Raw genomic sequence first — 57,671 nt, 5'->3', positions numbered from 1 at the left:
CCGTTATGGTGTAGGAAATGCGGCCCATGCATCCGTGTTTATTCGTGGTATTGGTTTACAAGACCACGTGATCACAACCGATCCGGGCGTGGGTGTTTACCTAGACGGTGTTTACCTTGGTCGCCAAATGGGCTCAAACTTATCATTACCAAATGTTGAGCGTGTAGAGGTGTTACGTGGTCCACAAGGTACTTTGTACGGTCGTAACACATTAGGTGGCGCAGTAAATATTATTACTAAGCAACCTGGTGACGAAGGCATTGTAACGACATCGGCAAAAGTAGGTAGCCGTGGTCGTTTAGCCGGTGACGTTTACTTTAATAACAGCCTTACCGACACTGTAAGCATGTCTGCAAGCGTGTCTTATAAGCAACGCGATGGTGTAGGTGAAGCGATTAACCTTGCTAACCCAGAAAAAGAAATCGGTGAAGAGCAAGAGTTAAGCGGTCGTATGGCGCTTAAATGGCAAGCAAGCAGCGACTTATCTTTTGTGTTCTCAATTGATGGTGTTGATAACGAATCAGGCCAATCACCATACACAATTGAATTAACAGCGCCACTGGATCCGAATGACCCATTCAATGGTGATTTCCCATTACTAACAGAAGATATGTTACCAAGCGATCCTGATGATTTAGCATCAACGGTAGCTGGTATTGAGTCGACAGCTTACTCAGGCTGGGGCACGTCTTTAACCGCTGATTGGGACATCAATAATACCTACACAGCTAAGTTCATCACCAGCTACCGTAGCTCAGAGTATGAAGGTGGTCTTGATGATGACGCTGTAGCTCTTAACTTATCTGAATTCCCTGAAGAAGGTGGTGCAGATCAGTATTCATTCGAAATCCAGTTAAACGGTAGCTTCGATAACATGGACTTTGTGTCTGGTTTGTACTTCTTTAATGAAGATGGCTTCACAAGTTCTGGTCCGTTTGTATTTAGCCCATTCAATACACCTGATGGCCTTTTAAATGATGGTACTACCACGTCGTTTGGTGACTACGGTTACTTTGATATCAACCAAGAGACTAATTCATACGCAGCTTATATCAATGCAAGCTATGACCTAAGCGACGATTTAACGGTGGGCGGTGGTCTTCGTTATTCGAAAGATAAAAAAGAAGCCGATGCCTTATTCCCAACGTTTGCGACACGTAAATACGTAAGTGCTGATTTTGATGCAGTAACATGGGATTTAAATGCGTCGTACCAGCTTAGCAATAACATGAACGTGTATGGCCAAATCCAAAAAGGTTATCAAACAGGTGGTTTCCCACCGCGTCCATTTGGTGGTCCTGATCAATTTGTTTCTTTCGATGAAACCAAAGCTATTAACTACGAACTAGGCCTTAAAGGTCAGGTACATGAAGATGTATCTATGATGCTTGCTGTGTTTGTTACTGACTACACAGACCTTGCATTACCATTCTCAGATCCAACTGCAGGTGGCGGTTTCGTTACTATCGTAGAAAATGCGGGTGAATCTAAAGCACAAGGTATCGAGCTTGAGACAACAATTGCATTTACTGATGACTTTACGCTACGTAGTGCTATTGGTTACCTAGATTCAGAAATCACAGAAGTAGATGACGGTGTATTAGGTATTGGTAAAGGTGATTCACCAGCACTAACACCACGTTGGACTGTGATGGTCGCACCTTCTTATTTCATTGATTTAAGTAACGGCGGCACAGTGGCAGTAAACGCAAACTACTCTTACCGTAGCGATATGCAAGGTCAATCAGTTTTCAACCAAAGTGAACACATTGATTCGCGTGAATTAGTTGGCTTTAACATCTCTTACTTAAACCCGAACGGTGACTTTGAAGTGACTCTTTACGGTGAGAACGTGTTAAACGAAGTTTATGATGTAGGTCGCTTACAACAATCTGGCTTTGTTGGCGTGATGCGCAGCAACGACCGCAGCGAATTTGGCTTAAAATTCAAAAAAGAATTTGAGCTTTAATTACTAACAAAAAAGGGCAAGTAAATACTTGCCCTTTCTTTTTAATTATTTTTCTCTTGTTCGCGCTTTTCGCGCGCTTCTCTTAATTCTTCAGCCAGTTCTTTTGCTTTTTGCTTGGTTTTTTCGGTAAGTTCACCTGCTGCTTCTTTGCTTTCAATCCATGCGTCTAAGGCAATTTCTTTACCGTCGTCATACATGTTTAAGCCCATTTTTTTACTCTCTTCGAGTAATTCTTGCAGCGAGTCATCATTAAACTCATTGGTGGCGTCTTTTACGTCGCCCCAAGCGTCATTAAGAGCTTGCTTTACTTCTTCTTTTGCTTCGCTAGCATCTTTCTTTGCTTGCTCGGCATCGTCACATCCTGTTAAGGCTATACAGCCTAATAAAACTAAGCTTGCTAATTTTTTCATAATTTTCTCTAATGGTTATCCAACTCCACAAGCAGTATAAACAAATAAAAATGAACATAGCTAGAACAACACGTTTAAGTTTTCGATTAATGGATGGCAATGATGCCGAGCTTTTATATGAGCTCGATAACGACCCAGAGGTAATGAAATATCTAACTCGTGGCAAAATATCCAGTATGCAGACCATCAAAGAGGTATTCATTCCACGCTTGAATGCATATCGTAATGAGCAAAAAGGGTGGGGGCTTTGGCAGGTAAATATCATCGAGAGCAATACATTTATCGGCTGGGTATTAGTACGGCCTATGGGCTTTTTTGAACAGCCTGATTACAGTGATTTAGAAATTGGTTGGCGCTTTAAACAAATGAGCTGGGGTAAAGGTTATGCGTCTGAGGCAGCATTAGCTGTTGCCCATGCGGTATGTCAGGATCCAACAGTTAAATCGCTCTCAGCGACAGCACTGAAGGATAACATCGGCTCTATTAAAGTGATGGAAAAGCTGGGGCTTAAATTTATTAAAAACTATAACCATACAGATGAGCACGGCCAATTACCTGCGGTGCTCTACTCTTGTCCAAAAGAGCAATTAACACCATTTGAACACAACTGATTGACCCAACCAGCTTTAACATGCGTAAATGGGTGAAAGTTTCATCAATAAAAAAGGAAGTTCTATGACTCATATAGTTAAGTATGCAGCGCGATTATGTTTCGTAGCTGTATTATTTTGTCATCAGTCACTACTTGCTAAGCAAGCAGCTGTGGCTATGCCTGATAGTTACAGCAGCGACACCGCTCGTGCCATTTTAGAGCAGGGTGGTAATGCAGTTGATGCAGCAATTGCTGCACAGTTTGTGCTAGCGGTTACTTTACCTGAAGCCGGTAATATTGGCGGTGGCGGTTTTATGCTGATCCAAAAAGATGGCAAGGGTGATTTTATTGATTACCGTGAGACTGCTCCAGCTGCTGCACACAGAGATATGTATCTTGATGAAAAAGGAAATGTCATCGATAACATGTCGGTATACGGTATTCACGCAAGTGGTGTACCGGGCAGTGTTGCAGGTATGTGGCTTGCGCATCAAAAGCACGGAAGTTTAGAGTGGAAAACTCTGCTAGAGCCTGCAGTTAAGTTAGCTGAGCAAGGTTTTGTGGTACATCCAAAATTAGCCGCCAGTATTGAGCGTTACATTGCGCGAATGGCTAAGAAGTCGGTTAACATTAACTTTTCAGATTACTTTGCTGATGCCAAAGCAAACAAGGTTTTCAAGCAGCCAGAACTTGCCGCCACATTAAAGCGTATTCGTGACCAAGGTAAAGCAGGCTTTTACGAAGGTGAGACTGCGAAAATCATTGCGACGTTTATGAAGCAACATGGTGGCATTATTACTGAGCAAGACTTAAAAGCTTATGAAGCTAAATCGCGTACACCAATTAAGGGTAACTGGCGTGGTTACGAAGTGCTCACATCGCCACCGCCAAGTTCAGGTGGTATTGCTATTTTACAGTGGCTAAAAATGTACGACCTTGCAAAGCCAAAAGGAACTCTTGAGCACAATTCAACAACCTATGTCCATATTTTGGCTGAAGTAGGTAAACGCGTATTCGCCGACAGAGCTGAATATTTAGGCGACCCAGATTTTTATGAAGTGCCAAAAACTGCATTGCTTGCAGATGATTATCTCGCCAAGCGAGCAAGTACAATTCGTCCAGATGCCATTTCAACTACCGAGAACATCAAACCTGGTTTACACGAAAGTGAACAAACAACGCACTTTTCTATTCTCGATAAGTGGGGCAATGCGGTAGCGAATACCACCACGATAAACTTGAGCTTTGGGAGTGGCGTTGTTGTTTCTGGCGCAGGATTTATTTTAAATGATGAAATGGATGACTTCAGTGCCAAGCCAGGTGTGATGAATGTATTTGGTGCAATTGGTGGTAAAGCTAACGAAATACAACCACATAAACGCATGCTAAGCTCAATGACACCGACCATTCTACTTCAAGATAACAAAGTTAAAATGGTAACTGGTTCGCCGGGTGGCACCACGATTATTAGCTCTGTGTATGAGTCTATTTTAAATGCCATTGAATTTGATATGACAGCCGAACAGGTTGTAGATAGTCCTCGTTTTCATCACCAGTTATGGCCTAAAAATGTGATTCGATACCACACAGGTCTTGAACCAAAAGTTGTTAAAGCCCTTGAGAAAATGGGTTATACACTTGATGAGCGCCATTTTGGTGATTTACATGTGATCATTAATAAAGACGGTAAATTAGATGCAGCCTCTGAAGCATCTGGCCGCGGTAAGGCGATGGTTTTTTAATTTCACCTTAAACCAGACACAAAAAAAGCACCCGCGGGTGCTTTTTTGATTTGATTAGTTGTTTAACCAATAGCTGGAATAAGCCCCGCCATTTGTAAACCTTGAGCACTAATAATAAGCACACCAAACAAGGCGGCCAGTGCTAAACCAATATTACCGCCTTTGACTTGATAACCCGCGTCAGGTTTGCTGCTTCGTTGCTTATAGACCATAGCAACCGGTAAAAACACCGCTAAAATAACCAGCGCAATGGCAGCGTAGCCAAGTGCCATAATAAACCCTTGCGGGTAAAATAGCGCAAAGCCTAGCGGTGGAATAAAGGTGATCAAGGCTGTTTTGATACGATCTTTACTGCCATCACCTTTTTTAAATGCATCGGCAAAAAAGTCGAATAAACCTAAACTCACCCCTAAGAAAGACGTAGCCAACGCTAAATCAGCAAAAATGTTTACTGCTGTGGCAACATGCGGGCTGTGAGCAATGCTAGCAACACTGCTTACGAATCCAGGTAACCCTTGGCTTTGTAGTAAATCGCTTTGACTCATCATGCCTTGGCTAAGTAACTGCCAAAAAATGTAAATCACTAAAGGCAGGGCTGCACCTGCCACCATCACTTTACGAAGTGTTTTGATATCTAAACCCACGTATTTCACAATCGACGGAATAGAGCCATGAAAACCAAATGAGGTAAAGACCACTGGAATTGCAGATAAAATCAGACCTTGTTCAATCGGCATTTCAAGTAAGTGTTGGCCGTGAACATAAGGTGTCAGCATATAAAATAAGCTCGCTAGTACGCACACTTTAATAGTGAAAAGTACGCGGTTAAGTTTATCAACTTTACTAGTGCCGAGCGTAACCACCGTACCTATTACCACAGCCAGAATGACTGAACCAACTTGCGGTGCTAAAGAAAGCGATAATCCAGAGTTAAGCTTTTCTTGTAATTGTGCACCGCCACCTGCGATATACGCCGCGCATAATGCGTAAAACAAAAACATCACTGAAAAGTTAGCCACCCATTGTCCACGTTTACCTAACCATGATTTAGCTAGGGTATTGAGGGTCGCATCTCTGTCGGCATATTGATGTAGCTCTAGCATCAATAATGCTGTGTAGGTCATTAAAATCCATGTAAGTAAGATAAGTGATAACGCTGTTGTGAAACCAAGCCCTGCTGAGGCGATAGGCAATGCCAGCATCCCTGCACCTATGGTGGTGCCAGCAACAATTAACATGCTACCTATTGTTTTATTTTTAAGCACTTTTTGCCCCTTAAACTTCGTGAGAGGCAAGCAAGATATAACTTGTTTAACAAAACTTAAATAGTTTTGTTATAAATCAAAGAAATTAAATGTAACTTATGATTTACATGTGCAAACAGGCCGTTGAAAACGCCTAGAAACTTTATGGAAAATTGTCTGAGTTTTAGTGTTGACAAAATCACCATTTGGGTGGATTCTTAAGCTTCTTCAACTTACTTTTTAAATACCATGATGCAGCTAAACCAACGACCAACAAACAATTGTATGCGCCTGACCTCATCAGTCGTATGGTCTGTTATGTGCTGCGGTTAATTAAGTAAGTTTTACTAACCGCGTCCTAAGCGGTTGGTTATTTCTCTTTTAAATTCTCTTCCGCTTTTTTCGCCTTTTTAAAGGAATAAGCTTGTGCCTGTTAAAGCCTCATATTTTTTAATGGTGGTGATTTGGTCAACAACACCACTGGGTATTGTTTGGAGTAGTGAAACGGTAGCGCCGACCCTAGCCGTGTTTTTACGCATGCTGGTGGGACTGGTGTTGGCTGCCTTTGTCGTTGCTGTGGCTAATATCCGAGTGCCTTGGCATCGCCGCGCTTTGTTCCTCTATGGCTATTCGAGCATTGGTATTTTTGGTGGCATGTTATTAAGCTACATGGCCGCTAAAACGGTGCCTTCAGGGTTAATCTCATTGATGTTTGGTTTAGCGCCAATTTTGTCGGGCTTACTTGCGCAAAAGATCTTGAACGAACCTAAGTTCAGTGCGGTTAAACTTGCGGCACTTGGTTGCGCCTTAATTGGCTTATTTTTAGTGAGTCAGCGCCATATTCAAGGTGGGGTAGAGCAGCTTAGTGGTCTGCTATATGTATTTATGGCAGTGTGCTTTTTTAGTTTAAGTGGCGTGATGATCAAACGGGTAAGAATTGCTATTCACCCAATGGCCACCACATTCGGTGCTTTAGTATTTGTAACGCCACTGTTTTTTATTACTTGGTTGCTGGTAGATGGCCAACTTAATAGCCAGATGTGGAGCGCAAAATCACTGTACTCAATTGTTTACTTAGGCGTGTTTGGTTCATTAATTGGTGCACTGGCTTATTTTCATGTATTGCAAAAATTGAACGCGAGTACAGTAGCATTAACAACCTTGATCACACCGAGCTTTGCAATTGCTATAGGCGGCTTATTAAACGATGAACCAATAGATCAAGAGCTGGTAATTGGTGCAACGGTTATTATGATAAGCCTAGCGTTCTTCCAGTTTGGCGATAAATGGATAAAACGTTTTAAAGGTATCAAGCCATTAGAAATGGGTTAAAGCGAGTAGCCGCAATAGCGGCTGCTACATTTTAGCAATTTGAATCACTAAACGGCGGTTTGTGTTCCGGCCAAGAATGTTGTCGTTACTGGCAACATGGCGTTTTTCACCATATCCTTCAGTATCAATTTTATTTTCATCAATACCTAAGCTAACTATATAGTCTTTAATCGCTTTTGCGCGCTTTTTAGATAATTCGAGGTTATTCCAGCGGCCGCCGTAACTATCGGTGTAAGACGAGATTGATATAGAGGCAATACTCGTATCGTACTTTAAGTATTCAGCTATTTTCTCCAAACGCTTTTGTGATGTCTTAGTTAATTTGCTGCTGTTTGGTTCGTAATTCATTACAGTGAACGAAATATCTTCGAAACTGTAGGGCAACATGGCATCGCGACATTGTAAAAATGCCCAGTAGGCTTGCTTGAAGTTAACACTTGATAAGCCAACGGCAATTTTGTCGGCACTGTTTTGCCAGTCTTGGTAATAAAATGTCGGTTGGTAACCTTTTTCAAGTTCTGTGAGCATCTCCCACGCAGTTTTATTACCCAGTTCGCCGTCAAACTTTCGTAACAGCTTCATATTAGCTAAATCACGGGCTGGGATGCCTGCACGCCAGTGTGGTGGCACTGCTTTTAAGCCAGCAATGCTGTAGTTATCTGGCCTAACAACCATATCAAGATTAAAGTTAACGTCTTTATTTTTACTGGCCGTGGTGCTAAAAATAGCCTCACCATAGTAAGGAACTTCATGATTTAATTGGCATTCTAAGCGAGATGTTTTAACCATATTCCAGTTAGAAGTGTCTGCTGTTGCAGTGTACTCACGCATAGCTGCGCTTGTATGTGTGGCAGCAAATAGCGACATAAGGCTTAAACTTAAAGGGAGTAATGAAAACTTCATCACGGTAAATCTCCAACAAATCATCAATGCCAATTAATTGGCAAGTTTGTGTGCTAAATAGTTAAAACTGCATAGCACAGCGCTAGCTGATTAGTTTAAAGCAAATAATGTGCCTAAAAACTTGTTAAGAATATACGATTTCAGTGTATTACCCCTAGCAGAGCAGCCGTGGTTTTTGACATAATAGCCAGCTTACACTGGCAAACCAAGAAGACTATGGAAAATACTGAACAAACTCTTTTCGCAAAACGCTTTCGTGGCTTTTTTCCTGTTGTGATTGATGTTGAAACTGCAGGCTTTAATAAAGACACCGATGCGCTATTAGAAATTGCCGCATCTGTATTAAAAATGGATGAACACGGTGTGTTAAGTATTGATCACACAGTTCATTTTCATGTTGAGCCATTTGAAGGCGCGAATATCGAGCAAGCGGCTATTGAGTTTAATGGTATTGATCCGTTTTCAGCTTTACGTGGTGCTGTACCAGAAGAAGAAGCGATTAAAGAGATCTGTAAAGTTGTGCGCAAGGCACAAAAAGCAGCAGGTTGTCAGCGTTCAGTGGTTGTAGCACATAACGCAGCGTTTGATCATGGCTTTCTAAATGCAGCGATTGAGCGTTGTAAAATTAAGCGTACACCATTTCATCCATTTGTTAGCTTTGATACCACTTCACTTGCAGGGCTTGCGTTAGGGCAAACCGTTTTAGCCAAAGCATGTAGAGCTGCTGGCATTGAGTTTGATAACAAACAAGCTCACTCAGCGCTTTATGATACCGAACGCACCGCCGAGCTATTTTGTTTGATCGTTAATCGCTGGCAGCAACTTGGTGGTTGGCCGCTACCAGAAACCGAAGTAACTGAAGAAGAACAAGACTCAGCCGCTAAAACGACTGAGTAATTTTTCCTTCAACATAGCGCAGCATATTAGGAGGGTAGATACGTGAAAACTGTTTACTCTCTTGCGCAATCTTAAGCTCCACCCCTGGGTGCATCAACTCATTTACTTTAAGCCTGCTTGTTGCTAGTAATCGTGAAATTTTTAGTTTGACCAAATGCTTTTTCTTTTTCGTACTGGCCGTTTTTAACTTAATTTGCTGCTCACTGGCGGTGATCTTATTAATGTAATGCGCACGCTGGGCTGGGTCTGGTATTTTACTGGCCTTTTTTCGTGCTTGCTGTAGAGCTGCGGCTTTTGTCGCTAATAACTTTTCAAAGTCATTAATTTGCTGCTGTTTTTGGCGTAAATCATGCCAGTACTGCGCTATAAAAACACGAGTTTTGGTGCCTGATGGCGCACCAAGCTCGCCTGTTTCAATTCGCATAGCATCTAAAATATTGCCACCAATAATTTTACCGCGAGGATTGTTCGCTTTGCCTACACGAATAAGTCGTCTAGCACTTAAATCACAGTGCAATGCTTGGCGCTCTATAAACAGATCTTGCTGTGTTTTAATGTGGCAATATTGAGCATAACCAACAGAAATAGTGCGCTCGGCGGTAATATTGCAAGTAAAGGAATCTGCATTATCACGTTTACGACCAATCGCACCTAGCATAATTGTCACTTCGCTCTTGCTTTCAATAGTCGCAGATTCGACAAAACCTAATACTGTAATATCGCCCGTTGCTTTAACGAACATACCATCTTTAATATCACCACTGATAATAACACTGCCATCAAACTCAACATGACCTGTACTTACATCAACATGATGAAAACACAATACATCATCAACACGCATACCACGGGGTAGGGCAACAGGCACCCCTTTAGCATCCGCGATCAGCATATTGCTATTAGCTGGGTCAATTCGTGTGCCTTCGAATGGTTCAAGAGGGAGATCTTTTCCGGGTTTAGCGGGTAAAACATCACCAAATACAGTAAAGCCATCTTCTCCACCGGTTGCAGGAACTCGCTGCATTAACGGCGTCCCAGGCTTAACTGTGATAATGGCACCTAAGTTGCGCATATCCACTTTACCGCCAGTGGTTTCTTGTGGGCTTAATACGCGGTCTTGTGCTGTTGAGCATAAACGCACGAATTTAGCATCAGTGCCTTCTTTGGGCATTCTGCCATGTGCAATAATAGCGGAGTAATGGGCGCCGGGGGGCTGTTTAAATTGTTGCCCTAAAAATGTATCAAGCGCTCGGATACTAATACCTTTTACAACACCGGCTTCAGCCAGCATTGCTTTAGCACAGTCCATGCTGATAATTTTTCCACCGCGGGCAGTTGTTATACTTGCTTCAACCACCATGTTTTTTTCATCAATGCTAATTTTTAACTGTGCATCTACAGCTTTAGCAACAATCAAAGACTGAGTTTGGTAATGGCTACTTGGCGTGAATAGCTTGCCGATATTGGCATCTACTAACTCAAAATTAGCATAAGGCGATTGTTCAATCGCTTCTATCAATTGTGCACTATTGATAGGAAAACCTGCATCTCGTGGGTGTTCTTGCAAAGAGACATCACCACTTTGCTTATCGAAGGTAAACATCGACATTTAGTAAGTCCTGTAAAATACGGCTTGTTATTATAGTTATGTGTTGCTACAGGATTTTTATAGTAGAGGTAACAACAACCCCCATTTCAGCACAACTTTTGTACTATGTTAAGATAATGTATGCATTAAATGTAAAAATATGTATAAAAACTGATATTTCCTGTTTGAAATTTCAGCATTCAAAGGGACTTAGCAAAAATAACCTCATTAATGCCTTGAGTAAAAACGACTTACTCAGTTATACTGCTTGCACACTCTGAATGAGATACCAAATTCAGGGGCTGATTAGGATTCGACGGAATTCAAGACGCCCGAGGTGCATGTCGAGGTGCGGTTGGCCTCGTAAAAAAGCCGCAATTTAAAGTAATCGCAAACGACGATAACTACGCTCTAGCGGCATAATAGCCCGCTAGCACTTCTCCGGTGTATGTCTGTGGACCCGGTTCTGAAGTGTCACCCTACACAGACTCGCTGCGGAAACCCTGGCCGGGGTTGAAGGGCTAAAACTAAGCGGCCTCGCCTTTGCAGATCGTGTTCGTCCGAGCTGTAAAGGTTAACTAAAAGACGATACTAAGCATGTAGTACCAAAGGTCGAGGCTTTTCGGACGGGGGTTCAAATCCCCCCAGCTCCACCAAATATGAAAAAGGCTGCTCTCAGAGCAGCCTTTTTTATTTCAAAAACCAATCGGTTACAACAGTTGAACTAAGAATGTGAAACTGTTTCCTCTTAAAAGTACCTTCTCAGAAAATTCCTAAATTACATTATTGAAGTGGTTAAATTTTGACTTTATAGAGGCCGTTGCCTAGATAAGTTAGACAAATGAACATACAAGGATGTACTTATGGCTAATTTAATTATTTGTTGTGACGGAACCTGGAATAACCCAAGTCAAGAAGATAACGGCATACCCGCACCCACAAATGTTGTAAAGCTTTACCATGCTCTAGCAAAAAAAGATGGTATGGGGGAGTTACAAAAAGCATATTACCACCCAGGGCTTGGTGGTGAAGAAACAGGTTTAAAAGATTCGATTGTTGATGGAGCTTTAGGAAAAAGCATTAAGCGCCATATTTGTAGTGCCTATTACTGGTTGGCAAATAACTATTGCGATGGTGATAAAGTCTATATATTTGGTTTTAGTCGCGGCGCCTTTACAGCAAGAAGTTTAGGCGGGCTACTTAATCTAGGCTTGCTTGATTTTAGCAAAATAGATAAAAGTGAGGAACAATGGGAGCATGTTCATAAGCATTTTGATAACTATAAATCAGGTGTTAAAACTATTGAACCCAGCCAGTTTTTAAATCACAAAGCTGCTCTACCGATTCATTTTATTGGTGTATGGGATACCGTAGGGGCGCTAGGTATTCCTAATGATATGGAGCTTTTTAACTTATTAGATAATCCTGCCTCATGGCGTTTCCACGATACCACGCTTGGCAAACATATAAATATTGCTAGGCATGCAATGGCTATGGATGAAAAAAGGAGTAGCTTTTGTGTTACTCGCTGGACTGAGTATGCAAGTGATCGTGACGTTAAAGAAAAATGGTTTCCGGGCGTGCACTCTGATGTGGGCGGTGGATACAGCAATACTGACTTATCAGATATAACACTTGAATGGATGTTAAAAGAAGCAGCCGAAGCTGGATTAGTTTTTAGAGACGGAATATTTGAGCAATTGAAGCCAAATCCCGCAGGTGTGTTACACAACTCTTATAAAGGCATTTTTGCTAAGTTTAGATCACGACCTCGAAATATCGACTGTGTTGTTGCTGAAAACCAAGCGCACTTCCATGAAAGTGTGTTTCAACGACAAGCAGTCTCGCCTATAGAGCATCCTGAATATTGGCCAACAATAAAATTAGCAAAAAATGAATCTTCACAAGTAAATATCTTTGCAAAGCAGCATTGGACTCCTACCTATATTTATATGGAAAAAGGGCAGCGATATATTTTTGAATCTGAAGGATGTTGGCAAGATAGCAAAGATGTGTGCGACTGGTTAGGGACAGAAGATGGCAAGTTAACAGCTGGCGATATTATTAGATTTGCATCGTCTATTTGGGGGATGACAGAGCGCAAATTTAAGCAAGCAACAGAAAATAGATCTACAGATTTTTGGGGAACCAAGCGAATAGAGCATATGCCTTGGTTTATAGCTGTGGGCTGTATTGCTAATGATTCAAACCAAGAAAAAGCAGTACCAAATGATGGCAGTCCTCATCCGCATCAGTATGTTGCGCTTCCTAGGCATCAAAATAAACCTAACGCTTTAAAAGTTGAATCTTCAGGGTATTTTTATGCTTTTCCAAATGATGTTTGGTCCCTGTACCGTAATAACCAAGGAAGTATTCAACTTAAAGTAACAAGAATATCTTAATTGAAAGATTCTATTGCAAAATATATTTCTGTAAATGTTATATCGGGGGTCATAATGGATGATATTGACATAGTTAAATTAGAAAAATTAGCCCAAAAAAATGATCCTGAGGCGTTATTCCGTTTATCTGAAGTCTACCGGGTAGGGAAGCATTTTAAAAACATAGGCCATTACAAAAAGGATGCAATAAAATCTAAAGAGTTATTATCAAATGCTGCGAAGTTAGGATGTAAAAAAGCTATAGAAATTTTAGAGAAAAAATATTCGAAAAGCTACAAAAAGCTAGTTCAAGAAGAAAATGATTTCCTAAAGCTAAAGAGAGATAGTAACAATGGAGATCCTCAAGCATTATTTGAATTTGGCCTATTGTTACTAAAAGGAAAGAGGTTTCTCACAACGGATCTAAAAATAGATAAAAAACAGTCAGAAGAGTTCATACAGCTCGCCTCTAAAAAAGGGCATATTGAAGCCCAAGAATATATGATTAAATTACAAATTGATCGAAGTAAAGAAATGCTGAGTGTATTGAAAAAAAATACCTTTCAAGAGAAAAAGTCAAATTCAATCTTGGAAGATATCATCAAATTAAGTAACCAGAATGATTATATAGATATAGATAAATTAGTTAGTGATTTTACTCCTGTTAATTACATGCTGCATGCTTCATCTTCAAAAAGAAAAGAGGAAGATATTTTTTTACGATTCAATGAAAATAATGTGAAGTTGATAGCATTTCTATTCTCAAGAAATACTATTGATAAAAATAAAACTTTAATTTCTAATAATCTTGACTATTTTGATAAGCGGTCAAATAACTATATAGATATCTATTGCGCAGGTTTCAAAGAAAGTGATGAAGTAAACAATGATGGAGTTTTAGTAGGAGAAAAATATTGGACTTATTCTGACACTAGATTTGATGAAGATAGACGTTTACTTGAGTCTGAAACTAGCTGGAAGTTTAGCGGAGAGATAGATCTTATTTTAGTTAGTGTAAAAAGAGGAACAAGTGCAGATAAAGTATTTGTAGATTACTCACAAGCAATAGTTTGTCACTTGTCAGAACTAATTGAAATAAAAGCTTTTAATTCTATAGAGGCATTTTTTGAAAAGCTATTTCAATATGCGGAGTATGCAGATCCGAGTAACCCAATTTGGAATTTAAGTGATAAATTTGGATTAAGGCAATGTAAGTCTACGCTGATTAAGTTTGTACTATCTTTGCTGCCAGCTTCGTTTTCTAAGGATTTAATGTTGCTCACCAAGTTTGCGTTAACTGATATTACGAAAGGAAAGTAGTATCGTTGAAATTAAATAGGAATAGAAATTAACTCTCTATCCCTCTATGTGAATTGTGGCAATCTTTGGCTCATCAGCCTTGAATTCAATTTTAGAAAATTCTAAACAATCAACTGAACGGTATCAATAATCGGTTTGTTTTCTATATCTATGGTGTCGATGATGTGTTTGTGTAGGCGCTTTTTGTGCTCGGCGAAAATAGCGCGTTTTTTATCGAATTGGCTGGCAAATTCGAGGGCGGTATTTAACAAGGTTTCGTTGTCTGGGCAGGCTTGTTCGATAACATGATCAGCGGCAAGTTCGTCTGCAGTAACACGGCGGCCCGTTAGCATCATCTCGTTAAAACGATAGTCTGGAATGGCTTTTTTAATGAAGGCGAGCATGCCCGGTAAAAACGGAATTGATAAGTCCACTTCGGGGAAGCAGAAGAAACCACGGTCGCTTTGCATAAACCTAAAATCACAGGCGCACGATAAAATTGCGCCATTACCAAATGCATGGCCGTTTATCGCTGCGATTACTGGCATTGGGAACAGTAATAGGCGTTTGAATACCGCGTCCATTGAGTGCATAAAGCCACTTACTTCTGCAAATTTTTGTGTTTTTAATGCGGGCATAAGCCAATCGGTGTCTATGCCTAAACTCCATGATTTTTCGCTGCTTGAAGTGATCACCAGTGCTTTGTGTTCAGGGTTACTTTCGATTTCGTCAAGGCAAGTTAAAAAGGCCTCTGCAAAAGCAGGATTGTGGCGATTTTCAGCTGTTGTCATAGTTAATATAGCAACAGATCCTTGTGTACTTACATTCATCAGTGTCATGCTGTGCCTTTAATTTTATTGTGTTGTGGGCATAGTTATATACCATCGGTTTAACAAAATAAACCACAAGTCTGACCAGTTGTGAATTTAGGGGCACTTCTCTTTTGGTTGATATGGTCTTTTAGTCGAAACGATTTTCCAATTTGTCGCTAATAGTGGTGAGTCATGGTAGCGTTAGATCAAACACACTATTTAAAGCATAACAATGGATTTGTTCAGTTGGCAGTTTTTGGGTGGAGATTTATTAAGTCCGATCAGCACAATAATGCTCATTGTGGTTGCCGGCTTTACTTCAATGATTTCAGCAGCTTTTGGTGCGGGTGGCGGTTTAATGTTGCTGGTGATCATGGCAACTATGCTTCCTATGAGTGTGGTTATTCCTGTTCATGGCTTAGTGCAGTTAGGCTCTAATGCAAACCGCTTTTTGTTCACGTTTAAACATATTGATGGTGCTATGTTTGTGTACTTCTCTTTAGGGGGAGTCATAGGTGCGCTGGTTGCTTCAACGATTGTCACATCAATTCCGCTTGAATTAATGAAAATAGTCGTTGCCGCCTTTGTGCTTTATTTACTGTGGGGAGTTACGCCGAAGCTTAGAGAAACCTCAAAGTTATGGCGTGTTCTCGCTGGGCTTTGGACCACGTTTATCTCGATGTTTGTAGGGGCAAGTGGGCCTTTGGTTGGCAGCTGCTTATATGTAAATAATTATAATAAGCTTAAATTTACCTCCACATTCTCAAGCTGCATGACAGTGCAACATACCTTAAAAGCGATTTTATATGGGGCTGTCGGGTTTGCATTTTGGCAGTGGTTGCCGCTGGTTATGCTCATGATAGTTAGCGGCGCTTTAGGTACTTGGTTTGGCCTTAAGTTATTGCACCGCATTTCGTCAGATAAATTTAAAAAGATTTTTCGTTTAGTGTTAACGGTGCTTTCCCTGCAACTTGCGTGGCAGGGGATCATGGCTTTTAATATTTAAATAAACCCAGTTTAGCAACGATGCCGCGCTCTAATTCGTTAAGCTGGCCTATGGTGTTATCAAGGTGTTGAGCTTCTTGCGATAGGCTCTTAGCGCCTTGGTTAATGAGTTGCATGGTATTTAATATATCAGCGGTCACACTGGTTTGCTCTTCAGAACTTGCTGCAACGCTCTCGTTCATTTGATTAATGGTATTGATTTGTTTAGCAATATCTTTAAACACTGCTTGGCTTTTTTGATTTGCTTGGCTCACTTTATCGCTCAGTGACTTGCTTTGCTCCGTAGCGGTTACGCAATCAGAGGTATTATTGTGTAGCGATACAATAATCGACTCAATCTCAGACGTTGAATCATAGGTTTTACTAGCAAGCGCTCTTACTTCATCGGCTACCACAGCAAAGCCACGACCAGATTCACCTGCACGAGCTGCTTCAATAGCAGCATTTAAAGCCAGTAAATTGGTTTGCTCGGCAATACTTTTTATAACATCGAGCACTTGGCTAATTTCATTACTACTGGCGTTTAGTTGTTTAACTACGTTTGATGTATGGTCAAGTTGTGCAGCTAATTCGTCAACCATGTTGCCATTGGCATTCATATTTTGTTCGCCTTGTTGGCATAAGCGATGAACGTCGGTGGTTTGCTGCGCGGTTTGATTAGCTCCTTGGGCAATCTCTTTGGTTGCTTCACTTAACTGACTAAGCGCATTGGTTGCAGAATCTGTGCGGTTATATTCAAGCTCGGCTTCGTTTTTAGAGCGCACAGATGCTTCGTTTACTGTGCTGGCAATCATTTCAAGCTCACTGGCTGTGCTGCCTAGCTCTGTAATTATTTCTTGTACTTGCGCTATAAAGCGATTGAAACCATCAACTAAATAGCCAATTTCATCATTCGATTGGTAGCTAATGCGTTTTGTTAGGTCGCCTTCACCTTTGACAATTTCATCAACAAGGCTATTTACGCTATCGATTGGTTTTATCACTAACAGTCGCACGATATAAATAATCACCACACCCAAGGCGATAAAAGAGACTAGCAAGGTAATAAACATGGTTCGTGTTGATTCAGCAATAGTGCTATGCAGTGCTTGTTGTGAGTAACCAATTTTTATATGACCTATTAAATTATCTAAATAGTGCAAATCAATAGTTTTGCTAACCGATGCACTATTGCTTTGTTTAGCGATAGCGGCAAGTGGCTTATTGCGATGATCTGTCACTGAAATACTATGTACATGTTTGTTTTGCGAAAAAGCTTTAATAATCTGATTGATTAACGGCTCATCATAAGAGAATACCGGTTCAGCTAAAATAACCTGCATTTGCTCATTAAGGGCAGTGATGTCATCTTGCCATTGCTGTGTCTGATTCGACTTTGCCAGCAGGTAGTTTGCGCTGATCACGAAGATCACGCTTAGTAAAAGGCACAAAGACAGTGCCAAAGTCATTTTGTATTTTAATGATTTCATTGTGCGCTCATTGAAATGGGTTAAACCACAAAGGGCTATTTTTATTAGGTGTGTTCGACGATAACGTTGGGTTATCTAGCTCAATAACGCGACGCGAGCTTAAATTGGCTTTTGATAAAACCGTTTGTACTTGGCTGTCTGCCAAAAACATGGCGTTAAATGTGCCATCGGCAATCATCTCGTTTAGGGCATCATTTAGCTGTTTATGTAGTGTGTGATTGTTTTTGTTGACGAAAAAGTAAAGTGGTGCGGTGTACTTAATAACTAAGTATGGCTCAACAGTGAGGTTAAGCTCTGAGTGATTGGCAATTTCATCCCAAGGTTCATTCACCCCACGTGGGAAGTAGTCAAAGCGCTCGCCCTCAAGCATTGGAAACAAGTTAGGGTATTTTAATGTGGTAACAACGGGCAGTTGATTCGCTTTTAATATTTTCGTGTCTGGCCAAGTTTTACCTTGCCCAGCGGTGAAGCGTTTTAAATCTTGTAAACTAGTTACCGAGCTAAACAGCTCGCGATTTTGTGCTTTCACAATCGCGACTCGCATGCCAAGTAAGCCACGAAACAAGGGAATATAAACAGCTTGATAATCTTGCTCTAACTGAGTAGATGTCATGCTCCACATCACATCCAGCTGGTTGTTTTTTACATCGTTTAAGATACGTGCATTAGAGATATCTTTATTGGTTTCGTAAGGATGAACATACTCTAAGCCAGCACGTTCAATGGCGCTGATCAATAATTTGTGGGGAAGGGAGGTATCGCCACTGTAGCTTTGTACTTTTACCGGTGCGGCGAAACAAGCCGACGTAAAAGCAAAGCAAAAAAGAAAAGCAAAATGACGCATAAAGCACCTTTGTTATTATTATGTAAACAATAAACTAAAGTGCTTTACGCGCTTTCTCAATCTTATTTCTTATGCATACGTATTCAATCGCTCAGAAGGCTGTCGATTGATTTATCACCATTAAACAATTCAAACACTCTTGGCTTTTTCGGTGTATGTTCAGCAAGGTATAGCAGGGTATCGGCCACATCTTCACGGTTGATCACCGCATCTTGGCGGGTTGCAGGGCGTGTGGTGGTTAATAATCCCGTTGCTGCATCATTTAACAGAGTGCCAGGTCTGACTATGCTGTAATTTAATTTGCTATTGATTAAATGCTGGTCAGCCATGTGCTTAGCAACTAAATACGGTTTTATACTGCTTTCAATGTTGTCTGGGGCATCAGCACCAATTGAGCTGACCATAATAAAGTGCTTAACCTTGGCATCTGCCGCATAATTAATCGCTTTAACAGCGGCCCATAAATCAATTAATAAGGTTTTATCTGCACCTGTTGAACCACCAGATCCAGCACTAAAAATTACTTGTTCAACGCCCTCGAATGCGCGACTAAAATCGTTTTCGAGGTCTTGCTCAACAATCGTTAAATTATTATTTTCAAGCGTACTCAGTTTGCTCTTGTCTCTAACCAGAGCCACTACGTCATGACCGCTTGCCAGCATTTTTTCGGTGGTCATTTTACCTATTTGACCTGTGGCGCCAATGATTAAGGTCTTCATATCAAACTCCTTCTAATTACTGTGTAAGTAAAGACCTTGGGGTGAGGAATTATTTTTAAAGGGGAAACTAAAAACGAAATTGTAATCAAGAACAATAATGGGGCTAATTAAAGCCCCATCCAACCGCTAAATTTTATTGCGAATTAAATCGCGTACAATAAAGCGGGCGGGGTGAATAGCTTGGCTCACACGTTCACTAAATGGTCTTGGTTCATTGTTTAAACAAGCAATTAAATGCTCAGCACACAAAGGGGCACTACACAGGCCTCTTGCGCCAAAGCCAGTAAGCACATGCAAGCCCTGCTGAGGTTTCGTTAAAGCTTGGTATTGATAACGCTTACCCAAGCGTAGATTGGCAAACGCATTTATATAATCACTTTGTTCAGCCCACTCACCAGCCATAGGTAGATGGTCGATGAAGGTACATCTTACAGCTGCTTTTGCCGCTGTTATTTCACCTAAGGTCGTTGCAAACTCGCTGTCTTTGTAAAAACTTAATAGTTGTTCGCGATTGGTATGGTTGTCTTGCTCTTTAACTTCACGGCTTTTTGAGTTTTTTTCAAAGGTTGCGCCCATACAATGATGGCCATGATATTCAGGAGTAAAATAGCCCTTATGGCAAAGCACTGTCTTTAGGCGTTTTGACTGCTCGCTTGCTTGCACATGCGAGACTTGGCCGCGCACACCAACAACAGGCAGTGCGTGAGTTTGGCTAAACTGGTCACTGTGTTCACCTGCACAGTTAATTACATCGCTAAAAGGCCCAAATGTTTGCTCTTTGCTGTGTAAAAGCCAGCCGTCAGCGGTTTTTTCGAGTTTTTCAATATGGCAATTAAAGTGGCTATCTATTTTACTATTGTTACTCGCACTTAAGGAGTTTGCTGCTTTAAATAATGCTGTAACAAGTGCTGGTGGATTTACCCAACCGCCTTTTGCAAAGAATACACCTGAGTAGCCCGTTTCTACACCGGCAATTTTGTCACCTTCTTCGGCACTTACATTGCGCATTAATTCAGTTGGCCAAAGTTCTTTATCGGCAAGGTTTTGATGTTTATCAGCTAGGCCTTGTTTAACCGCATGTTGCAATACACCACACCACTGGTGAGGGTAGTCAAAACCATCATCAAGCAATTGCTGATAAAGACGCATCGCATATAAAAAACTATGGGCAAACATTTCACTGTGCGGTGAATTCTTCGCTTGTAAATGCGGATAAACAGCTCCTTGTACATTGTGTGAAGCGCCCATGGCAAGGGCTTTATCTTGGCAAAAAAGTGTGGCATTCAGGCCTCTTTTAGCCAGTGAATACAGTACGCAGCTACTGGCAATACCGCCGCCGATAACAGCTACATTACTCAGTTCACTTCGTTGGTGAGCAAAATACGCTGGTCCTGATTGTTGCTGATTAGGCTCGGTTAGCTCGCCAATCAGCATTTCGCGTTTTTTACCATAGCCTTTAGCTTTACTCATTTTAAAGCCTGCTTCGATTAGCCCTCTTCTGACAAAGCCTGCGGCAGTGAAAGTGGCGAGTGTGGCATTTGCTCTTGAAATAGTTCGCATTTTGTTAAACAAACTTTGCTGCCACATATCTGGGTTTTTACTTGGAGCAAAGCCATCTAAATACCAGGCATCGATAACTCCTTCACTTGGGTAGCTCATGGTATCGATGCTGTCTTGTACGTCACCAAAATAAAGGTCGAGTATTAGCTTGCCGCCAGCAAATTCAAGACGATGACAACCGGCCAAATTAATAGGGTATTGAGCAATCAGTTGCTCACTATAATCGCTTAAATTAGGCCAGGCTTTAAGTGCTTGTGTGAGGTCATCACGCTTAATAGGGTATTTCTCGAATGAGATAAAGTGCAGTCTATTTACGCATTTATTGCCACTAAGGTCGTGTTGATTTTGAACTTCTAGCTCTGCATGCTGCCTATCAAGGTGAGCAGCAAAATGTTGCCAGGTATTTAAAAAGTTAAGCCCAGTACCAAAGCCTGTTTCAGCAATGGCAAAGTGGTTACGGTCATGATTTTGTAATCGTTGCGGGATATTGTTTTGTTGGTAAAAAACATAATGTGATTCGGCTAAGCCATCGTCGTTAGAGAAATAAACATCGTCAAACTGATCGGCGACAGGGGTACCAAGGTGATTAAAATGAATATGTGCGTTTTTGATCATGGTTTAACTAATTAACTACAAACTTTTTTTAATTATTTTACGTGTTTTCTTTGAAATAGTCTGGCGTTATTTATAAGCTAGACATTCAGAGTACAAGTGTACGCTAGAAAGCTGACCACTTCGAAAGTAATTTCAGCGTAAAATAGAACACAATTTAGTATAGAGCTAAGGTAATTACCCATGAGAAGAGCCGTTATTACGGGCATCGGTGTTGTTTCAAGCATCGGTAACAACAAAGAAGAAGTATTAGAATCATTAAAACAAGGCCGCAGTGGTATTGCATTCAACCAGGAATTTGCCGACTACAACCTACGTAGTAACGTTTCGGGCAAAATCGATATTGATGTTAAAGAGTTTGTTGATCGTAAAGCAATGCGTTTTATGGGCGATGCAGCTGCATACGCTTATATCTCAATGGCACAAGCAATTGAAGATGCTGGCCTTAGTGAAGAGCAAGTTTCAAACGAGCGCACTGGTTTATTAGTGGGTTCAGGTGGTGGTTCGTCTAAGTGGCAAGTTGAGGCAGCTGACATTTTACGTGAAAAAGGCGTAAAACGTGTTGGTCCTTACATGGTACCACGTACTATGGCGAGCACGACTTCTGCATGTCTTGCAACACCTTTCAAAATTAAAGGTGTTAACTACTCAATCAGTTCTGCGTGTGCGACATCGGCACACTGTATTGGTCATGCGGTTGAGCAAATTCAACTAGGTAAGCAAGACGTTATTTTTGCAGGTGGTGGTGAAGAGCTTCACTGGACACTTGCAATGGAATTCGATGCAATGGGTGCATTGTCTACTAAGTACAATGAAACACCAGAGAAAGCATCACGTACATACGATGCAAACCGTGACGGTTTTGTTATCTCTGGCGGTGGCGGTATCGTTGTTGTTGAAGAATTAGAGCATGCACTTGCTCGTGGTGCGCACATCTATGCAGAAATCACAGGCTACGGTGCAACTTCTGATGGTTATGACATGGTAGCTCCATCAGGTGAGGGCGCTGTACGTTGTATGAAGCAAGCAATGCAAGGCCTTGAAGGTGGTATTGATTACTTAAATACGCATGGTACTTCAACACCAGTTGGCGATGTTAAAGAGCTTGGCGCTATCCAAGAAGTATTTGGTGGTAACTCTCCAATGATCAGTGCAACTAAGGCGATGACAGGTCATGCTTTAGGTGCAGCAGGCGTACACGAAGCAATTTTCTCGCTATTAATGCTTGAGCATAACTTTGTTGCTCCATCAATCAACATAGATGAACTGGATGAGCAAGCACAAGGTCTAAATATCGTAACTGAGCGTAAAGACGTTGAACTAAATACAGTTATGTCTAACAGCTTTGGTTTTGGTGGCACGAACGCCACTCTCGTAATGAGCAAATATAAAGGTTAAACCTCTCCAGTATTTGCTTAAAGCCGAGCAATTGCTCGGCTTTTTCATTCTCGCTTTTAATTCCAACTGAAACTCGCACCTTGAGGTGGTTTGGGTATAAATAACCCCAAAATCGTCTTAGTTGTTACCTATCCGAATACCGATAAATTCGCTACAATAGCGCCACTTTCTGCCTCTCGGACACACAAATGAAAATTCTTGCAGATCAAAATATGCCATTGGTTGAGCAGTACTTTGCCGATTTTGGTGATGTTGAGCGATTTGATGGCCGTAATCTACAACCAGAGCAGCTAGTTGGAGTCGACATTTTGTTAACTCGCTCGGTGACCAATGTAGATAAAGCCCTACTAACTCAAGCAGATAAATTAAAATTTGTGGGCACAGCAACCATAGGTGTTGATCACATTGATACCGAATTACTTGCTGAGCGAAATATCGCATTTAGCAGCGCCCCTGGTTGTAATGCCGTGGCGGTAGCTGAATATGTTATTAGTAGCTTATATGCCTTGAGCCAAGAAAATGCCAGCTCATTACAGGGTAAAACCATAGGGATAGTTGGTGTTGGCAGTATAGGAAGCTGCTTACGTGATAAGTTAAGCTTGCTTGGTATTAATGTGTTGCTATGTGACCCACCAAAGCATGAAGCTGGTGAACTTGCAGAACACATTGAGTTAGACACATTACTAGCTCAAGCTGATATTGTGACTTTTCACGTGCCATTAGTTAAGCAGGGGCCGCATAAAACCTTGCACATGCTTAATGAAACACGCTTAAAGGCACTTAAGCCTGGAATGACAATTATCAATGCAAGCCGTGGTGATGTAATTGATAACCAAGCATTGCTAGCATTGTTTGAACAAGGTGCCCAATTAGATTGCGTGCTTGATGTTTGGGAAAATGAACCCAATATACTGACTCCTTTGCTTGATTATGTGCGTTATGCCAGTGTGCATATTGCAGGGCATACACTCGAAGGCAAAGCTCGCGGCACACAAATGCTGTATCAGCAAGTGTGTGAGCTTGAAGGCATCGCAGCGCTTAAGTCTCTGGACGATTTTTTACCGGAGCCAATCAGCCACTGTGTCACACTAGGTGAAACCTTTAACCTAGACGATATAGGTCGCTTAGTGCATCTAATTTATGATGTGCGTCGTGACGATGGCATTTTACGAAGTAAATTAGCAAGCGAAGGCTTTGATAGTTTACGCAAGAATTACCCGCCACGACGAGAGTTTAGTACTTTATCGGTGGCTGCCAACAGTGCATGTGAAGGCGTATTAGCTGCACTGGGATTTAGAATTAACGAATAAAGCCATTTGCTTTATTCAACAGAGGAAAACACATGTCGCAAAAATTTAATGTAGCCGTATTAGGTGCCACTGGTTTAGTGGGTCGTCAAATTATCGAAACCCTAGAAGATCGTAAGTTTCCAGTTGACCAATTATTTTTACTCGCAAGCAGCCGCAGTGCTGGTGAAGAAATTCAATTTCGCGGTGAAAGCATTGAAGTAATCGATGTTGAAGAATTTGATTTTAGCCAAGCTCACATTGGTTTATTTTCAGCAGGCGGTAGTGTTTCTGAAAAATACGCACCGATTGCGGCAGATGCTGGCTGTGTGGTAATTGATAATACCTCACACTTTCGTAATGACTTCGATGTGCCATTAATCATTCCTGAAGTGAATGCATCGAGTTTAGCTGATTTCAGAAACCGCAATATTATTGCAAACCCTAACTGCTCAACTATTCAAATGCTGGTGGCGTTAAAGCCAATTTATGATGCTTATGGTATTGACCGCATTAATGTTTCAACTTATCAAGCAGTATCAGGTGCAGGCAAAGAAGCGGTTGATGAACTTGCTAAGCAAACAGCAAACTTAATGAATGCGCGCCCGATGGATAATGCTGTTTTCCCTAAACAAATCGCTTTTAACGTGATCCCGCAAATCGACAGCTTTGAAGATAACGGTTATACACGCGAAGAAATGAAAATGGTGAACGAAACACAAAAAATCCTAGGTGATAACAGCGTAGTGGTTAACCCTACCTGTGTTCGTGTACCTGTGTTCTTTGGTCACAGTGAAGCGATTAATATTGAAACGCGTATGCCGGTAGATATCGAACATGTGAAGCAGCTATTAAACGATGCACCAGGTGTTGAGTTTATTGAAGACTTAGCGGATTACCCAACAGCAGTGTCTGACGCTAGCGGCAACGATACTGTGTATGTAGGGCGTTTACGTGCCGATATTTCGCATCCACATGGTTTAAATATGTGGGTTGTTAGTGATAACACACGTAAAGGTGCGGCAACAAATAGTGTGCAGATTGCTGAAGAGCTAATCGCAAATTATTTGTAAATCTGATGATTTTGGCTGAGCTATAAGTGAAAGAGAGCGGCAATTTGCCGCTTTTTTTGTGAATTCACTGCCAAATTATTGCCGCATACGCTGTAAAAGCGTATAAACTTAACAATAACAATAAATAAAACTCTCAGCCGTAGATATTTAAGCTATTTACTTTCAAAGTGTTGCGATGGATATTGCCTAGCATCTGGTTTATAGTCTGCAGCTGGAATAGAGCTTGCAAGAAAGCATAATTAAGAATCAATTCTGCAAGAATTACTTGATGTTTAAGCAACCAAGGTTGCTGCGTTAACATTTAAAACATAAAGGATCAGCATGCGCGGTTTAGCAACACTCTTCATATTAGCGTCTGCATTGGTGGTTACACCGACATACTCTGATGAAGGCTCCACACTTAAAGGCCCTAAAGGGGTCGACTATGGTGAGCAAGGGCGATCAATTGGCCCAATAAAGCCAACTGATACGTTATGGCGTATTGCCGCAAAAATTCGTCCTGATAACTCAGTTTCTATTTATCAAGTCATGCAAGCATTGTATGACAAAAATCCGTCGTCTTTTTTAGACCAAAACCTTAATCATATGCGCGATGGCGCATACCTTAAAATCCCAACAATTGCAGAGATGCGTGCGGTCAATCCCACGTTAGCAAAAGCGCGCTCAGAGCAAGATGATGAATTATGGGAAAAAAAGAAAAACGGCACGTTAACGACTGCTGAAATAAATGAATCACAAAAGAATGTAACGCAGGCTCGTAAAGTCGATGTAGACGAAGCAAAACAAGAGCTTAAACAAGAAATAAATACGATCAAAGCAGAGCAAGGCACTCAGCTTGTTGAGTTGCAAAAGCAATTTAAATCGTCGGTCGAGAATGTAGAAGAAATTTTAGAAGAGAATAACAAACTAAAAAAACAGTTAACGGGTATATCTAAGGAGCTTGAGACTGTTCGGGATCAACTTGGTCAAGACAGTGAAATCCAAAAGCAGCTTAAAGAGCTGATAGCCAAGCAAAACGAAATTATAGAGCAGCAAAGAGCAAAAAAGATTGAAGAGAACAGTGGGTTTAATTTTTCGTCTATTCTGAGTAACCCATTTGTTCTCGGTGCTTTAATGTTTCTACCGGCTTTGCTGATAATTGCAGCCGTTGTGATGTTCTTGAAAAAACGCAATAGCAGCGAAACTGATGATATTGATGACGATGAGTTTTTACCGCAAAGCCCTGTCCATACGCCAGATGATGATCTTGATCCAATTGTAGAAACTGATCCACTTGTCCCTGAGCCTTCAGACGATGATGACGAACTAAGTGTCCGATTAGATGACGATCAAGATATGCTGCCAGACGATGATATTATTTTCGACGACAGTATTGATGATAGTTTCGATGACGACGATAGCGTATTAAATCAAGATGAACTAAACGGTTTGCTTAGCGATGATATTGAGTTTGCTGATGAGTCGACAGCGGGCGTTGACGACGATGATTTGGATGCATTTTTACAGCAAGATTTTGACCAAACAGACGATAGTTTAGGTGATGAAATAGATCTGGATAGTGAACAGTCAGATACTGACTTATCGGGCGATATTTTAAGTGCTGACGATATTGATGACTTGTTCGACAATGATGCAGATGATTCACTTGATGATACAAATGAAGATATGGCGGCTCTAAGTGAAGAGCTTGCTGAAGATGATTTTGATATTGATAGTTTAATTGATGAGCAAAATGCGAGTGCAGATGATAATCAAGACGTTGATTTAGATGATATTGATGACTTACTCGATGCTGCCGATGAGCAACCAACAGCAGGCAATGTAGAAGCAGAACTCATTGATGAAGACGATTTCGATATTGATAGTCTAATTGATGATACACAAGCAGAAGACGACTCTGATGATATTGATTCGTTAATAGAAGAAACTAAAAACGAACAGCCTGCACAGCAAAGTGATATTGATGACTTAATTGACGAAGATGAGTTAGACGAAGACGACCTTGATGCGTCAATAGATGATACCGCAGAGGAAGTTGAGGCTGATGATTTAGCCGATGAGCAAGACGATGACGATACGTTTGATCTCGATGATATTGATTCTTTAATCGACGATGTAGCCGAGCAAGAGGCACCAGCAGAAGAGCCTGCGGTTGATGATTTAGCCGATGAGCAAGACGATTCAGATACTCTTGATATCGATGACATTGACTCTTTAATCGATGATGTAGCCGAGCAAGATGCAGCAGCTGAAGAGCCTGCGGTTGATGAGTTAGTCGATGAGCAAGACGGTGACGATACGTTTGATCTCGATGATATTGACTCATTAATCGACGATGTAGCCGAGCAAGACGCACCAGCAGAAGAGCCTGTTGTTGATGAGTTAGTCGATGAGCAAGACGATGACGATACGTTTGATCTCGATGATATTGACTCTTTAATCGACGATGTAGCCGAGCAAGACGCACCAGCAGATGAGCCTGTGGTTGATGAGCTAGTCGATGAGCAAGACGATTCAGATACTCTTGATAGCGATGATATTGACTCTTTAATCGACGATGTAGCCGAGCAAGAGGCACCAGCTGAAGAGCCTGCGGTGGACGAGCTAGTCGACGAGCAAGACGATGACGATAGCCTTGATAGCGATGATATTGACTCTTTAATCGACGATGTAGCCGAGCAAGAGGCTCCAGCTGAAGAACCTGCGGTTGATGAGCTAGTCGATGAGCAAGACGATGACGATAGCCTTGATAGCGATGACATTGACTCTTTAATCGACGATGTAGCCGAGCAAGAGGCACCAGCTGAAGAGCCTGCGGTTGATGAGCCAGTCGACGAGCAAGATGATGACGATAGCCTTGATAGCGATGACATTGACTCTTTAATTGACGATGTAGCCGAGCAAGATGTAGTAGCTGAAGAGCCTGCGGTTGATGAGCTAGTCGACGAGCAAGACGATGAAGATAGCCTTGATACCGATGACATTGACTCTTTAATCGACGATGTAGCCGAGCAAGACGCAGTAGCTGAAGAGCCTGAGGTTGATGAATTAATCGACGAAGGTGATCTTGAAGAAAGTGATTCAGAAGATGCACTTGAAGAAGACGATATAGATTCTTTACTTGATGAAGTTGAACAAGCACAGCCAAGCAGTTCTGAGGACGAGTTAGCTGACTCTTTAGATATGGGCGACTTAGACTCACTACTGGAAGAAGATGATGATGAAGCTGTTTCAGATGATGAGCTTGAACAGTTAATTCAAGAGGCTAATGAACTTAAAGAAGATACACAAGCTCAGATAGATGACTTAAGTCATGATGATGCCCAAAGCCAAGAACACGATGAGAGTTTACAAGAGTCACTAGAAGATCTAGCTGATGCAGACCAAGCAATAGACGACTTGAATGTTGAGTCAGTGGCTTCTGATTTAGTCGATATTGATGAAGCGCTCAATCACGAGTTTAACGAAGACACCGATGATCTACTAGATGACGAAGATTCACTGGATGAATTTGATGATCCATCACTAAAAAGTGTTGATGAATTATTAAGTGAAATAGGTGAAGACGAAGATGATTATATAGCAGCTCCAGACTGGTCTATTGATGATGAACCTCAAGAAGATATTGAAGAAGTTGAAATAGATTTAGGTGACGATCCTCTTGCCGATGATCAACTAACAGATGAATTTGACCTAGGCGTTGAAGATGAGCCTCTCGTTCAAGACACAGTTACACCGAGTCAAGAACTTGATGAATACCCTGAACTTGAGTTAGATGATGCTGGTTTTGAGTCAGAAGACTCAATTGATGAGTTCCAAGATGATTTATCTTTACAACCAAGTCAGGCAGAGCAAGATCTTGCAAATTCACTGGCGGGTGGTAATGAACTTAATCAGTTAGAGGATGACTTTGACGATGAGTTGTTGCTAGATAATGAGTTTACTGAGCAAGATGCTCTAGAATCTGAAGATGACTTAACAGAGTCAAATGATGCAGTGGGTACAAGTGCTGAGTCTGAGCTGCCGACAGCTGCAGATAATAGCGATAACCTTGAGAGCGAAGCGGAGTTTGAGCTAGACCTTGACGATATTGAGCTTGAACATGAAGACGAAGCTGACACCATCGCAGACATTGAATCAGAAATTGTGGGCAGTGATGACTTAACTACGCTATCTGATGATGAAATCGACGATGATTTCATGGCTGATTTAACTCAAACAGACTTTGATGCGCTGCTAAATGAGCTAGCAGAGCCAGATGAAGCCGACATTGCAGATGCCAGTGAGTTTGATGTTGATTTTAACGCACTGTTAAATGAAGACTTGCAGGTTGAAAACGACGCACAGCCAGAGCCTGAGGATAATGTATCAGCAGCTCAAGAGCCTGAGTCTACAGGCGATGAGTTTGTTGATATTGACTCGTTACTTGAGCAAAGCGACGATGAAGCATTAGACCATGAACCTTACGATGAGGTTGATATGGATGTAGGGCTTAGTGATTTTAATGAATTACTCGCAGGTGACAACCCAACAGATGTTGATGCCGAAAGTGGCGGATACTCAGCAAAACTAGACCTTGCAAGGGCATATATTGAAATCGACGACTTTGATGCTGCATTACAAGCCATTGAAGATGTGATCGAAAATGGCCCAGAAGAAGTGCAAGAAGAAGCACTTTCGTTGAAGGCTAAGATTAAAGAGTAATACTATCCAATAATAAACCGAGCCAACGAGCTCGGTTTTTTTATGTCTGCTGCACAGCATTCTGTACTCAAGCCATGTAATAATCTGTAATACACAAGTGAATTTCTCCATCTTACTATTTAACTGAACCATGAGGGTTTAGCTAAAAATTTACTAGGAGAAGGAAAATGAGTTCACTTTATGTATCAATCGATGGAAGACCAGTATCCGATGTATTTACTCAATTAGCCGATACAGCGTTTGAAATACTAAAAAATGAAGGGAATGCCTCAACGCAGATAGTGCCTGAAATTGTGAATAACACCAACAAAACATGGCGTTATAAAACAAGTGGTACTATGCAAGGGACAATCAATACCCTCAAAGTGGAGGCATTGAGCCACATTTTGCTCGTGCATGGACTCAGCGTTCAATGGGGACAGACGGCTCATTTGGTTGGGTTATTTATACTGATGATGATAATAATCAATTATTTGTAGGGTATTGCGTATATTATATCGGTGCACAAGCTAAGTATCTTGTTAAGTACGAGAATACTAACTTTGCAGGTAAAGACAATAACGCCCTATTAGCTATGATCGATTCAGAAGGCAAAACGGGGGGTTATGCATTTGAATTTAGCGGTGTAAATGTGGATTATTCTGGATTTGAGCATCGGCAGGAAGGGGTTGCTCAATCAAGAGAGCTGCGGGTAACGTTAGAATAATTAAGTTGGTTTAATCAATTAGCAAGTTAGCATATTGTACATAAAAAACCGAGCAATGAAGCTCGGTTTTGTATCTAAGCGAAGGTTATTGCTTGTCTTGCAAACGACGCGCTTTGAAATCAGACTCAGCTTTCCATTTTGGCCAGTCACCGTTATTAGCAAGTTTGGCTGCAATATCAACGATCAGTTCGATATCTTGCTTAACACCACCCATAGACCATTGGGGTGAATAGTCGTCAGCTTCTTTGTGATATTTATGGGCTATATAATCAGGATCAGTATCACCTAAGCTCATAAATAATAAACTTGGCACGCCTTGTTTAGCCAGTGAGAAGTGATCAGAGCGGAAGAACAATCCATTTTGAGGACGAGGGTCCATTTTTACATGACGCCCTTGAGCTTTAGCTGCATCTGCAAGGTAGTCTTCCATTTCAGACATGCCTTTGCCGTACTGCAATATGTAGTCAACGCCATCTAGCACGTTCATACCGTCAATATTAAGCAACGCGACTATTTGTTTGGTTGGTACAATTTCGCCAGTAGCGAATTGCTCAGAACCAATAAGCCCAGTTTCTTCAGCCGTAAAGTTGGCAAAGATAATAGAGCGTTTAAATGGCTTTTTCTTATGCATTTCAGTAAGGATACGGGCTATTTCAACTGTTGCTGCGGTACCAGAAGCATTATCAACAGCACCATTGTAGATTTTCACACCATCATCAGTTTGCTTCGTACCAAAGTGATCCCAGTGCGCACCAATTACTATGTACTCATCTGGAGTTTCGCTGCCTTTAAGCGTTGCCACAACGTTATGTGATTGTGCTTGAGAGATATCACTTTTTAGAGTCAGCGCTGCTTTTGCTTTTAAGTCGACAGGTTTGAAATCGGCTTTTAATGCATTTGCTTTCTCTGTTTGATAATCAAGCCCCGCTTGAGCAAAGATCTCATTTGCAGCTTGCTCATCAATCCAACCCATTACAGGGATGTCAGAAGCATTTTTATCTTGGTCAATTAAAGTGTATTTACTACCCGTGTTCGAGCTTTCTACTACACTCCAAGGATAAGCAGCAGGGGCTGTTTCGTGAACGATAAATACCGCTTTTGCGCCTTGGCGTGCACCTTCTTCATATTTGTAAGTCCAACGACCATAGTAGGTCATGGCATTTCCAGTGAAAAGTGATTCGTCTTGGGTGGCAAAACCTGGATCATTAACAAGCACGATAATTGTTTTGTCTTTTACATCAATATCGGCAAAATCATTCCAGTTGTATTCAGGTGCATTAATGCCATAGCCAACAAACACAACATCAGAGCCATCAATGTTGATCTCAGGGTTAATCTGTTGAGTACGAGCGGTAAAATCACTGCCAGCGTTAAAGCTTAAATCGCCCACTTTTAGGGTCATGTTTTGATCTGGAGTGAGTTTTGCCATGGTAACTGGCTGTAAAAATTCGCCATTAAAACTGCCAGTTAATCCGATTTTTTTATATTCATCTGCTAAGTAGTTAATGGTGAGTGTTTCGCCTTCGGTTAAAGGACCGCGGCCTAAGAATTCATCTGAGGCGAGGGTTTTAATATGTGAGCGTACATTCTCAATATTAACGGCTTCAAGGTTTTTTTCGCTTGGCTCATCAGCGCTTGATGTTGCTTGCTCGGAGCAACCGAATAAACCAATGGCAAGCGCTAAACTTGCGTATTTTAAGTGAGTTGTCATAGTTTTTCTGGTTGATTGCACAGAGTTCCACTATATGGGACGAGAAGGGGGCTGTCTAGAAAGAGTCTATAAGTAACTAATTATTCAGGATGAAAGGATAATAATGCACCTTTCATCCTGTCAATTTTACCACCACGCTTTATCAACTGCGTTATCTTGAATTTTAAATACTTCACCAACAAGTGGGGTACTTAGCGATACGTGCTCCTGTTGTGCTTTTTTGGTGACACGCTTGAGGGGGTCATACCAAGCATGAAATGCTAAATCTAAAGTACCATTATGCACTGGCACCATGATATCACCTTGTAAATCGAGGTGAGCTTGTACAGATTGCTCTGGTGTCATGTGAATATCAGCCCAATCTTTGTCATAAGCACCGGTTTCTATAAAAGTAATATCAAAGGGCCCATAACGATTACCAATTTCTTTAAAGCCAGCAAAATATCCCGAGTCACCGCTAAAATAAAAGCGCTTGTCATTTACTTTAATAGCCCATGAACCCCAAAGGGTTTTATTGCCGTCTGTTAAACCTCGACCAGAGAAGTGCTGGGTTGGTGTAAATACAATTTGGCTATTTGCCATATTTTGCTCTTGCCACCAATCAAAACTATGGACTTTTTGTTCATCAACGCCCCATTTTTTAAGGTCGTTTTCGACTCCCAATGGCACATAAAAAGAGGCTGTTTTATCAACAAGCTGTTTAATTGCCGCTTTATCTAAGTGATCATAATGGTTGTGTGAGATAAACACTTTCGCGATGCTTGGTAATTCTTCAATACTAATTGGTGTTGGTTGAAAGCGCTTTGGACCCATGAATGAAAAAGGCGAAGCGCGCTCTGAAAATACCGGATCAAATAGCCAGTATTCGCCATACACTTTCGCTAAAATAGAGGAGTGACCTAGCTTTACAAAATGCACTGTGTCATTTGATAAACGCTCAAGCTGAGCATGAGAAACACAGTGCATAGGCAGCTCGCCCTTTGGCTCTGCATCAATTTTCTTTTCAGTAATGAAGCGTTTGAAGATAGCTAACGTTTTCTTAAAGCTGGGTCTTTCTACTTCAGCACTATTGTGGAACTTGCCATCAGCCAGTTGCGCAGAGTGGCTGTTATCACTCACGCCTTCAGCAGCTAATTGATTATTCATAACAAACACTCCTATCACGATGCATAGAGTGGCGATTGCGAGCCATATTAGAAATTTCATCTCGTCACCATAAGTAAACTACACGGTGTAGTTTTTCATGATTTGCTATAAAAGTAAACTATCTAGTGCATTTTTTATTTTTGCGTTACACTAGTAGCCCTTATCGGAGGGGTCCATGAAATTATCACAGAGAAAACGATTAGATATTTTGAATGCAGCTGAAACACTGTTTTTTCAGCAGGGTGTTGAGCATACAAGTATGGATCAGGTTGCAAGCTTAGCGGGTGCCTCAAAGCGTACCGTATACAATCACTTTGAAAATAAAGATGTGTTGTTTCAAGCCATTCTAGTGTTTATGTTTGAAAAAGTTCGCCAAGAGCAAGCGGTTGTATTTGATGCTTCTTTACCAATTGCAGAGCAGTTAACACGTATTGCCGAGCAAGAAGTGGCACTTTTGACCTCTGAAGAGTTTTTAAAAGTAGCGAAAGTCGCCTTTATGCAAATGTTACAGCAGCCCGATTTAGCAAAATCATTAGCGAGTAACAGCATGGGCTGTATGCACGACCTAGTGACGTTTTTAGAAGCAGGTGTGCAAGCACAGGTTTTAACGATTGATGATGTTGAGTTTGCAGCAAAACAGTTTGTGTATCAGTTAAAGTCTCTGATCTTTTATCCGTTGCTGTATGGCTTTGAGCGCCAAGAAGGCGACTCAGATAACAAAGTAATAAGCGAAACAGTAAAAATGTTCTTAGCGCGTTATGGGCGCTGATATTTTGGAATATAAAAAAGCCCGCTTAATGCGGGCTTTTAAATAATAGTTTTACAACTATTATTTTACTTCTTTACCAGCAGCTTGTTGGTCAGCATGGTAGCTTGAGCGAACAAATGGGCCACAGGCTGCATGTGTAAAGCCAATTTCGTCTGCATAGTCTTTTAATGCATCAAACTCGGCTGGCGGCACGTAGCGTTTAACAGGTAAGTGGTGCTTTGAAGGTTGTAAGTATTGGCCTACTGTTAGCATATCAACGTTATGCTCGCGTAAGTCACGTAACACTTCTTCGATTTCGCTAATTTCTTCACCTAGACCTACCATCAAGCCAGACTTCGTTTTCACATTCGGATGTGCTTCTTTGAAGCGACGTAATAACTCAAGTGACCACTTATAGTCAGCACCTGGACGCGCTAATTTGTATAAACGCGGTGCTGTTTCTAGGTTGTGGTTAAATACATCTGGTGGTGTCTCGATTAAGATATCAAGGGCTCTGTCCATGCGACCACGGAAGTCAGGTACTAGAATTTCAATCGTGATCTCTGGGTTGTGCTTACGAATTTCACGAATACAGTCAGCAAAGTGTTGTGCACCACCATCACGTAAATCATCACGGTCTACAGAGGTGATTACAACATAGCTTAGCTTCATGTCTTTAATAGTAAGCGCTAGCTTTTCAGGTTCAGCTGCATCAGGTTTTAATGGACGACCGTGAGCAACATCACAGAACGGACAACGACGAGTACAAATAGCCCCTAAGATCATGAAGGTTGCTGTACCGTGATTGAAACATTCAGATAGGTTAGGGCACGAAGCCTCTTCACAAACTGAGTGCAAACCATGTTTACGCATCGCTTGTTTAATACCATCAATACGTTCAGTTGATTTAGGTAAGCGAATTTTTAGCCACTCTGGCTTACGCAACATTTCGTTTTTTTCAGTCGGTAAAACTTTAACTGGGATCAGTGCCATTTTTTCTGCATCACGCAGTTTTACGCCTGGTTCCATTTTGACTGGTTTATTCATTCGTTTCAAACCCTTCAGTGTGCTTAACCACAGTAGCATTAAGCTTTTTAATCATGTGTTTTACAAGCCCTGCACCTGCTTGCTCGAGGTTTTGCGGACCATTAAGGTCAGTTGTTTGCACCATGTTCATGCCTGCATAGCCGCATGGGTTGATACGTAAAAACGGACTCAAGTCCATATTTACATTCAGTGCTAAACCATGGAATGAGCAGCCGCGACGAACTCGTAAGCCCAATGAGGCAACTTTACTATCGTTAACATAGACACCCGGTGCATCCGCTTTGGCGTAAGCATCAATGTCGTAGTCTTTTAACGTGTCGATAATGCACTCTTCAAGCCAAGTTACCAGCTCTCTTACACCAATGTTTAAACGACGTAAGTTGAACAGTACATACATCATTTGCTGACCTGGCCCGTGGTAGGTTACTTGACCACCGCGGTCTACTTGGATCACTTCGATATCACCGGTATTTAATAAGTGCTCAGCTTTACCAGCTTGACCTTGAGTAAATACAGGCTCGTGCTCTACAAGCCAAATTTCATCGGCTGTGTGCTCATCACGGGTGTCGGTAAAAGATTGCATTTTTTGCCAAATTGGCATGTAACGCTGACGACCTAACTGACGAACGATTAATTCTCTTTCGCTCACGACTTACTCCGTAATCAGCCTATAGCATGTGACGTACGTCATCGATGTTGCTGATCACGTTATAGATTTCTTCAATGTGCTCTTTACTTGTAACGGTTGCCACAAGCGTGACTGACTCGTAATTACCTTTGCTGCTTGGTTTTACCTTTGGCGCATAATCGCCTGGTGCAATTGGTTGCAGCTTTTCTAGGATCTGGTCTGTTAGATTTACGTTTGCTAAGCCCATGATTTTAAAAGTAAATGGGCAAGGGAAATCTAAATACTCATCAAACTTAGTATCTTTTACAGGTTGAACCACGACGGTGACTCCTCAAAACAGTGAGTGTGCTTAATCGAGACTTTCTCGGCCAGTTCTTGGCAGTAAGCAGACTTAAATTACGACGCACTCGACCCAGCGCGACTGATATGGGGCGCATTCTATCATTTTTCAGACAAAAAAAAACGCCTTGCAGTGCAAGGCGTTTATAAACTTTTATCTGAGATTACATGATCTGTAAACGTAAGTAATCGTAGATCTTGCTGAAGAAGCTGCCTTCTTCTACTTCTTCAAGTGTAACTAACGGATATTGAGCGATTTCTTCACCATCCAGTTGCAAGAATAAGGTGCCAACTTTACTACCTTTGGCAAGTGGAGCTTCTAGAGTTTTATCAAGCTCAAAGTTCGCTTTTAAGTTTTTACGCTGACCACGTGGGATGGTGATTGGCGTATCTTCTAAAATACCCAGTGAAACATTTTCTTTGTTACCCATCCAAATGCGTTGCTCCGCAAAGCTGTCACCTGCTTGATATGGTGTAATCGTTTCAAAGAAACGGAAACCGTAGTTTAGTAATTTTTTACTTTCAACTTTACGAGCACGCTCGCTTTCGGCACCCATAACAACAGCGATTAAACGCATATCATCTTTAGTTGCTGAGCTCACTAGACTATAACCCGCTTCTGACGTGTGACCGGTTTTAATACCGTCTACGTTCATGCTTTCATCCCATAATAGAGAGTTGCGGTTATATTGTTTAATACCGTTAAAAGTGAATGACTTTTTAGCGTATACTTCGTATTCATCTGGTACATCGCGAATAAGTGCAGCACCAAGAGTGGCCATATCACGTGGCGTTGTGAAGTGCTCGTTAGTATCTAATCCGTGACTGTTTACGAAATGGCTGTTTGTCATACCTAACTTTTCAGCGTGAGCATTCATTAAATCAGCAAATGCACTTTCGCTACCAGCAATGTGTTCAGCCATTGCTACGCACGCATCATTGCCTGATTGAATAATGATACCGTGGTTAAGGTCGTCAACACTGATTTGCTTACCCACTTCGATGAACATTTTTGATGATTCAGGAAAGTTTTTTGCCCACGCTTTTTCACTCACGGTGACCATGTCAGTTGGTGAGATATTGCCGGCTTTAATTTCAGTACCGATGACGTAACTGGTCATCATCTTGGTTAGACTGGCAGGTGCCAGCTTAGTATCGGCTTCGCCTTCAGCAATGACCTTACCTGTGGTGAAATCAACCAAGAAATAACCTTTCGCATTAACTTGTGGTGGGGCAGGAATGATTTGGGCTGTTGCTGAAAATACACTCGCTGTGCAAACAAGGCCACAAACGCCACTTAAGATTTTATATTTTATAGATTTCATCGTACTCATTAATGGTTAAAGTTAAACATGTCGCGTTAACCTATTCTAAAGGTCTTACTCACTGTAAAGCAAGAACGCGTTCTGAAATTGGTTTTGTTTTAGCTTTTCTAAAACAGTTTGTGCTTCTGCGGCATCTTTTATTGGACCAAGACGTAATCGATAGATTCCATCTTTTTCAACAATGTTTGTTGGCACATGATATTGCTGACGAAGTTGAAACGCGAGCGCTTCAACATTGGCAAGAGTACTTCCCGCTGCAACCTGTATGTAACTTAAACGAGGGGCAGAATTGCTAAGTGTAATGGCTTCAACCTTAACACGCGCTGTACCTTGGCGATAATAATCTAGTTTATAGGCCGCAGAATAAGATAAATCGATGATACGGTCATCATGGAATGGGCCGCGGTCATTAACGCGAACAATGACAGATTTACCGTTATCTAAATTAGTGACTCGTGCAAAGCTGGGTAATGGCAAGGTTTTATGCGCTGCAGTCATCGCGAACATGTCATATATTTCACCATTAGATGTATGATAGTTATGAAATTTTCTACCGTACCATGAGGCAATCCCTTCTTCAGAGTAGCCTGTTTCATCTAACATGGGAGTGTAGCGTTTTCCACGAACTTCATAAGGGCGACTCGCACTGGCACTCTTAACTACAGCCGTTACTACTGCATCTTGCATTTCAAGTTCGGTAGGCTTTCGAAGCGGGGCTGCATCATGCTCCATAGCATAACGACCTTGCTGCGACGAGCTACAAGCAGTGAGCATTACAGAAAATAATGCAACAAATAGAAAACTATTGCGATGTGTCATTATTTTAAAAGCATCCTTTTATCTGTGGCGATAGACATAATAATGCCAAATCCTGCCATCAAGGTCACCATAGAGGTGCCGCCATAACTGATCAAGGGTAAAGGGACACCGACCACAGGCAGTAAACCTGACACCATGCCAATATTTACAAATACATAAACGAAAAAAGTTAAAGTTAATGCACCTGCAAGCAGTTTACCAAACGCATCTTGGGCATTGACCGCTATGTATAAACCACGACCAATGATGAATAAATACATGCACAGTAATAAACACACTCCAAATAAGCCAAACTCTTCGCTTAAAACAGAGAAGATAAAATCGGTATGACGCTCGGGTAAAAATTCAAGTTGTGATTGCGTACCTTGCAGCCAGCCTTTTCCTTCAATTCCGCCTGAGCCAATTGCAATTTTCGATTGAATAATGTGATAACCAGAGCCAAGAGGATCACTTTCAGGGTCTAAAAATGTTAATACGCGTTGTTTTTGATAGTCGAGCATAACGTAGTGCCAAAATGGCCAAGCAGCAATGGCTACTGTAGCGGTAAAAAAGCCGATTAATCGCCAACTTAGACCTGACAAAAACAATACAAAAATACCTGAACTGGCGATCAATATTGATGTTCCTAAGTCAGGCTGCTCTTTGATTAGGATGGTAGGCACCATCACAATCGCAAAACCAATGATTAGATGAATAATGCGGGGTGGTAAATGGTTGCGACCGATATACCATGCGACCATCATAGGTACGGCAATTTTCATTAATTCAGATGGCTGAAATCGAGTAATACCAAGATCTAGCCAACGTTGCGCACCTTTCGAGCTAACACCAAATAGCAGTACCCCGATGAGCATTAATAGGCCCACGCAATAAAGTGGAATAACCATTCTTTTTAGCGTGTTTGGCGAAAATTGCGCAAGAATAAACATGCCTAGTATCGCCCCAAACATCCGTGTGGCATGGCGGATCATCATCGCTGGGTCTTGACCACTGGCACTGTAAACAATGGTTAGGCTGCCTACCATCATGAGCATTAACGCTATCAGGAGCGGTAAATCAAGGTGAAGGCGTTGCCAGATAGAGCGTTTTTTATTTAATGGGATCATGGCGCATCACTTTGTGCAACAGGCAGAGGGTTAGCTGAAAAATAATAATCCATCAATTGACGAGCAATAGGCGCACCTACGGTACTGCCGCCACCGGTATTTTCTACAACCACAGAAACCACAATTTGTGGGTCATTATAAGGTGCAAAGCCAACATAAATTGCGTTATCGCGTTGACGCTCTTTAAGTGATTTAGCGTCATAACGTTCACCTTGGGCAATACTAACTACTTGCGCGGTACCGGTTTTACCAGCAGGGTCATAATTGGCACCTTTAAATGCTTTATGGGCGGTGCCGGTGACTTTGTGTACTGTGTTGTGCATTGCATCAAGCGCTATTTGCCAATGGTGAGGGTTTTTTAGCACCACCGGTGGCTTTTCATCGTTGTTTATTTGAGTGACTTCATTTTCTTTTTTAGCCACTTGCACTAAGTGGGGTGGGTGATCAATCCCACGATTAACTAAAATATTCGTCGCATTAGCTATTTGCATCGGTGTTGCGGTCCAATAACCTTGGCCAATACCCACTGAAATTGTATCACCACGCCACCACGATTCTCTAAAGCGGCCTTCTTTCCATTCTTTTGATGGCATAATCGCAGAGGTTTCTTCATGAATATCAATACCTGAAAGTTCGCCAAAACCAAATTGAGACATAAAATCACTGATTTTAGTAATGCCTAAGCGATACGCCACGTCATAAAAATAAGTATCGCATGACTCTTCAATAGCACGATAAACGTCAACATGGCCATGACCCCAACGTTTCCAGTCACGCCATTTATGTTCAACGTTTGGAATTTGAAAAAAGCCCGGATCCCACATTTGTGTTTGCTCGGTAACAAGTCCTTCCTCTAGCGCTAAAATGGCCATATGTGGTTTAACCGTAGAAGCTGGTGCGTAACGACCTTGTGTGGTTCTATTTATTAGAGGGCGATCTGGGTTCAATAACTTTTTGTAGTCGCTACTACTGATGCCATGAACAAATAAGTTTGGGTCGTAACTTGGGTTAGAGTAAAGAGCCAGTACGCCACCATCTTTTGCGTCGAGCACAACGACAGCGCCGCGCATATCTTTTAAAGCATGCTGTGCAATTTGTTGTAAGCCTATATCCAGAGTAAGTACCAAGTCATGGCCTGGCTCTGGTGGGGTCATGCTTAAAGTGCGAATGATACGACCCCTGTTGTTAACTTCTACACTTTGTGAGCCAACTACACCATGAAGTAATTGCTCATAGTATTTCTCGATACCTAGCTTACCTATATCATGTGTAGCACGGTAATTTGTTGCTTGATCATCGGCTTCTAATTTTGCCAGCTCTTTTTTATTGAGTTTGGCAACATAACCTAATGCGTGAGTTAAAGTATCACCATAAGGGTAGTAACGAGCTAGTCGTGCTTCAATACTAAAACCAGGGAATTTGTGCTGATTAACTGAAAACTTGGCAACTTCAGTTTCGTTTAATCGTGCTTTAAGGACTTGGCTCTTAAAACGGCGATTATGTTTGATATCATCTAAAAACTCTTCTTTTTGTTGTTCACTGATATCGATAATTTGTTGAACATCTTCTAATGCTTGATCTAGGTTATCTGTTTCTTCTGGAATGACTTCAAGGTTATATACAGGTTTGTTTTCAGCAAGTAAAACGCCATTTCTGTCATAAATTAAACCCCGATTCGGGGCAATTGGGATAACTTTGATCCGATTATCATTAGAGCGTGTCTGGTAGTCTTGGTGGTCGATAACTTGAATGTTATATAAGTTTGATAATAAGACACCAATTAATAATGTAACAAACACAAAGCCCACAAACGCGCGGCGAGCAAATAAATTAGCTTCAGCCGAGTGGTCTCGAATTGTGGGTCTGTGTTTTCGCATTGACTAACTACTCGCGGTGGTATGGGTGATTATTATTTAAGCTCCAGCCACGATAAAGGCTTTCGGCAACAATAATACGCACTAAAGGATGCGGTAGTGTTAGATTTGATAAAGACCATTTTTGCTCAGAAGCTGCAATGCATTCTGGTGCAAGGCCTTCAGGGCCACCAATGAGTAAGCTAACATCACGGCCATCAAGCTGCCATTTTTCCATGCTTTTAGCTAGTTGATGAGTATCCATTGGCTTACCTGTTACTTCTAAAGTAACAATGCGATTGCCTTTGGGTATTGCTGCTAAGGTTTTTTCGCCTTCAAGTTGCAAAATACGTTTTATATCCGCATTTTTTCCGCGTTTACCGGCAGGAATTTCAATAAGCTCAAGCGGCATATCACGCGGGAAACGGCGCTGATATTCTGTGAATCCGGTTTCAACCCATGCTGGCATCTTAGTACCAACGGCAATCAATTGTATCTTCAAAATGGTTTACCTATGTCCTTGCAAGGGTTAACCCCAAAGTTTCTCTAGATCATAGAAGTCGCGAGTTTGGTCTTGCATGACATGTACTACTACATCACCTAGGTCAACAAGCACCCACTCGCCTTCATTTTGACCTTCGTAACCAAGGGGCTCTTCACCAGCGTGGCGTGCTTCTTTTGCAACGTGATCAGCAATCGATTGAACATGGCGTTTAGAGTTACCAGAGCATACTAACATATAGTCGGTAATATCTGACTTTCCACGAACATCAAGTTGCACCACATCACGGGCTTTCATGTCGTCGACTTTATCAAGGGCAAATGCGAGTAGTTGTTTAGAATCCAAAGTGTTTTCTCAAAAATAAATAATCTTAATTGTTATTTTATCACGCAGGCAGCATTTATTCATCTGTTTGATAAAGATGATGCTGTGCGATGTATTGACTGACCGAAGTCGGTAAAAGTTCCGTTATTTCACTATTTGAATGCAGTTTTTTTCTGATTTCTCTTGATGCGGCATCTATTTGTAAGCCATTTAAAAAGAATAACTTACCTGCAGGTTGTTGCTTTAGTTCAGCAAGGTTATCAGTGTATGCCTGTTCCTTGTAATGAGCCAATTCACCAGCGACATTACAGGTTTGCCCCGGTCTTTGATACACGACTATGTGGCAAAGTGTGACAATTTCTTGCCATTTAAACCATTTGTCGAGGCTAATGAATGAGTCCATACCGATTAAAAAAATAATGGGCGTAGTCGGGTGCTCAGCTCTTAATTCTTGCAAGCTAAGTAATGAATAAGAGGCACCTGAACGATTAAGTTCTCTGTAATCAATCGTGAAATAAGGGATGTCTTCAATTGCAAGTTTGAGCATGTTGATACGGTGCTCATCACTAATCCCCGGTTTAGCTTTATGTGCAGGAATAGCGCAGGGCATAAAATACAGCGTATCAAGCTGACACTGTTTAACGCATTGCTCGGCCATATTGATGTGGCCTAAGTGAATTGGGTCAAATGTTCCACCAAATATAGCAATCATTATACAACTCTAATCTAAAACAGGGTGGCAAGGTAATGGCATTGCCAGTGGTTGGCAAAATACTAAACAAAGGTGTGTTAAGGCTTGATAAGGCGCAACAAGGTTGCCTTGTTTGTAGCCAGCATCAAACTCGGCTAATTGTTTGATGATTTGCTCAAGAGTACTAATTTGCAGGCGGTTTAATGCCTGCTGTACTGTTGCTTGCTGGTTTTTCCAAATATTAAACTGCCGATATAAATCAGTCATATTGGCACCGTTTAGGCGAGCGTGTTGCATTGCAAGTAAGTTAGTGGCTTCTTTATTAATGGCCCAAAAGATACTCATTGCTTCAGTGTTATCAGTAGCGAGTTTACTCATTACTTTGACTGCTTGACCTGCATTGCCGGTTAATAAAGCATCACTCAAATCGAAGATATCAAATTTTGATTGATTAAGAAGACCTTGCATTACGGCCTGCTGGTCTACTAACTCACTGCCATATAATAGAGATAATTTTTCAAGTTCTTGGTGGCATGCAAGTAAGTTACCTTCAGTGGCATCAATCAGGCTTTGTTTTGCATTATTGTGCAAGTTTAAATTTAAACGATAACATTGCTCGTCTAGCCAACGGCTTAAATGGTTACCCGTTAAGGGATAACAAGGTACAAATAAGCCTTGCTTATCTAAAGCTTTAAACCAAGCACTGCGTTGAACATCTTGACCAGCTTTGGCACCTTTCAATACCAAAATAGTGTCTGGATTAGTAAGTTCAACAAGTTGTTTAAATATTTGGCTACCTTGAGTACCTGGTTTTTGCTCGTTTAAATCAAATTCAATTAGGGTACGAGCGCTAAACAGTGACATACTTTGGTATTGAGCTACAATTTCTTGCCAATCAAACCCTGGCATTAGGGTAAATTTGATTACTTCGTCAAAACCTTGCTGTTTGGCGGCTTGACGAATTTGCATGACACATTGTGTAATTTGATAGGGCTCTTCACCAAACACCATGTAAAAAGGCGCAAGGCCTTTTTTCAATTGGCTAGGTAGTTGATTTGCATAACAACGCATTACAGTTGTGATAGCTCACGAACAATTCGACGACTGGCTTGCTTACGAATTTCGCTTAATAGCAGCTCAAGCTCTTTTGCTTTTGCAAGGGCATTATCTGGGTCGTCTTGATAGTTACGATACAATTCAAAGCGCTGGTTAATGGCTTTTTGTCTAGGGCGCTTAAGGGTATAGCTTACACTGTAGGCAAGTTCATACTCGGCAACCTGACCATTATCAAATAATGATAAGATTTGACGCTCTAAACGGTCTTTGTGGATCGTTAACTCTGGGTGTTCACCACCTTGGCTAAGTTCAACTTTACTCGCAATAAGCTCTTTTTCGACTAACTCGAATAATGCTGACTTTTCATCATCCCCGATAAGGGTGATCACTTTCAAGTCGTCAGGCAAGTTTGAGGCTTTCTTTAAATGAAAGCCACAACTTGTTAGCAGTAAACAGACTAGCGCAAGGGCTAGTCCGTTTTTCAGTGCTTGAAGCGCTGCCATCTTAGTTAGCAACCACGTTAAGTAGTTTGCCAGGTACGTAAATCACTTTGCGGATGGTTGCTCCATCAGTGAACTTAGTTACGTTTTCTTCAGCAAATGCTAATGCTTCAACTTGCTCTTTAGTTGCATCAGCTGGCACTGTTAACTTAGCACGAAGCTTACCATTAACTTGTACGATGATTAGCTTCTCATCTTCAACAAGTGCTGATTCGTCAACTTTTGGCCATGCTGCATCTAAGATGTCGCCTTCTTTGCCAAGGTCTTGCCATAATTGGTGACACATATGCGGCGTGATAGGCGCAAGCATGATAAGTAATGCTTCAAGCGCTTCGTTAGCAATTGCCACATCTTGTTTATCGGCAAGCGGTGCTTTAAGTAACTTGTTCGAGATTTCCATAATTGCAGCGATTGCAGTGTTGAATGTTTGACGACGTTCTACGTCATCAGTCACTTTTGCAATTGCTTTATGAAGTTCACGACGAAGTACTTTTTGGTCGTTATTTAATGCTGACTTATCAAGCGCTTGATAGCCTACTGTTTCTACATCAACAGCGTATTTCCAAATACGTTTTAAGAAACGCATTGCACCTTCAACACCTGAATCAGACCATTCAAGGGTTTGCTCTGGTGGCGCCGTGAACATCATGAATAAACGCACTGTATCTGCACCGTACTGGGCGATAACTTGTTGTGGGTCGATACCGTTATTTTTCGATTTCGACATTTTGCTCATGCCCGCAGAGAATACCGGCTCGCCATCTTCTTTGTGCCACGCTTTAACAACACGACCTTTGTCGTCTGTTTCAGTTTGTACGTCTGTTGGCGAAATCCAGATATCACCGCCTTTCTCATCTTTACGGTAGAAAGTATCTGCTAATACCATGCCTTGACATAGTAAGCGCTCAAATGGCTCATCTGAAGTTACTAAACCAAAGTCACGTAATAACTTGTGGAAGAAACGCGAGTAAAGTAAGTGCAAGATCGCATGCTCAATACCACCGATATATTGGTTTACTGGTAACCAGTAATTTGCAGCACCTGGCTCAATCATGCCTTCGTCAAAACGAGGGCTACAGTAACGCGCGTAGTACCATGATGATTCCATGAAGGTATCGAAAGTATCTGTTTCGTGGAATGCAGGTGCGCCATTTACCGTTGTTTTAGCCCACTCAGGGTCAGCTTTGATTGGTGAAGTAACACCATTCATTACCACGTCTTCTGGTAAGCGAACAGGTAGCATGTCTTCAGTTGCAGCAAGCTCGTTACCGTTCTCGTCGCTTAACATAGGAATTGGAGAGCCCCAGTAACGCTGACGGCTAACACCCCAGTCACGTAGACGGAAGTTCACTTTACGCTCACCTACACCCAGTGCTTCTAGTTTATCTGCAACAGCATTAAACGCCGCTTCAAACTCAAGACCGTCGAACTCACCTGAGTTAACTAACACGCCTTTTTCAGTGTAAGCTTGGTTGTCTAAATCAACAGTTTCTTCAGAGTCAGCTGCTGGTGCAATAACTTGAGCAATCTCAAGGCCATATGCTGTTGCGAACTCGTAGTCACGTTGGTCGTGTGCAGGTACTGCCATTACAGCGCCTGAGCCGTAATCCATTAATACAAAGTTAGCGACCCAAATTGGTACTTGTTTACCTGTTAATGGGTGAATCGCGTAAAAACCAGTGGCAATACCTTTTTTGTCCATGGTTGCCATGTCTGCTTCAGCGATTTTCGTGTTTTTACACTCATCAACAAACATAGCTACAGCGTCGCTGTTTTTAGCTGCTTCTTGTGCAATTGGGTGACCAGCTGCAACAGCAACGTACGTCACACCCATGAAGGTATCTGGGCGCGTTGTATAAACACTGAATGTATCGTCGTTATCAGCACGCTTAAATTCGATTTCTAAACCTTCAGAGCGACCAATCCAGTTGCGCTGCATGGTTTTAACTTGCTCAGGCCAGTGATCAAGTTTATCTAAATCATCTAATAGCTCTTGTGCGTAATCAGTGATTTTGATGAACCATTGTGGAATCTCTTTTTGTTCAACAATGGCACCTGAACGCCAACCACGACCATCAATAACTTGCTCATTGGCAAGTACTGTTTGGTCAACTGGATCCCAGTTAACTGTTGACATCTTTTTGTAAACTAAGCCTTTTTCATAAAGCTTAGTGAAGAACCACTGTTCCCATTTGTAATATTCTGGATGACATGTCGCAATTTCACGATCCCAGTCGTAACCAAAACCCAGTTGCTTTAACTGGTTGCGCATGTAATCGATGTTTTCGTATGTCCACTTAGCAGGTGCAGTGTTGTTTTTGATTGCTGCATTTTCCGCAGGTAGACCAAACGCATCCCAACCCATAGGTTGCATTACGTTTTTGCCTTGCAAGCGTTGGAAGCGTGATACTACGTCACCAATGGTGTAGTTACGAACGTGACCCATGTGGAGTCGGCCGCTTGGGTATGGGAACATAGAAAGGCAGTAATACTTTTCTTTGCTCTCATCTTCAGTGACTTTAAATACTTGGTTTTCTTCCCAGTAGGCTTGTACTTTTGACTCTATGTCTTGCGGGTTATATTGCTCTTGCATCTACGATTCCAGACTTCTTGCAAATTAATAAAAAATTGTCGATAAGGATAACTCAAAATACACGCTAATCACAGCGGCAAATAGGCGCTTTTATTAATTTTGTCTGGAAATATATTTTCAGGGCAGGTTAACCTATACTCGACTAGAATAACGATTGATTTTTCATCATTTTTGAAGGAGTAACCGATGGCAGACTATAAATCTTGGCTCACTGATTTAACTAAATGGATTAAAGATGTAAAAGACAATGAATTAAAGGATGCAATAGATAAATTTGTTGAATCAGAGCAAGCACTTAAAGATTTAGGACAAGAAAAGCTTAGCCAATATCGAGAGTATCTTAAGCGCGATATTGATCACATCAAAGAAAATGATGAGCATTATGACTCGTTGGCTTGGCTTGAACTTAAGGAATCGCTTTGGTACGAGTTATCGCATATTGAAGATAAAACCCAGTTAGAGTGGCATGCCCTTAATCAAGATTTTAAACACGATGGTGTCTATCAAGAAGGAGAATGGATAGCCATGGGCACATTAGTATGTAAAAATTGCCAACATAGTTACGATGTTTACCATGCTACGCAAATTACTCCTTGTACTGAATGTGGCGGTATTTATTTTCGCCGTAAGGCATTACAACCTTAAATCAGTGACGCAGGCTTTTGCTGGGCGTTACCTATAATGCCCAGTAAAGACTGGGAAATAAGAAGTTAGAATGACAAAAAAACTAATCCCATTACCTGTTTCTGCGCTAGCGCCAGAGATTTCTGCAAGCCATGTTGCCACTTGCATGCAAAACCCGTATCCAGAAGCACTCCCTTTTATCGGCCAGCAACGAGCACAAAGCGCTCTCGACTTTTCTCTGGGAATGGAACTTCCGGGTTATAATGTATATGTGATGGGTGAAGCGGCACACGGTCGTTACACGTTAGTGAAAGATAAACTCACAGCCCATTCTAAAGGCCGCCCAACTCCCAACGAATGGTTGTATGTAAATAACTACGACGATCACCGTGAGCCAATTGCGCTGTTTATGCAAGCAGGGCAATCGAAGCAGCTTGCCGATGATATCGACTCGTTTATTGATGAAGTGCTTGATACTTTTCCTGCGGCATTTGATAACCCTGGGTATCAGCGTAAGAAAAAATCAATTGATCGCGAGTTTACCGACACCTACGATGCAGCTATAACTGCAGTAGAAATTGCTGCTCTTGAGCAAAGCGTGGCTCTCATTGAAGAAAATGGTGTGGTTGGCTTTGCTCCACTTATTGACGGTAAGCAACTGAGTGATAGTGAATTTGCAGCTCTTGAAGAGCCGCTTCGTATAGAGTTTTATGAAGTCATTGAAAAGCTTGAAGATGCGTTAATCGAAGCGCTGATTGAGCTACCACGTTGGAAGCGTGAATCATCAGAAAAACTGCGTAACCTTAAAAAATCAACAGCAGAGCTTGCTACTAAACCACTTCTTAAAGCGCTTGAGCATAAATATGCAACACATATTGGGGTTCTTCGTTATCTAAAAGATATTCGTGAAGAAATCATTGATGCGGTACTAGAGTGGCTCGACGATGATGACAACGACGAAAATAAAGAAGATTTTGACCGCAAAGGTATGCTCACAGATTTCTTTGCGCCAAATATTTTAGTGGAATACAAAGAAGGCGATGCTGCGCCTGTAGTCTATGAGCCGAACCCAACCTTTGGCAATATCTTTGGCAAGATTGAATATGCAACGTCGCAAGGGTCACTTATCACCAGCTATCGCTCAATTCAGCCAGGTGCATTACACCGTGCTAATGGTGGTTATTTGATCATGGATGCAGAGAAAGTTATGTCTAACCCGCAAGTGTGGGATGGCTTAAAACTGTCTTTGAAAACCCATCAAATCAAAAACGACTTACCCTACCAAGACAGCTCAGTAGGAAGTAGCTTTACATTACGCCCGCAGCTTATTCCACTTGATGTAAAAATAGTACTTTTAGGGTCGCGAGAGCTTTATTACACCATAGGTGAATATGACGAAGAGTTTGCTGAGTTATTTCGTGTACTCGCTGACTTTGATTACTACTTACCAAGTAGTGATAAGCTGCAGTATCAGTTTATTACCAAGGTAACTGAATATTGTCAGCAAACACTTAATTGCACTGTGAATGAAGCGGCGATGGCGAGATTATTAAAGTTTAGTTATCGCCAAGCAGAGCATCATAATAAACTCTCAGCTCGTTTTGCTGATGTATTAGAGTTAGTGGCAGAAGCTAGTTTTTATGCTAAACAAGATGAGCAAACAGTGATTGATGCTCATCACATAGACGAGGCCATTGTTGGTAAGCAGTATCGAACTGGGCAAATCTCTGAAACCATGCTCAGTGATATCAAAGAGGGGCAAATTTTAATTGCTACTGAAGGTCACGCTGTGGGTAAGGTGAATGGCTTAACCGTGCTGCACATTGGCGATACCTCATTTGGTACACCAGCACGCATTACTGCCACTGTGTACGCAGGTGCTGATGGCGTTATTGACGTTGAACGTGAAGCTGAGCTGGGTAAAGCCATTCACTCAAAAGGGGTGATGCTATTAACCGGTTACTTGGGTAACAAGTACGCTCAGCAATTTAGCCTGACACTCAGTGCGAATATCGCAATTGAACAAAGCTATGGCTATATCGATGGTGATAGCGCTTCACTAGCTGAGTTGTGTGCGCTTATATCAGCCATTACTAACTTACCTATTAGCCAATCTATCGCGCTGACAGGGTCAATTAACCAGCATGGTGATGTGCAATCAATTGGTGGTGTAAACGAGAAAATAGAGGGCTTCTTTAAGCTTTGTAAAATGCGTGGCTTAACCGGTGAGCAAGGGGTGATTATTCCTAAATCTAATCAAGTGAACTTGGTGCTTGATGATGAAGTGCTCGATGCCGTTGAAAAAGGCCGCTTTAACATTTATGCCGTTGAAACGGTTGATCAAGCATTGAGCTTATTAATGGATAAAGACGCAGGTGAAATGACCCCACAAGGCTACCCTGATGGCTCTATTAACGCGCTAGCCTTAACAAGGCTTGCCAATATTGCTGATATCGTAAATGGCGACAATGATGATGAGAAGGACGCAGAATGATTAATTTATTACTTTTACTGATCATCGGCATTTTTTGCTTTTTAATTTTTAAAAATAGTAAAAAGGCGAAGCTACAAGCCCTTGAAAATGAAAAACTAGCGGCGGATTTTTTAGCGAACAATAGTAAAGCCGACGATGTTCATGAAACAGCATCTGGGCTGCAGTACAAAATTGAGCATCGCGGCGACAATGAGGCAAAACCAAGTGCCACCAGTAAAGTCAAGGTTCACTATCATGGTACGCTGTTAGGCGGCAGCGTATTTGATAGTTCAGTGGTCAGAAACTCGCCAATCAGCTTTGGTTTAAATCAAGTCATTGCTGGTTGGACTGAAGGCTTACAGCTAATGAGTGAAGGGGATAAGTTTACCTTTTATATTCCACCGCAGCTAGCATACGGCAGTAAACGGGTAGGCAGCATTCCAGCAGGTTCATTGCTAATATTTGATGTAGAGTTGATTAAGATAGAATCTTAAAATTTTAAAAGGCTTCATATTGAAGCCTTTTTTATTTGTTATTTCTTAACCCTGATAAACACAGCCACAGCACTGAGTAATATCACTACAATCCATACTGGCCAATTACCATATTGACTATAAAGACTATCGCCTTTGATTAAGGTGATATTGGCTTCAAGTACATCAGCTTTAAATTGCGGCATGCTCAACTGTGATTTAGTGATAGGGTCGTAAACGGCGCTGATACCATTATTCGTTACGCGAATTAGCGGGCGTTGTAATTCTAGAGCACGCATACGGGCTATTTGCATATGCTGATGCGGGCCATGGGAGTCGCCAAACCATGCATCATTACTAACGGTGAATAAAATGTCTGAATCACTGCGATAATTACCACGCACTAAATCAGCAAAAGCAATTTCATAACAAATAGCGGGTAAAATATGTAAGCCGTTCGCCTGTAGATTGTTTTGAACTTCATCGCCTCGAGTAAATGACGACATAGGTAAATCAAACAGTGGGGCGATTGGACGCAGTAATTCTTGAAATGGCACGAACTCACCGATAGGCAATAATTGGTGCTTTTGATAGCGATTTTTACCTAAATACTGATAATGACCTTCGCTATCATCTTGCTCTTTTTTACCTAATACAATGAGGGTATTAAAAATATTACGGGTGTCGTATTGATAATCCACGATACCGGTGATCAGGGCTGTGTTGTTAAAAGCAGCTGCACTATCAAGACCGGTTAGGTATTGTGTTGATAGGGCTTCAAGCTCAGGGACAGCAGCTTCTGGCCAAACAATGAGATCAGCATTCCAGTGTAGGCGCGTCATGTCTTGGTATTTACTCATAGTATTCCAAAACTCTGACGGTTCAAATCGTAAATGCTGTTTAATGTTCCCTTGTACTAAAACTGTTTTAATTGTTTTATCTTGATACTGTAAAGCACTATTACTCGCAATTACGTATAAGCCTGCCAACAAGGTCACAGAGCCGATTAACGGCTTTATGTCTTTACCTAGCAAACGAAAGAGTGAAAACGCGATGAGCACGCAAACAAGTGTTATACCAAACTCGCCAATCACAGGGGCTAAAAAGTTCAGTGGGCTGTCGGTTTGTGTATAACCAAAGCTCAACCAAGGAAAGCCTGTTAGCAAAGTGCCACGTAAGTACTCTGTAACCGCAAAGTTGGCAAGCAACAAGCAGATAAAGCTATAGGGCCCTTTAGCAAGGCGGGTTGTCAACCAAGCTGCTAGTGCAGGATACAAGGCTAAGTAAGCGCAAAGTAGCACCATCAATGAAATCGATGCAATTAATGGCATACCGCCAAAGGTGGCTATCGATACATGCACCCAACTAATACCTGCACCAAACCAGCCTAAACCAAAGATAAAGCCATACTTAGCACTTTGTTTTGCGGCCGATTTACCATTTGCCTGCGGATTAATGCAATAGATAAGTATGCCAAGAGAGAGAAAGGCAATATACCAAAGATTATAAGGGGCGTAGCTTAAGGTTAAAAAGAGGCCCGCAATGAGTGCGAGCCAGGCTTTTTTATCTTTTGCAATAAGGCTTAGCTTAGTTAGCAGTTTCTTCACTGTCGTTATCATCAGCCTTAGGAATGGTGACTTGCAATTGTAAGATGCGACGGTTATCTGAGTTGGTGACTTTAAATTGCAGGCCATCAATATCAATTGTTTCACCGCGACTTGGCATATGACCAAATGCGTGTAAAACAATACCACCTATGGTGTCAGCATCAGAGGTGCTGTAACCGGTTTTAAAATACTCGTTAAAGTCATCAACTTCAGTCAGTGCTTGTACTGCATAAACGTGTTTAGCTACTTGACGAATATCTTGTTGGTCTTCGCTTTCGTCGTGCTCATCTTCGATTTCACCAACGATGATTTCAAGAATATCTTCAATGGTTACTAGACCCGACACGCCGCCGTATTCATCGATGACGATTGCCATATGGTATCGCTGTTGACGGAATTCGTTAAGCAGTGTGTCAACACGTTTGCTTTCTGGTACGACTACTGCTGGGCGTAAATAATCACGCAAAGAAGGTAACTGCTCATCTTTGTTTAAGATAAGTGGTAATAGATCTTTTGCTAATAAAATACCTTCAACATGGTCTTTATCTTCACACACCACTGGGAAACGTGAATGTGTTGAGTCAACCATCATAGGTAACAGCTCTTCAAGTGGTGTATCAACCTCTAACGTAACCATTTGCGAGCGAGGGATCATGATGTCACGAACTTTAAGCTCAGATACACCAAGTACTCCTTCGATCATTTCTTTGGTTTCAGGGTCGATAAGGTCGCGTTCTTGCGCATCGGCAATTACTTCAACCAGCTCTTCTTTATTCTGGGGTTCCCCTTGCAACATTTGGGTTATTCTGCCCAACCAAGTTTTGCCAGAAGAACCCTGGCTAGATTGCGAGTTGTCGTCGCTCATTGCGTCTAATTGCTCCGTAAATTTAAATATCGTCTCGATATGGGTCTGCGATGTTCAGATCAGCAAGTAATTGCTTTTCTATGCTTTCCATTTCGAGTGCATCTTCGTCCTTTATATGGTCAAATCCAAGTAAATGCAAGCATCCATGGATCACCATATGGGCAAAATGGTCATGAAAGGTCTTTTCTTGCTCAATAGATTCGGCCAAAACAATGGCCGGACAAATGATCAAATCACCCACTAAAGGTAACTCAATACCCGGTGGTGCTTCAAATGGAAACGATAAGACATTAGTCGGTTTATCTTTTCCACGGTAATCATTATTGAGCTGCTGGCTTTGTGCTTCGTCGCTTATGACGATAGTAAGCTCAGCGTCTTCACGGTAGTTACTAAGGGCTTTATCAGCCCATAGTTGGAATTGTTCAAAGCTAGGTAAGTCGTCAAACTCACAGGCTATTTGTAAATCTAATTCGGTCACGAGTTTGGTTCTTGTTGGTTTGCTTGTGCTTCTTTTGCACGTTGCTTTTCTGCGCGCTTTAAACGCTCAGCTTCATCATTTCGCTCATAGGCTTCTACGATACGTGCAACAACAGGGTGGCGCACGACATCGTGTGATTGGAAGAAATTAAAACTAATTTCATCTACGCCGTTTAATACCTCAATAGCATGACGAAGCCCAGAGCGAGCACCACGTGGTAAGTCAACTTGTGTTATATCACCTGTGATCACTGCTTTTGAATTAAAACCAATACGGGTTAAGAACATTTTCATTTGTTCTGCGGTGGTGTTTTGGCTTTCATCAAGAATAATAAAGGCATCATTTAATGTACGACCACGCATGTAAGCAAGTGGGGCCACTTCAATGATGTTTTTCTCAATTAGCTTTTCTACACGCTCAAAGCCCAGCATTTCGAATAAAGCATCGTAAAGTGGGCGTAAGTACGGGTCGATTTTTTGGCTTAAGTCACCCGGTAAAAAGCCTAGTTTCTCACCAGCTTCAACTGCAGGGCGCGTTAATAAAATACGGCGAATCTCTTGACGCTCGAGGGCATCAACAGCAGCTGCAACGGCTAGATAAGTTTTACCTGTACCAGCGGGACCGATACCAAAGGTAATATCGTGATGCAGGATGTTAGCAACATACACGCCTTGGTTATCGTTGCGTGGTTTAATAACGCCACGGCGTGTTTTAATCACCATGTCTTTACCGTACACGCCCGGGTTTTCATCTTGCTCTAGGGCATTCGATTCGCTAATTGCTAAATGCACTGCATCAGGTTCAATTTCGCCTATTTGACCACGAATAGGTTGAGTGTCAATGTAAAGGTTTTTTAAGATTTCAACGCTGGCTGCGGCGCAATGAAGTTTACCCGTGACTCTGAAAAAATTATCACGGTGGGCAATTTCAACACCTAGGCGGCGTTCAATTTGTTTAATGTTTTCGTCAAACGGACCACATAAAGAAGAGAGTCGTTTGTTGTCGGCAGGTTCTAAATAAATCTCTAATGTTTTTAATTGATTACTCAAAATTACTTCCTATTCATGGGTGCTGGCAGTGCCAGCACCAGTGTCTCCCTAAGGTACGAAAGTAGCAACGCCAATTTCGTTAGGGGCAGCTGCGGCTTCAGCTTCGGCAGCTTTATTTAAAATTGCTGATGGCGCCACATCACGACGTAAATTCATCTCTGATTCTGTACGAATTAATTCACCACGTAAAGAGTTTGGCAACGCTTCAGTAATACGTACATCAACGAATTGACCGATCACTGAGTGAGGGCCTTCGAAGTTCACTACACGATTGTTTTCTGTACGGCCACGTAATTCCATCGGGTTCTTCTTAGAAGGACCTTCAACCAGGATACGTTGTTCAGTACCAAACATTTGGCGGCTAATTTGCTGCGCCATTTGCGTGATGCGGTTTTGTAATAGGTATAAACGCTCTTTTTTCTCTTGCTCAGTCACATCGTCTGGTAAATCGGCAGCAGGTGTGCCAGGGCGCGCACTGTAGATGAAGCTAAAGCTCATATCAAAACCGATATCATTGATAAGGTTCATAGTTGCTTCAAAATCAGCTTTACTTTCACCAGGGAAACCAATGATGAAGTCTGATGACATGCTTAGGTTAGGGCGAATTTTACGTAATTTACGAATCGTCGATTTATACTCAAGCGCGGTATGACCACGTTTCATCAGGTTAAGAATACGGTCAGAGCCACTTTGTACTGGTAAGTGTAAGTGATCAACAAGCTCTGGCACATCAGCGTAAGCATCGATGATGTCTGGTGTAAACTCTACCGGGTGCGAGGTGGTGTAACGAATACGGTCAATGCCGTCAATCGCTGCAACATAACGTAGTAGGTCAGAGAAGTAACAAATCTCACCGTCGTGTGTTTCACCGCGATACGCATTTACGTTTTGACCTAAAAGGTTTACTTCACGCACGCCTTGCTCTGCAAGTTGCGCAACTTCAAGGAGCACATCATCTAAAGGACGACTTACTTCTTCACCACGCGTGTAAGGTACTACACAGAAAGTACAGTACTTAGAGCAACCTTCCATGATTGATACAAATGCAGTAGGACCTTCTGCTTTTGGCTCAGGTAAGCGGTCAAATTTTTCAATTTCAGGGAATGAAACGTCAACCACAGATGTGCTGTCGCCACTTTGCACTTGCTTAATCATTTCTGGCAAGCGGTGTAATGTTTGCGGGCCAAAGATCACATCAACAAATGGCGCGCGTTGGCGAATTGAGTCACCTTCTTGCGATGCAACACAACCACCAACACCAATGATTAAGTCTGGCTTGTCATCTTTTAATAACTTCCAACGGCCAAGCTGATGGAACACTTTTTCTTGTGCCTTTTCACGGATTGAACAGGTATTGAGTAAGATCACGTCAGCGTCTTCAGCTTCTTCAGTTAACTGATAGCCGTTTGTCGCATCTAGTAGATCAGCCATTTTCTGAGAGTCGTACTCGTTCATCTGACAACCCCAGGTTTTAATATGCAGCTTTTTACTCATTGAAATATAGCCTCGTTTTCAATTCGGTAGTGACACAAAAATGTGTTAGAAACAGGATTAAGTGGCAATTATGCCGACTTAAAGGACGCGTATTTTAGCTGGATACCCGCACAGATCCAAGTATAGTTTTAATCTTTGTGGTGTGAAATCAAACAAGTCCCTGATTTGAAATTCTTAAGTATTAAATGCACTGACACTGTTTATTGAATTACGTTACAATTTGCCGGGTATTTAAATAGCCAAATGAGCGAATATTAAATGAATAAAAATAAGATAATTGTTGTTGGAGGTGGCATGGTAGGTTCTGCTACAGCCATAAAATTGGCGCAGCAGGGGAGTGATGTCACGATTATTGAAAAGCACCTTATTGATGCGGATAGTATTCTTAGCTCAGATAAAGTGGATATTCGTATTTCGGCTATTAATCGTTTTTCAGAGCACCTACTTGATGAGCTTGGGGCAATGCCATTATTGCGTAAAAACCGAATCGCACCTTATCAACAACTAGAAGCGTATCAACAGCAAGATGAGAGCTTATTATTTGATTGTAAAGATATTGGCGAGACACATTTAGGCCATTTAATTGAAAATAGCTTAATTCAGGCGAGTCTATGGCAACAATTTGCTGATTACAATATTGAGGTTATCGAGCAAAAGACTCCTGTAACCGATATAAATCAAACTGACGATTCAATCACTCTGAATTATGGTGATACACACTATACGGCAGATTTAGTCATTGCGGCTGATGGTGGTCAATCACAATTGCGCACCAAAGCTGGATTAGGTGTAACTGGTTGGCAGTATGCTCAACATTGTATGGGTGTATTAATAAAACTGGATGCTCCTCAACAAGTAAAAACGTGGCAGCAATTTACTCCAACCGGACCTGTCGCGTTTTTACCTATGCAAGCACCTTATGCAAATTTAATTTGTTACCACGACGCAGCAGTTTTAAAGCAATGGCAAAAACTTTCTAATGAAGAACTTAAAGCAAAGCTCATTGCACATTTCCCTGAACTACCGGGTGACTTTGAATTACTTGAGCATGCTGTCTTCCCTCTTGCCAGACAACACGCCAATGACTACTCACAAGGGCGTTTAGTACTCGTGGGTGATTCAGCGCACACAATTAATCCTCTTGCAGGTCAAGGCGTAAACTTAGGCTTTCAAGATGTGGTTGCATTGGCGGATATTTTGGAAGATCAAGAAGACGTGGGTCAACATCAATTATTAAAACAATATGAGAAAAAACGTCGTCATGCGAATTTACTCATGATGAGTATGATGGATGCATGCTATTTTGGTTTTTCAAATGAAATAAAACCACTCAGTTGGGCGCGGAGCAAGTTCTTGAAATTAGCCAATAATAAAGGCCCTGCAAAAAATTGGGTATTGAAATATGCGATTAGTGGCACGTTAGGCTAATACTCGTCTGCAAAAATACCTAATAAGTAAGCGTATTGGTATAAAATATAGATTGCGGGTTAATGAAAATTAGCCCGTTTTTTTATGCTAAATACAATCGAATATAATTTTTGAGAAATTAGAAATTAGAAATTAGAAATTAGAAATTAGAAATTAGAAATTAGAAATTAGAAATTAGAAATTAGAAATTAGAAATTAGAAATTAGAAATTAGAAATTAGAAATTAGAAATTAGAAATTAGAAATTA

Annotated in this window: 46 protein-coding genes, 1 other RNA gene and 1 pseudogene (1 of these 48 running past the window's edge); 19 read left to right on the top strand and 29 right to left on the bottom strand. The window is 41.5% G+C overall.

Annotated features, from left to right (window positions below; all coding sequences use genetic code 11):
- Positions 1–1,969, top strand: a pseudogene (locus NH454_RS00240) (TonB-dependent receptor); it begins 294 nt to the left of the window's first position.
- A 41-nt stretch (positions 1,970–2,010) separates the two neighbouring features.
- Here the strand turns inward: NH454_RS00240 and NH454_RS00235 are convergent.
- Positions 2,011–2,379, bottom strand: a complete 369-nt coding sequence (locus NH454_RS00235) for a hypothetical protein (RefSeq protein ID WP_138556968.1) — start codon at positions 2,377–2,379, stop codon at positions 2,011–2,013.
- Between the two features lie 44 nt (positions 2,380–2,423).
- On the opposite strand from NH454_RS00235, the gene NH454_RS00230 reads away from it, so the two are divergent.
- Entirely contained in the window at positions 2,424–2,990 is a 567-nt protein-coding gene (locus NH454_RS00230; RefSeq protein ID WP_253038134.1) for a GNAT family N-acetyltransferase, read from the top strand.
- Positions 2,991–3,054: 64 nt separating this feature from the next.
- The gene (gene ggt / locus NH454_RS00225) at positions 3,055–4,713 is read left to right on the top strand and encodes a gamma-glutamyltransferase (RefSeq protein WP_199525957.1); all 1,659 of its coding nucleotides are present in this window, start codon (positions 3,055–3,057) and stop codon (positions 4,711–4,713) included.
- Between the two features lie 62 nt (positions 4,714–4,775).
- On the opposite strand, the gene NH454_RS00220 is transcribed toward ggt, so the two are convergent.
- Positions 4,776–5,978, bottom strand: a complete 1,203-nt coding sequence (locus NH454_RS00220; protein WP_138556966.1) for an aromatic amino acid transport family protein — start codon at positions 5,976–5,978, stop codon at positions 4,776–4,778.
- 405 nt (positions 5,979–6,383) lie between these two features.
- Between NH454_RS00220 and NH454_RS00215 the strand changes: the two genes are divergently transcribed.
- On the top strand, positions 6,384–7,289 hold the full coding sequence (locus NH454_RS00215) for a DMT family transporter (RefSeq protein WP_135924091.1): 906 nt from the start codon (positions 6,384–6,386) through the stop codon (positions 7,287–7,289).
- 24 nt (positions 7,290–7,313) lie between these two features.
- Here the strand turns inward: NH454_RS00215 and NH454_RS00210 are convergent, their stop codons facing one another.
- Complete coding sequence (locus NH454_RS00210) at positions 7,314–8,192, bottom strand: OmpA family protein (RefSeq protein WP_253038133.1); 879 nt, start codon at positions 8,190–8,192, stop codon at positions 7,314–7,316.
- Positions 8,193–8,408: 216 nt separating this feature from the next.
- Between NH454_RS00210 and rnt the strand changes: the two genes are divergently transcribed.
- On the top strand, positions 8,409–9,089 hold the full coding sequence (rnt, locus tag NH454_RS00205; protein ID WP_135924092.1) for a ribonuclease T: 681 nt from the start codon (positions 8,409–8,411) through the stop codon (positions 9,087–9,089).
- Here rnt and NH454_RS00200 read toward each other — a convergent pair.
- Positions 9,073–10,698, bottom strand: a complete 1,626-nt coding sequence (locus tag NH454_RS00200; protein ID WP_235383847.1) for a FapA family protein — start codon at positions 10,696–10,698, stop codon at positions 9,073–9,075. The two genes, rnt and NH454_RS00200, sit on opposite strands and share 17 nt — an antisense overlap.
- Positions 10,699–10,975: 277 nt before the next feature.
- Between NH454_RS00200 and ssrA the strand changes: the two genes are divergently transcribed.
- The 3 genes from ssrA (at position 10,976) to NH454_RS00185 (ending at position 14,378) form a co-directional block, all read left to right on the top strand.
- Positions 10,976–11,333: a transfer-messenger RNA gene (ssrA, locus tag NH454_RS00195) on the top strand.
- Positions 11,334–11,540: 207 nt separating this feature from the next.
- Positions 11,541–13,079 carry a DUF2235 domain-containing protein gene (locus tag NH454_RS00190; protein WP_235383620.1) on the top strand — a complete coding sequence of 513 codons (1,539 nt, stop codon included), beginning with the start codon at positions 11,541–11,543 and terminating at the stop codon, positions 13,077–13,079.
- Between the two features lie 54 nt (positions 13,080–13,133).
- Entirely contained in the window at positions 13,134–14,378 is a 1,245-nt protein-coding gene (locus NH454_RS00185) for a hypothetical protein (protein WP_253038024.1), read from the top strand.
- A gap of 101 nt (positions 14,379–14,479) precedes the next feature.
- Here NH454_RS00185 and NH454_RS00180 read toward each other — a convergent pair whose 3' ends face one another.
- Complete coding sequence (locus tag NH454_RS00180; RefSeq protein ID WP_235383622.1) at positions 14,480–15,196, bottom strand: enoyl-CoA hydratase/isomerase family protein; 717 nt, start codon at positions 15,194–15,196, stop codon at positions 14,480–14,482.
- 205 nt (positions 15,197–15,401) lie between these two features.
- Here NH454_RS00180 and NH454_RS00175 point away from each other — a divergent pair, with 205 nt between their 5' ends.
- Complete coding sequence (locus tag NH454_RS00175; protein ID WP_253038022.1) at positions 15,402–16,175, top strand: sulfite exporter TauE/SafE family protein; 774 nt, start codon at positions 15,402–15,404, stop codon at positions 16,173–16,175.
- Here NH454_RS00175 and NH454_RS00170 read toward each other — a convergent pair.
- From NH454_RS00170 to mnmC, 4 genes are all read right to left on the bottom strand, one after another.
- Entirely contained in the window at positions 16,165–17,643 is a 1,479-nt protein-coding gene (locus NH454_RS00170; RefSeq protein WP_135924106.1) for a methyl-accepting chemotaxis protein, read from the bottom strand. The two genes, NH454_RS00175 and NH454_RS00170, sit on opposite strands and share 11 nt — an antisense overlap.
- A gap of 7 nt (positions 17,644–17,650) precedes the next feature.
- Positions 17,651–18,487: a transporter substrate-binding domain-containing protein gene (locus tag NH454_RS00165; protein WP_135924107.1), complete on the bottom strand. Its 837-nt coding sequence runs from the start codon at positions 18,485–18,487 to the stop codon at positions 17,651–17,653.
- Positions 18,488–18,570: 83 nt separating this feature from the next.
- Complete coding sequence (locus NH454_RS00160) at positions 18,571–19,206, bottom strand: SDR family oxidoreductase (RefSeq protein WP_135924108.1); 636 nt, start codon at positions 19,204–19,206, stop codon at positions 18,571–18,573.
- A gap of 126 nt (positions 19,207–19,332) precedes the next feature.
- On the bottom strand, positions 19,333–21,381 hold the full coding sequence (mnmC, locus tag NH454_RS00155; RefSeq protein WP_253038014.1) for a bifunctional tRNA (5-methylaminomethyl-2-thiouridine)(34)-methyltransferase MnmD/FAD-dependent 5-carboxymethylaminomethyl-2-thiouridine(34) oxidoreductase MnmC: 2,049 nt from the start codon (positions 21,379–21,381) through the stop codon (positions 19,333–19,335).
- A gap of 180 nt (positions 21,382–21,561) precedes the next feature.
- On the opposite strand from mnmC, the gene fabB reads away from it, so the two are divergent.
- The 5 genes from fabB to NH454_RS00130 all read left to right on the top strand — a co-directional run bounded on the left by fabB (position 21,562) and on the right by NH454_RS00130 (position 30,545).
- Positions 21,562–22,776 carry a beta-ketoacyl-ACP synthase I gene (gene fabB / locus NH454_RS00150; RefSeq protein WP_135924110.1) on the top strand — a complete coding sequence of 405 codons (1,215 nt, stop codon included), beginning with the start codon at positions 21,562–21,564 and terminating at the stop codon, positions 22,774–22,776.
- A gap of 188 nt (positions 22,777–22,964) precedes the next feature.
- Complete coding sequence (locus tag NH454_RS00145) at positions 22,965–24,086, top strand: 4-phosphoerythronate dehydrogenase (protein ID WP_253038013.1); 1,122 nt, start codon at positions 22,965–22,967, stop codon at positions 24,084–24,086.
- 32 nt (positions 24,087–24,118) lie between these two features.
- Entirely contained in the window at positions 24,119–25,135 is a 1,017-nt protein-coding gene (locus NH454_RS00140; protein WP_135924112.1) for an aspartate-semialdehyde dehydrogenase, read from the top strand.
- Positions 25,136–25,456: 321 nt separating this feature from the next.
- The gene (locus tag NH454_RS00135) at positions 25,457–29,839 is read left to right on the top strand and encodes a FimV/HubP family polar landmark protein (RefSeq protein WP_253038012.1); all 4,383 of its coding nucleotides are present in this window, start codon (positions 25,457–25,459) and stop codon (positions 29,837–29,839) included.
- A 412-nt stretch (positions 29,840–30,251) separates the two neighbouring features.
- A complete protein-coding gene (locus NH454_RS00130) occupies positions 30,252–30,545 on the top strand; it encodes a hypothetical protein (RefSeq protein WP_253038011.1) in 294 nt (97 codons plus the stop codon).
- Between the two features lie 85 nt (positions 30,546–30,630).
- Here NH454_RS00130 and NH454_RS00125 read toward each other — a convergent pair whose 3' ends face one another.
- Together NH454_RS00125 and NH454_RS00120 are read right to left on the bottom strand one after the other, a co-directional pair.
- Positions 30,631–32,256, bottom strand: a complete 1,626-nt coding sequence (locus NH454_RS00125) for a M28 family metallopeptidase (RefSeq protein WP_235383625.1) — start codon at positions 32,254–32,256, stop codon at positions 30,631–30,633.
- A gap of 126 nt (positions 32,257–32,382) precedes the next feature.
- Positions 32,383–33,402, bottom strand: coding sequence for an MBL fold metallo-hydrolase (locus NH454_RS00120; protein ID WP_235383626.1), 1,020 nt, complete (start codon positions 33,400–33,402; stop codon positions 32,383–32,385).
- A 175-nt stretch (positions 33,403–33,577) separates the two neighbouring features.
- Between NH454_RS00120 and NH454_RS00115 the strand changes: the two genes are divergently transcribed.
- Positions 33,578–34,171, top strand: a complete 594-nt coding sequence (locus NH454_RS00115; RefSeq protein WP_235383627.1) for a TetR/AcrR family transcriptional regulator — start codon at positions 33,578–33,580, stop codon at positions 34,169–34,171.
- A gap of 60 nt (positions 34,172–34,231) precedes the next feature.
- On the opposite strand, the gene lipA is transcribed toward NH454_RS00115, so the two are convergent.
- From lipA to leuS, 13 genes are all read right to left on the bottom strand, one after another.
- Complete coding sequence (gene lipA, locus NH454_RS00110) at positions 34,232–35,197, bottom strand: lipoyl synthase (protein ID WP_130051157.1); 966 nt, start codon at positions 35,195–35,197, stop codon at positions 34,232–34,234.
- On the bottom strand, positions 35,190–35,846 hold the full coding sequence (lipB, locus tag NH454_RS00105; RefSeq protein WP_135924117.1) for a lipoyl(octanoyl) transferase LipB: 657 nt from the start codon (positions 35,844–35,846) through the stop codon (positions 35,190–35,192). The genes lipA and lipB overlap by 8 nt, the downstream gene beginning before the upstream one ends.
- A 19-nt stretch (positions 35,847–35,865) precedes the next feature.
- The gene (ybeD, locus tag NH454_RS00100; RefSeq protein ID WP_135924118.1) at positions 35,866–36,144 is read right to left on the bottom strand and encodes a DUF493 family protein YbeD; all 279 of its coding nucleotides are present in this window, start codon (positions 36,142–36,144) and stop codon (positions 35,866–35,868) included.
- Positions 36,145–36,328: 184 nt separating this feature from the next.
- Positions 36,329–37,489, bottom strand: coding sequence for a serine hydrolase (locus NH454_RS00095; protein ID WP_199527570.1), 1,161 nt, complete (start codon positions 37,487–37,489; stop codon positions 36,329–36,331).
- A 54-nt stretch (positions 37,490–37,543) separates the two neighbouring features.
- Positions 37,544–38,308 (bottom strand): septal ring lytic transglycosylase RlpA family protein, encoded by a 765-nt coding sequence (locus tag NH454_RS00090; RefSeq protein WP_235383628.1) that lies wholly within the window; start codon positions 38,306–38,308, stop codon positions 37,544–37,546.
- Positions 38,308–39,414, bottom strand: a complete 1,107-nt coding sequence (gene rodA / locus NH454_RS00085; RefSeq protein WP_135924121.1) for a rod shape-determining protein RodA — start codon at positions 39,412–39,414, stop codon at positions 38,308–38,310. Before rodA ends, NH454_RS00090 begins: the two co-directional genes overlap by 1 nt.
- Positions 39,411–41,291 (bottom strand): penicillin-binding protein 2, encoded by a 1,881-nt coding sequence (gene mrdA, locus NH454_RS00080; protein ID WP_135924122.1) that lies wholly within the window; start codon positions 41,289–41,291, stop codon positions 39,411–39,413. Before mrdA ends, rodA begins: the two co-directional genes overlap by 4 nt.
- 7 nt (positions 41,292–41,298) lie before the next feature.
- Positions 41,299–41,769, bottom strand: a complete 471-nt coding sequence (gene rlmH, locus NH454_RS00075) for a 23S rRNA (pseudouridine(1915)-N(3))-methyltransferase RlmH (protein ID WP_036967350.1) — start codon at positions 41,767–41,769, stop codon at positions 41,299–41,301.
- A gap of 27 nt (positions 41,770–41,796) precedes the next feature.
- Positions 41,797–42,114, bottom strand: coding sequence for a ribosome silencing factor (gene rsfS / locus NH454_RS00070; RefSeq protein WP_054551669.1), 318 nt, complete (start codon positions 42,112–42,114; stop codon positions 41,797–41,799).
- Positions 42,115–42,169: 55 nt separating this feature from the next.
- Entirely contained in the window at positions 42,170–42,805 is a 636-nt protein-coding gene (gene nadD / locus NH454_RS00065) for a nicotinate-nucleotide adenylyltransferase (protein ID WP_135924123.1), read from the bottom strand.
- Between the two features lie 9 nt (positions 42,806–42,814).
- Positions 42,815–43,855 (bottom strand): DNA polymerase III subunit delta, encoded by a 1,041-nt coding sequence (gene holA, locus NH454_RS00060; protein WP_235383629.1) that lies wholly within the window; start codon positions 43,853–43,855, stop codon positions 42,815–42,817.
- Positions 43,855–44,343, bottom strand: coding sequence for an LPS assembly lipoprotein LptE (lptE, locus tag NH454_RS00055; protein ID WP_235383630.1), 489 nt, complete (start codon positions 44,341–44,343; stop codon positions 43,855–43,857). Before lptE ends, holA begins: the two co-directional genes overlap by 1 nt.
- A 1-nt stretch (position 44,344) precedes the next feature.
- The gene (gene leuS / locus NH454_RS00050; RefSeq protein ID WP_138558627.1) at positions 44,345–46,933 is read right to left on the bottom strand and encodes a leucine--tRNA ligase; all 2,589 of its coding nucleotides are present in this window, start codon (positions 46,931–46,933) and stop codon (positions 44,345–44,347) included.
- Positions 46,934–47,119: 186 nt separating this feature from the next.
- On the opposite strand from leuS, the gene NH454_RS00045 reads away from it, so the two are divergent.
- From NH454_RS00045 to NH454_RS00035, 3 genes are all read left to right on the top strand, one after another.
- Entirely contained in the window at positions 47,120–47,578 is a 459-nt protein-coding gene (locus NH454_RS00045; protein WP_135924127.1) for a zinc ribbon-containing protein, read from the top strand.
- 70 nt (positions 47,579–47,648) lie between these two features.
- A complete protein-coding gene (locus NH454_RS00040) occupies positions 47,649–50,051 on the top strand; it encodes an ATP-binding protein (RefSeq protein ID WP_235383631.1) in 2,403 nt (800 codons plus the stop codon).
- Positions 50,048–50,524 (top strand): FKBP-type peptidyl-prolyl cis-trans isomerase, encoded by a 477-nt coding sequence (locus NH454_RS00035; protein ID WP_235383632.1) that lies wholly within the window; start codon positions 50,048–50,050, stop codon positions 50,522–50,524. The genes NH454_RS00040 and NH454_RS00035 overlap by 4 nt, the downstream gene beginning before the upstream one ends.
- A gap of 38 nt (positions 50,525–50,562) precedes the next feature.
- Here the strand turns inward: NH454_RS00035 and lnt are convergent, their stop codons facing one another.
- From lnt to miaB, 5 genes are read right to left on the bottom strand one after another with little or no spacing between them, the layout of a single operon-like run.
- Positions 50,563–52,110: an apolipoprotein N-acyltransferase gene (gene lnt, locus NH454_RS00030; RefSeq protein WP_235383633.1), complete on the bottom strand. Its 1,548-nt coding sequence runs from the start codon at positions 52,108–52,110 to the stop codon at positions 50,563–50,565.
- Entirely contained in the window at positions 52,091–52,975 is an 885-nt protein-coding gene (gene corC, locus NH454_RS00025) for a CNNM family magnesium/cobalt transport protein CorC (RefSeq protein ID WP_135924131.1), read from the bottom strand. Before corC ends, lnt begins: the two co-directional genes overlap by 20 nt.
- A gap of 22 nt (positions 52,976–52,997) precedes the next feature.
- Complete coding sequence (ybeY, locus tag NH454_RS00020) at positions 52,998–53,453, bottom strand: rRNA maturation RNase YbeY (protein ID WP_054551659.1); 456 nt, start codon at positions 53,451–53,453, stop codon at positions 52,998–53,000.
- Positions 53,450–54,502, bottom strand: coding sequence for a PhoH family protein (locus NH454_RS00015; RefSeq protein WP_235383634.1), 1,053 nt, complete (start codon positions 54,500–54,502; stop codon positions 53,450–53,452). The genes ybeY and NH454_RS00015 overlap by 4 nt, the downstream gene beginning before the upstream one ends.
- A 48-nt stretch (positions 54,503–54,550) precedes the next feature.
- Positions 54,551–55,996, bottom strand: coding sequence for a tRNA (N6-isopentenyl adenosine(37)-C2)-methylthiotransferase MiaB (gene miaB, locus NH454_RS00010; RefSeq protein WP_135924133.1), 1,446 nt, complete (start codon positions 55,994–55,996; stop codon positions 54,551–54,553).
- Positions 55,997–56,254: 258 nt separating this feature from the next.
- Between miaB and NH454_RS00005 the strand changes: the two genes are divergently transcribed.
- Entirely contained in the window at positions 56,255–57,424 is a 1,170-nt protein-coding gene (locus NH454_RS00005; RefSeq protein WP_135924134.1) for an FAD-dependent oxidoreductase, read from the top strand.
- Positions 57,425–57,671 lie beyond the last annotated feature (247 nt).

Source organism: Pseudoalteromonas sp. Ps84H-4 (genome assembly GCF_024124645.1).
In the GTDB taxonomy this organism is placed as follows: Bacteria; Pseudomonadota; Gammaproteobacteria; order Enterobacterales; family Alteromonadaceae; genus Pseudoalteromonas; species Pseudoalteromonas lipolytica_C.
This window is presented reverse-complemented; position numbering and strand designations above follow the sequence as displayed.

What these genes read in the sequence shown, in the direction of transcription:
- NH454_RS00040 (WP_235383631.1), top strand. Translation starts at nt 47,649, where the DNA reads ATGACAAAAAAACTAATCCCATTACCTGTTTCTGCGCTAGCGCCAGAG.
- nadD (WP_135924123.1), bottom strand. Translation starts at nt 42,805, where the DNA reads ATGATTGCTATATTTGGTGGAACATTTGACCCAATTCACTTAGGCCAC.
- lptE (WP_235383630.1), bottom strand. Translation starts at nt 44,343, where the DNA reads ATGGCAGCGCTTCAAGCACTGAAAAACGGACTAGCCCTTGCGCTAGTC.
- NH454_RS00090 (WP_235383628.1), bottom strand. Translation starts at nt 38,308, where the DNA reads ATGACACATCGCAATAGTTTTCTATTTGTTGCATTATTTTCTGTAATG.
- mrdA (WP_135924122.1), bottom strand. Translation starts at nt 41,291, where the DNA reads ATGCGAAAACACAGACCCACAATTCGAGACCACTCGGCTGAAGCTAAT.
- NH454_RS00130 (WP_253038011.1), top strand. Translation starts at nt 30,252, where the DNA reads ATGGGGACAGACGGCTCATTTGGTTGGGTTATTTATACTGATGATGAT.
- lipA (WP_130051157.1), bottom strand. Translation starts at nt 35,197, where the DNA reads ATGAATAAACCAGTCAAAATGGAACCAGGCGTAAAACTGCGTGATGCA.
- NH454_RS00035 (WP_235383632.1), top strand. Translation starts at nt 50,048, where the DNA reads ATGATTAATTTATTACTTTTACTGATCATCGGCATTTTTTGCTTTTTA.
- NH454_RS00235 (WP_138556968.1), bottom strand. Translation starts at nt 2,379, where the DNA reads ATGAAAAAATTAGCAAGCTTAGTTTTATTAGGCTGTATAGCCTTAACA.
- ggt (WP_199525957.1), top strand. Translation starts at nt 3,055, where the DNA reads ATGACTCATATAGTTAAGTATGCAGCGCGATTATGTTTCGTAGCTGTA.
- NH454_RS00180 (WP_235383622.1), bottom strand. Translation starts at nt 15,196, where the DNA reads ATGACACTGATGAATGTAAGTACACAAGGATCTGTTGCTATATTAACT.
- NH454_RS00190 (WP_235383620.1), top strand. Translation starts at nt 11,541, where the DNA reads ATGGCTAATTTAATTATTTGTTGTGACGGAACCTGGAATAACCCAAGT.
- NH454_RS00200 (WP_235383847.1), bottom strand. Translation starts at nt 10,698, where the DNA reads ATGTCGATGTTTACCTTCGATAAGCAAAGTGGTGATGTCTCTTTGCAA.
- holA (WP_235383629.1), bottom strand. Translation starts at nt 43,855, where the DNA reads ATGCGTTGTTATGCAAATCAACTACCTAGCCAATTGAAAAAAGGCCTT.
- NH454_RS00045 (WP_135924127.1), top strand. Translation starts at nt 47,120, where the DNA reads ATGGCAGACTATAAATCTTGGCTCACTGATTTAACTAAATGGATTAAA.
- NH454_RS00165 (WP_135924107.1), bottom strand. Translation starts at nt 18,487, where the DNA reads ATGCGTCATTTTGCTTTTCTTTTTTGCTTTGCTTTTACGTCGGCTTGT.
- NH454_RS00115 (WP_235383627.1), top strand. Translation starts at nt 33,578, where the DNA reads ATGAAATTATCACAGAGAAAACGATTAGATATTTTGAATGCAGCTGAA.
- NH454_RS00145 (WP_253038013.1), top strand. Translation starts at nt 22,965, where the DNA reads ATGAAAATTCTTGCAGATCAAAATATGCCATTGGTTGAGCAGTACTTT.
- NH454_RS00120 (WP_235383626.1), bottom strand. Translation starts at nt 33,402, where the DNA reads ATGAATAATCAATTAGCTGCTGAAGGCGTGAGTGATAACAGCCACTCT.
- rodA (WP_135924121.1), bottom strand. Translation starts at nt 39,414, where the DNA reads ATGATCCCATTAAATAAAAAACGCTCTATCTGGCAACGCCTTCACCTT.
- rnt (WP_135924092.1), top strand. Translation starts at nt 8,409, where the DNA reads ATGGAAAATACTGAACAAACTCTTTTCGCAAAACGCTTTCGTGGCTTT.
- NH454_RS00095 (WP_199527570.1), bottom strand. Translation starts at nt 37,489, where the DNA reads ATGAAATCTATAAAATATAAAATCTTAAGTGGCGTTTGTGGCCTTGTT.
- miaB (WP_135924133.1), bottom strand. Translation starts at nt 55,996, where the DNA reads ATGAGTAAAAAGCTGCATATTAAAACCTGGGGTTGTCAGATGAACGAG.
- NH454_RS00125 (WP_235383625.1), bottom strand. Translation starts at nt 32,256, where the DNA reads ATGACAACTCACTTAAAATACGCAAGTTTAGCGCTTGCCATTGGTTTA.
- NH454_RS00210 (WP_253038133.1), bottom strand. Translation starts at nt 8,192, where the DNA reads ATGAAGTTTTCATTACTCCCTTTAAGTTTAAGCCTTATGTCGCTATTT.
- leuS (WP_138558627.1), bottom strand. Translation starts at nt 46,933, where the DNA reads ATGCAAGAGCAATATAACCCGCAAGACATAGAGTCAAAAGTACAAGCC.
- NH454_RS00135 (WP_253038012.1), top strand. Translation starts at nt 25,457, where the DNA reads ATGCGCGGTTTAGCAACACTCTTCATATTAGCGTCTGCATTGGTGGTT.
- NH454_RS00005 (WP_135924134.1), top strand. Translation starts at nt 56,255, where the DNA reads ATGAATAAAAATAAGATAATTGTTGTTGGAGGTGGCATGGTAGGTTCT.
- NH454_RS00140 (WP_135924112.1), top strand. Translation starts at nt 24,119, where the DNA reads ATGTCGCAAAAATTTAATGTAGCCGTATTAGGTGCCACTGGTTTAGTG.
- NH454_RS00160 (WP_135924108.1), bottom strand. Translation starts at nt 19,206, where the DNA reads ATGAAGACCTTAATCATTGGCGCCACAGGTCAAATAGGTAAAATGACC.
- fabB (WP_135924110.1), top strand. Translation starts at nt 21,562, where the DNA reads ATGAGAAGAGCCGTTATTACGGGCATCGGTGTTGTTTCAAGCATCGGT.
- NH454_RS00175 (WP_253038022.1), top strand. Translation starts at nt 15,402, where the DNA reads ATGGATTTGTTCAGTTGGCAGTTTTTGGGTGGAGATTTATTAAGTCCG.
- mnmC (WP_253038014.1), bottom strand. Translation starts at nt 21,381, where the DNA reads ATGATCAAAAACGCACATATTCATTTTAATCACCTTGGTACCCCTGTC.
- corC (WP_135924131.1), bottom strand. Translation starts at nt 52,975, where the DNA reads ATGAGCGACGACAACTCGCAATCTAGCCAGGGTTCTTCTGGCAAAACT.
- NH454_RS00185 (WP_253038024.1), top strand. Translation starts at nt 13,134, where the DNA reads ATGGATGATATTGACATAGTTAAATTAGAAAAATTAGCCCAAAAAAAT.
- NH454_RS00170 (WP_135924106.1), bottom strand. Translation starts at nt 17,643, where the DNA reads ATGAAATCATTAAAATACAAAATGACTTTGGCACTGTCTTTGTGCCTT.